Here is a 57,671-nt window from a genome sequence, read left to right on the forward strand (position 1 = left end):
TAAGTGTTGCTTAACCCCTTTTTTTATTGTGTCCTTGACAAGGGGTCCATTTTACAACTACTTTTCATCTAATTTTCTACCTACTCATAAGGTATTTTTGTATAAATATCTTATGAGAGAATGATATAACCGATGACCTAACTAACTCTGTTTCAGCTGTCATTTTCATAGCTGAACTAGGCTCCGTAAAATCACGGGTTGTAAAAACAGATTTTAACGATTTCTCTAGCTCTACACAAAAGAAATCATAGGCTTGTTCAATATCACATGTAGCTATTTGAATTTTAATAAGTTCACAGATTTCTGTCAATGTATAAACCTGCTTTAAAGTACAAACTATAATTAAATATGCTAAATGTTTCTCACTATATTTTTTATCTTTAGGAGGAGACACAACCCTTTGTTTAACATAATTATTAAGCATTGTAGGTGTCAATAGCTTCTCTTTTGAGTTTAGATTTATAACCTGCAATGCATTCTCAATATATATAATAACTTGATCTTTATATAGTGAAACACTTGGCAATTCATTAAATCTTGGACAATGAAATGCTAGAATTTCATTGACACTATCTCTACTTATATTTTTCTTCATGCTCACTCCCACCTATTTATATTAATATACCATGTTTTTTTATAGTTTGAATAGCAATACATCCCGGTCCGCCTTGAGTTGTAAATACTGGTCCTAACTTTTTAATTTCTACAACTGCGTCTTTAATACTATTTATCATAATATTTTTAGCTGTGTTTGCCAAATCTTCTCTACACGCATGGGAAACATATATCCTATAATTATCATCTACTCCATCTGCAATAAGCGCTTCGCATATTTTTTCAATTGCCTTTGTAAAAGTTCTTTTAGTTGTAAATTTAACTAATCTTGTGCAATCATCTGAAAGCGTCATAACAGGAACTAATTTTACTATACTTCCTATCCGACCAACTAAAGGTGATAATCTTCCACCTCTAACTAAGTATTCAAAATCATTTGGGATAAGATAAGATTTAGCTGTTTCTATTAACACATTAATTTCCTTTAATATTTCATCCTTTGTTCTGCCCATTTCTGCAAGCTTTACAGCCATATCTACAATATATCTCTGAGGCCCACAGAGAGTTTTTGAATTTACTACATGAATTTTTTCTGGATTTTCACACATCCCTCTTGCCACACAAGCTGAGTTATATGTGCCTGAAAGCCCATCTGTCATTGAAATATTAATTATTTCATCATCAGGATACTTGTTATATATCTCTATTACATCACCAATTGATGGCTGAGATGATATTGGTATATTCCCTTGATTTATTATATCTATAAACTCTTCTGTGTCAATTTCTTCATATTCCTTATATGTAATATTATTTATTGTAACTGAAAGTGGTGCAATATCAATATTATTAGCCTTTGCACCTGCAATTGAATAAAGTGATGACGAGTCTGATACAATTCTAACCATAATTCTTGTCCCCCATTATTGTTTTGTTTGTAAATCTAATACATGTAGTTTTATAAACTATATTATTTAGATTATCACACAAGATATCTATTGTCAATTATTATATGTTTAGCCTAATAATTATTTTTAACCCACAAAAAATAGCTAGCAAATTTCTTTACTAGCCACTATTCTACTCACATCTATTCTAAGTGTATTCCATAATATTTACATATTATATATTATTTAATCATCATAACTACTATACCTTGAACTACTCCAATTATTGCACCTAGAACAAAACCTAAAATTTCAATGTGCTTTAATTCTTTTTTTGCTACACTTATAATTATTCTTTCTAGTTCTTGTAGGTCCAATTCATTAATTTTCTCTTCAACCATTTTTTGAATATCTACTTTTTCTTTAATGTGCTCAATAGCTTCATTCCCTATTTCATTTAAAGCTCCATCTACTTCTTGGTCTATCATATTATTGATAGGACCTTGTACCATCATTCTAAAGGGTGAAGGTACAAAATCCATCTTATTTTCCACTAAAGCTCTTATTTTATTTTTAACTAATTGGCTAAATATGAGCTTATCGTCTTCAGTGATTGCATTGTTAATTATATCATCAATTGATAATAATTCTTTTGCTACTACCTCACCAATATTTTTTGCTATCTCCGCTTTTCGCTTTGGAATCAATCCCACTATTTCAAAATTTATTATTGGAATTCTAATTGGGTTTATTGGCCTAAACATAAGCTTTATAGCTAATATATTTGTTACCCATCCAATTACTCCACCTACTAATCCTAATATAGATACTATAACTAAATTATTCATAACTTCCTCCTATGTTCTATATTCTTTCAATCTACTATTCTACACTATTTCTTTAATAAATAAAATACCACTTGAAAGTAAAACACTCCTTTATAGAAACAGTTTTCTTCTTTCACTGTCTACTATAAATGGAGCATCTCAATCTACTTTACTAGTATATTTTAAACTACAGTCTTCAAAAATGTAATATAAAAGGTACTTCCCACTCCAACCTGACTATCTACTCTTATATCACCATTATGAGCTTTAATTATAGATTTACTTAAACATAATCCAATACCTATACTTGCAGGATTTATAGAGTTTTCTCCCTTATGGAATCTATTGAAAATCTTCTTTAGTTCATTTTTTCCTATACCCTCTCCATTGTCTTTAACTCCTATAGTTATAGATATCGGCGTTTCTTCTACGCTTATTTCTATTTTCCCATTATCCCCTGTATGTTCTATTGCATTTTTTATAATATTACTTAGAGCCTCGGCTATCCATTTTCTATCATGATAATAGAGAACTTCCTTTGTACTCATTAAAGTTAGCCTTTGATTTTTTTCTTCTGCCTTAATCTTTAACGGATTAATACTTTCTTCTATCGTATTTGTTAGAGAAAAATATTCTTTATGATATTCCACCACATTACTTTCTAATCTCGCATATTTAAGAAGTGTTTTCACAAGCCAATCCATTCTTTCTAACTGTTCCTTGGATAAATTTATAAAATTATCCACATCCTCACTATCCATCTCTCTGTGATCATTTAAAATCTCATTATACATTGATAATGCCATTAAAGGAGTTTTAAGCTGATGAGAGATATCATTTATAATATTTTTAAGATTTATTTTTTCATCCTTAAGTAATTGAATACTATTCTCTATTCTATCCTCCATACCATTAAACTTATCTATAAATTTATCCAAACTCCCCTTATATCTATAGCTTTTATCTAGTGTAAACTTGTTATCTACTATATTTTCTGCTCTTTTAGTTAATAATACTATCTCTTTATATACTGGATTAATTAAATATAATATGCCCACTAAAATAATAACTAGTCCACCCAACACTATAAATACTACTGACACATTAAATGAACCCACTAAATCTTCAAATAATGGGTTGAAATTAAGTTTTAGGCTATCCTCATAGGAATATTTATTCATAACTTCTTTACCCAAATCATAGTTTCCAGTTGTCTTCCCCGTAATTATCGGAATAATTTCTTCTCCAAGCTCCTTATTTGAATCATAAATGCTTCCTACTATTGATATATTTTGTTTTACATATCTATCATTAACTTCTAAAAACATTCTTGCATTAATCCTATAAAATATAAACCCTTGGATAATAAATATTATCAAGATAAATATTCCTATTTTCACTCTTTCATCCTTATCTAATAATATTGTCATTATTTTTTCACCACCTTAGGTGTCCACTTATAACCTACACCTCTTACTGTGGCTATTAATTTTGGGTTTTTACTATCAGTCTCTATTTTTTCTCTTAACCTTTTCACATAAACACTTAATGCATTTGCATCTATAAAATTGCCATCTATATCCCATAATTTTTCTAAAATTGCATTTCTAGTTAATACATTTGGAGCATTTTCCATAAGTAAATTTAAAAGCTTAAATTCATTTAAAGTAAGAGATATCTCCTCATTGTTTTTTCTTACTAGATGAGCTTTTTTATCTATTTCTATATCTTCACTTTCTAATAACTCCTGCTCTTCATTTTTAGATTTCACTCCCCCCTTTCTTCTTAATACTGAATTTATTCTCGATACTAGTTCTCTAATTTTAACTGGCTTTGTTACATAATCATCTGCACCTAAATCTAAGCCTAAAACTATATTTGACTCCTCGTCACATGCCGTCATAAATATAATTGGAACATCATTTCCACTTTCCCTTATTTCCGTGCATAGCTCATAGCCATCTCCATCTGGTAGCATTAAATCTAATAAAATTAAATCTATATCATCATTAATCATAGTTCTTGCAGTTTTTAAGTTCATTGTATGATTAACATTAAAGCCTTCTTTTTTCAAACTATATATAACCGCTAAAGCAACCGCTCTATCATCTTCTACTAACAATATGTTCTTCATTTTCTTTCACCCCTTACTAATATCTAAAATGCTAATTATTTAGATATACTGTACTCCGCTTTTAACTTTATTCTTCTTCCCTAATTAATTCTATTGTATTTAACTTGTTAAGTCTATTTAATGGTAATGCACTTGTTACTAAATTTATAAGAAGAAGTAGAAAACTTCCCACAAATATTATCCAAACTGGCGGATTACTGTTCTCTATATTACCCATATAGGCATATGAAATATATATTATCTTTAAAATAACATAAGATATTCCCCCTCCCATTATGGAAGATATAAACCATTGAACTATTCCCTCTAGCATTATCATCTTTTTTAAATCCCTACTATTCATACCAATAGATAACATTGTTCCAATTTCTTTTTTCCTTAAAGTAATATTAATATTCTTATTATTTATTATATTTATTACTCCAATAGCCATAGATAAAAATAATATAGTATAAATAATTATAGCTATGCCAACTATCTGGTTTTTTAATTCTAATGTTTCTATTTCATTATCAATATAGGATCCCCCAATTTCATTTATATAAGCTTTTATATCGTCTATACTATTGTTCCTTTTTTCTTGACTTAAAAAATTAAATTCTAAGGAAATTGTACTACTATAATCTAACCTATCATTTATAATCTTCTTGTTCTTTTCATAAAACTCACGTGAGGCTATTAGCATAACCCCGATATCTATATCATTATTTCTCCAATCATATGTATTTTTAACATCTATAGTTCCAACAACCTTAGCCTGTATCTCTTTAATACTGCTGGTATCATTTAGAACTTCACCTAAGTCCATTGAATTTATATTATATTCATTATCTAAATACAAGTAAAACTTATCATTAGGCTGCAACTTTGACACTTTTTCACTTTCTATTCTCAATAATTTACTATTTACATTCTTATTAACTAATAAAACACCATTATCATTAAAATCCTCCAACCTTACATCTTCACCTTGAATATATGGTAATATTTCTTTTAATGCTTCATCACTGTAGATTGATAATTTACTATACTTTAGATATGAATATTCCTCCATATCTTTATTGAATATTTTTTCATCTTTTATAATATTTCTTGATCTAAATCCTTTAAGTATCGGATTTAGATTTATACCAATTTCGGTAATTACGTCTTTAGCCGACTCTGTACTATCTATAAAATTTCTAATATCCTCTAACCTCTTAATACCAACTTCTATTTTGTTTGTACTATCTAAATTGGAGTATTCACTACTTAAATCTGAAATATAAAGACTAATTTTAAAGTCTTTTGTTTTTTCTAATTCTTTATTAAATCCCTTCAATGCGCCTGTGCAATATCCTGTAAATGATACAAATATAATTAAAAGCATGCTTAATGTAATTATACTAATAATGAAACTTTTGTTATTACCTCTAATATTTTTATAAGCTAATTCTCCTTTATATCCAAAAAGTTTTCTAATTAATTTACTTTTTCTTTTCTTCAATCCCTTTGTTCTAATTCCACCGATTTTAACACCTTTAATCGGTGATATATTACCTGATTTAATTATAGGTAATATAGATGATATTAATATGGTAACAATGGTTAATAATATTGTAGCTATTACTACTTGCCAATAAATCTTATAACCTATACCATATATATTAAGTTTTATTACTTTCCCAAATACAATACTAGTTATAGTCCAGCCCACTAAATGTCCAATTATTAATCCAGGTATGATAGATAACGCTCCAAGTATAAAACTTTCTTTTATTAACAAGTATCTAATTTTATCTACCGTTGCCCCCATGCATCTTAGTACTGAAAAATACTGTATTCTCTCCTTCATAGAAACATTTATTGAACCATAAGTTAATATAGATGTTAATAGTAAAATAAATATATTAATTAATACTAATCCTAACTTTTCACTAGATAAATTCCTAAACTGCTCTATTCCATAACTCTCATATTCTTTAATTAACATTTCATTAAATTCAATTCTATTTTGGACTTTTGAATTACTTATACCTAAAGTGTCCACAATACCTAATATTGTTTCTCTTATATTTAGGTTATCTTTAATATTAATAACTGCATTTATATCGCTATATTTCTCATCCTTATTATACTTAGTTATTCCAGTAAATTTCATTGAGTTATATTCTTCACCCTTATAAAACCCAACAATTTTATAGGTTCTATTACCTATATTAATCTCATCATTAACCTCTTTATTTAGTTCTCCTCTTGCTTTGATTGTTAATGCTATTTCTTCTTCTTCACGGGGTAATCTACCTTGAACTAATTTTATCCTTTCATTAAATATATTTTCAAAAGAAGTGTTGTCTAAAGCATAAATTAATAGCTGTTTTTTAATATTACCCACCATTATTTCATTAGAAACTACCTCTGCTATCAATCCACAATTTGAAATTTTAACATTCCCTTCAATAACCTTAATTTCAGTATCAGTTACACCTTTAATTATAGCCCCATAATTCCCTCTATAATATTTAGCCTCAGCTATATTAACATCCCTCATGAAATAATTTATATATCCAACAGTTGTAAAAAGTATAATACCAAGAATAATTCCAATTACAGTATAAGTGTTTCTTCTCTTGTTAACCTTAAATTGTTTATTTACTAAGTCACTATATTTTTTCATCCTTAATCCACCTCATCTAAAGCTATCTCCCCATCTTTAATATGAATGACTCTATCAGCCATCTTTGCAACCTTCTCATCATGTGTTATTAGCACTAAGGTTTGATTATACTTTTTTGCTGAAAATTTTAGCAGTTCCATAATATCTCTTGATGTTTTAGAATCTAAATTCCCTGTGGGTTCATCTGCCAAAATAATTGAAGGTTTATTTGCTAAAGCTCTTCCAATAGCTACTCTTTGCTGCTGTCCACCAGAAAGTTCTGAGGGAAGATGATCTCTTCTATTTTCTAAAGATAAAAGCTTTATTAATTCATTTTTATAATCCTCATCCATAACTCCATCATCTAAAAGTACTGGCATCTCAATATTTTCTTCCACCGTTAAAACCGGAATAAGATTATAAAATTGAAATACAAATCCTATTCTTCTAAGTCTCAACACCGAAATTTCTCTTTCTGATAAATTATTTATATCTATTCCATCTATAAATACATGACCATTTGTAGGCTTATCTACACCACCGATTATATGTAAGAGCGTTGACTTCCCTGATCCTGAAGCTCCAACTATAGATATAAACTCTCCCTTTTTTATACTAATGTTTATATTCTTTAACACCTCTGTCTTATTATCACCTTTGCCATAGTCCTTATAAATACCGCTAACTTCTATAGTGCTCATAAGTTACCATCTCCTTCATATATTAATTTAATATATACTATTCCCATTATAATATACAAATTGAAAATTACAGTAATATTATTCTACTATTATTATTTAGCAATAACTTTCTATAATTATTCATATATAATCCTTTATTCTACTATATTTTTGATGATTCATATAATTTTAACCCACAGCTATTATTTATATTAAAACTTAATACATTTTAACAACAATTGGCATATAGTAACTTCCCAACGGGTTCGGTTTTGAGGTGCCCAAATGGGTTTCTAACAGAAATTCCTAAGCATTTTAAAATTGAAAATCACCTGTAAATCAACAATAAAAACTCCCAACCAATTTCGTTGGGAGTTTTTTCGTATTATCCAAAATTCTGAACTAATATAATCACGTTTCAAATTCAAAAATTTTTAGAAAGGTTTATCATTTTCCATTAATATTATCGGTAAGAATCTAACGATAAATCTTTGTTTTAAATGATTTTCAAGTTCATCCTTATTTTTAAATATTGATGCTTGGAATGGAAGATTTGGCATTGGTTTTTCTACAAATAATATATCATTTTCTCTTTCTATCATCATTCCAACATGTTGTGCTTTTAAATCTTTATCAATAGGGTCATACGCAAAGCAACTTATAAGTTTACGATTTGAATCCTCAAACTTAACTCCTCTTTTATTCCACTCTTTTTGTACTTCTTTTATATGTCCTCCTGGAGTTCTAAGAAGTTTTGATGGTACAGGCTCAAATAATCCAAAGAAATTTCCTGCATCATCTTGTGTAAACCCTGTATTTTCATAAGTTGTAATTATTCCTTCTTCAAAATGAAATTGCTCTAAGTCTCCGGTGTAAGGCTTTACCTCAATAATGTCCTTCATAAGGTTCCACGCTGACACACGGCAGTTTACATCAAATGGAATTAATGCTTTTCCAAATAAATCAAATGATAACACTTCATCGTAATTAACTATAGTTCCTTTTATATCAGTAAACCCATCTTTAAATGAATGGAAATCTCCAAGTACTTTATTGGTATCTTCTACTTGTTTTTTAAATATATCTACATTTTCTTTCGGTACTCCTGAATCTAACAGTTCTTTAGAAACATAGTCCAAAGTTTTTTCATCTGACATATTCGAGTATGTTAGTGAAGTCATTTTAAACTTTAAAAACCATAATCCAAATATGATAGCTAATACTAATAGTATAGCTCCTAATACTTTTAATACTTTTTTCATTTTCATAATGTGACTCCTTTCAATTTATCCTATTATTCTTTAATACTACAATTTTATTAATAAGTGCAATTCCATTTTGAATTTATACGTAAAGTCAATGGAGAATAGACCAAAGACAAGTTATATAAATGACTTTGGTCTATGTGAATATGTGTGTGATTTTAAGTTTTACCCCCTAATCCTAAACACATTATCACACTACTTGCTACTTATATTCAATACCTCTTAATTTTTTACGTCTTTTTTAATAAATGTTACAAAGGTAATTACAAGTAATACTAAAGATACTATTAATAGCTGTAGAATTCCCATTGCTGGATTTAATCCTACTCCAAACTGTTCCTGTATTGATTGTAATACAAATGGTGCAAATTTAAACATTGAGTTATTCATATAAGGTATTAATGAGTTAACTACCCATACTTGTTTAAGATTAATTACTAATACCATTGTTATTGGAAGTGCCCCTAAGTATAATAACATACTTACAGCAACTGCTAATGCTGTATTCCTAGCTAGTGTTGATATAGTAAATACTACTGATGTTATAAATACTAAACTTGCTATTGATATAGATAGTTGTGGAATCATGTATCTTATATAACTAACCTCTGTGATAGTTCCTGCTACTGTTTGTATTATTGGTGTTCCTAGTGTTTCAAACCCAAACACTGCTCCACTTGATATTACAAGCAATGCGATACTTACCACTACTACTCCCATACCTATCAATAATACAGCTAATAATTTTGATAATAATACTTTCCACCTAGCTACTGGTCTAATTAGTAGTAATCTTATAGTTCCATTTGAGAATTCTGTGGATACTATACCACCAGCTATTATTATTATTATTAAAACTGCTAATATAACAAACACTTCATAGGTACTATCAACTACACTTCTTGCATCTTTTACTGCATTTAAATCTGGTATATCTTTTTCTAGTCCATACCATAATTCCTTAATTCTTTCAACTCTTCCTTCATTTATAGCCTTATAGTTTGCAACATACTCATCATATGACATTGAGATACCATATCTAGGTGCATTTGAATTAAACTCCTTTTCAGTCATCATTGTTGTTCTGTATTCACCTAATATCTCCTCTATAGTGATGATAGATTTATTTTTCCAATTATTTTTATTGTAATCTATTTTATTGTCATATCTAAATTTTAATATTGCAATATCCTGCTCTAATTGTGGTATCCTCCAATTATCTTCTTCCATTAGTTTTTTTGCTTCTTCTAATGCAGCTTTTCCATCTTCGTCCTGCTGGTTTTTCGCCACTAATTTTTCATATTCTACAATTGTTTTTTTATATTCTTCAATAAGTCCTTCTTTTATTTTTATCTGATTAGAAATACTCTTCATATAATCATTATTAACAATAATATTTTTTATTTCATCTCGCTTTGCTATTAGATTAGCTTGAACTTCCTTTTGCTTAGCCATTGTCATTTCATAATAAGCAGCAACTCTATTTAGATCAACACCAAATAAATTTTCTAATAACACTTCTGACTTTGCGCCCCTAATAATTTGTTCTATTGCCTCTAATTCAAGTAACACTGAACGATATTGTGCAGCTTCAACCGATCTCCAATCCTCATAGCCACCTATTTTATAATCTACGCTTAATTGAAAACCCTCCCTTTCAGCTTCTGCAAGATCTTTAGCTACTGCTGCTCCTGGAGTTTTATCAGCCTTTAATTCATCTATTCTAGATTCAGCCTGTTCTAATTGATACTTATTAGATTGCTCATAGCTTCTCTCTGTACTTGTATTCTCTATTTTGCTAAGTACAATTGGTAAAATAATTGCTGCTATTAATATTAATGGTATTATTACTTTTATACTTGTTTTTTTAAATTGTTTAAAAAGTTCATTACACGTTAAGCTAAATATCTTCATATATACGTCCCCTTTACTATCTAATTTGATCCTTTGATCCCTTAGTTATTTCCATAAATTCATCTTCTAATGTTTTTGTTAATAGCTCTGTACCAAATACATCTATATCATTTTTTATTAATATCTTGTTAATCTTAGCCAATTCTTCCTTTTCACATGATATTTTTATTCCATCCTCATTAAGAACTGGACTAACTGTAGCTAAGTTATCTTTTATTATTTTAACCGCTCTTTCTTTATCATTAACATCTATTAAATATGTTTTAATAGCCTTAGATTCATTTTTTCTGATATCACCTATAGTTTTTATATCAATCATTTTCCCACCGTCTATTATTCCAAACCTATCACACATAAGTTCCATCTCGCTTAAAAGATGGCTTGAAACCAATACAGATAGTCCCTCCCTCTGTGCAAGTTCTCTTAGCATTTGACGTAATTCTTTAATTCCCATTGGGTCAAGTCCATTAGTAGGCTCATCTAGTATTAATAATTTTGGCTTATGAAGCAAAGCTTGAGCAACTCCAAGTCTTTGTCTCATTCCAAGAGAATACTTACTCACCTTATCATTAATTCTGTTTCCAAGTTTAACTAGGTTTACTACCTCATCAATTCTTTCCTTTGTGATTCCTCCATGCATTTTAGCATAAAGACGAAGATTATCTCTTCCACTTAAGTATCCATACATTTCAGGATTCTCGATAATTCCTCCGACCCCTTGCAATGCTTTTTCAAACTCCTTCTTAACACTCTTACCATCTATATATATTTCACCCTGACTTATGCTATATAGTCCTGTTATCATCTTTATTGTTGTAGTCTTACCTGCTCCATTAGGCCCTAAAAAACCAAATATCTCACCTTCATTTACTACAAAACTTATATCTTCTACTAATTTAGCACTTCCCATTATCTTGCTAACATTTTTCAATTCTAAAACTGCTTTCATTGCCTTCACCTCATTTATTATTTTTCACCTTTTATTGATAATACATATTATATCCACAATTTATTTTTATTATTTTTTACCAATATATTAATCACTAAAATACCATAACTATGCTAATTCCAACTAGAAGTATTCAACTTTCTCAATACTTTTAAATCCTTCGTTTTTTCTTATTATGATTTCCTTACTACATGTCTTAGTATATAGTGTTATACTTACAACTGAATTATAGTAATCTTACAATTTAATAACAAAGGCTTATTACCTATTTGACATATACTTTTCTGTTTATAATCCTGCATTATTCTTACTCCCAATGAAAAAAATCCACGACAAATTCCTGTCGTGGATCTTGTATTGAATACACTATTAACCTTATAAACTTTATTCTTACTTTTCTAAATCAGTATTACTAGTTTAATATAACAATAATCTTCATTTTAATGTCTTAATCTAAAACTAATCTCTTATATGTTACTTTTAACTATATTTTTATATCCTGTATATGTTGCATAAAAATATCCAATATAAATTGTAATGAATATAAATGCCGTTATTATAGATGAACCTCTTATATCTGGTTTATTGAAGGCTGATATAAAGTCATTAGCTACTTCTATTCCAACTATTGAATGTACAAAGGCAAGTATAACTGGAATACTAAAATATACTAATGTTTGGGTGAAAATTGTTTTGTTTATACTCTTTTCATTTGCACCTATTTTTTTTAATGATTTATATCTCTCTATGCTATCACTAGCCTCAGATAACTGTTGAAGTGCAAGTACAGCCATACTAGTTATTAAAAATACTATCCCTAGATACATTCCAACAAATAATATAGTTGTTGTCATTCCTTTACTTTCTTCAAAAATTTGCTCTTTTGTATATCCATTAATAAATCCTGATTCTTCATAATTTACGTTTCCATCTTTAAACCTTTTAAAGATTTCTCTATACGCTTTTTCTGTTGCCTCTCTATCGGCCTCAGAAAATTGCACATTCATTTTAGATGCACTTACCTTTGCACCCTGAAAAAGATTATCATCCATAACCACAGTGAAAATATTATTTTTAGCAACATCACTTTCTAGATTTTCTTCTATTACTTTCTTATTTTTAACAAGGTACTCTTTCCCATTAATTTTCATCTTATCATTACCTTTTAAAAATTCATTTGTTGGAAGTACTATATCCTGAAAATTTGATAAAACTAAAACTTCGTCTTTTTTCAAATTTATCTTTTCTTCATTGTTTAGCTCTTTAATTTTATTGTAATCAGATATTTTTATAAATGTAGCTAGAAATTTACCCGGTTTAACCTTACTATCTTCACCAATTATATCTTGTATTCTAATATCTGAATCATACTCATTATAAACAGCATACCTTTCATTATTATCAAATTTAAAATCTATTTTTCTTAAAGACTCTTCCACACTAGTTACTTCATCGCCCTCATTAACATACATAGTTGCACTAACATCAAATGGTGTAGAATCCTTTAACCCAGCTTCAATTGCATTTTTAAAACTTATACCTGTAGATAGCACGCATATGGTAATAAATAACATCAAACATATTATAGCCATGGATACGAAATTTGTATTTACCTTACTATTAATTTGTTTTACTACAAATATATTTAATCCTTTGAAGTAAACTTTCTTATTCCTTTTTATGATGTATAAAACAAATCCTGTTAAGCTAAAGAAAAACAGAAAAGTTCCAGTTATGCCCAATAATATTGATATTAAAAATCTAATATCCTGTACATCTAATCCTATTTTCAATATAAGGCTATATGCAAATCCAAGAGATACTACACATAATATAAATGCAATTAAATATATTATTGGATTTTTAAACTTAATATCTTCATTTTTTCTTCCAGCTGTTAATAAATCAATTATTTTATATTTTGATATTATAAATGTATTAAATATCATAACAAGTATAAATATTATTCCAAAATATATAATTGTTTTTCCTATAGCCTTTGTTGAAATAACGAATGTATATTCAGCCATTCCAACACTAAATAACTTTGAAACAAATGCTGACAATCCCTGAGAGGCGATAATACCTAATATTAACCCGCTAACTAAGGACATCACTCCAACTATTAGAGTTTCCAATATTAATATTCTGGAGATTTTATTTTTCCCCATTCCAAGTGTCATATATATACCTAACTCTTTATTTCTTTTCTTTATTAAAAAATTATTAGCATAAAGAATTAAACATCCTAAAATTACTGATACAAATACAGATACATAAGATATAACATCTGTCAGCATTGTAGCATACTCTTTCCCTGAGGATTTCATATCCAAAAGAGCTTTTTGTGATTCAATTGAATTGAAGCTATAAAATATACAAACTGCTAATGTAAGGGTTAAAAAATATATTGTATAATCTTTAAAGCTTTTCTTTACATTTCCTATCGCTATCTTAGAATACATTGCTATCATCACCTCCAAGGAGTGTTATAACTTCAATTATTCTATTGAAAAATTCTTTTCTTGAATCACTTCCCCTTACTAACTCACTAAATATTTTTCCATCTTTAATAAATAAAATTCTATGAGCATAACTTGCTGTAAATGCATCATGGGTAACCATAAGTATTGTTGCCTTTAAATCTCTATTTAAGCTCTCAAATCTTTCTAGTAATAGTCTAGCTGATTTAGAATCTAAGGCTCCTGTTGGTTCATCTGCTAAAACTAGAGATGGGCTAGTAACTATTGCTCTTGCTGATGCCACTCTTTGTTTTTGTCCACCTGACATTTGATATGGATACTTATTTAAAACCTCCTCAATCTCAAGATATTTTGCTACATCATTTATTTTACCATCTATTTTTGTTACCTTTTCACCTTGTATAGTTAATGATAATGCTATATTTTCATAAGCTGTTAATGTATCTAAAAGGTTGAAGTCCTGAAATATAAACCCTAATTCATTCTGTCTAAATTTATCTAAACTCTTTGATTTTAGCTTTGTAATATCTTTATCATTTATTATTATATTCCCAGTTGTTACATTGTCTATAGTAGAAATACAATTAAGCAATGTAGTTTTACCACTACCTGAAGGTCCCATTATACCAACAAATTCACCCTCAGTAACATTAAAACTTATGCTGTCTATCGCCTTCGTTACATTATCTTTATTCCCATAATATTTTTCTATTTTTTGAACACTTAATATATTTTTCATTTTACCTACTCCTCTTAACATTTATTTTAATCTTCTCTACAACTATGATTCCTCTAACATGAATAATTATATTAATGTTATGAGAATTAATTTTCTGTTGTTCTTTATGACCTTATTATATATGCTTAATAAATTTTGTAGTATTTAATTGAATTACATTAACATTACAATTTTGAAAGATTACTATTAAACATTAAATTAACTTAAAACTATATAGTTCTTTATGTGTTTTTTATTGTTAACTCAAAAGGGGCATCTTTCCATAACGTAATCAGTTATTTTAAGATGCCCCTTTCTATCTATATTTAATTTGTATTTTCACTGCTACATGTAACATTAATATCTACAACCCGACCTGTTGATAAGTATTCTATTTGATTAGATAATTTATTTTTTAGAATATCATAAACCTGTATTCCAGTGCAATGGCATGTATAAAATTTAGATTTCCTTTTTGCTATTTCTGCACATATATCATTTATAAGTTGGCGTTCTTTATATTTTCCAGAATTTGATCTTATTGTATGAAGCCCACTAATGACTACATCTAGTTCACGTCCAATAATCTCTTCCGCTCTTTCTAAAATATTTACTATACCATTATGAGCACATCCACTAATAAGTGTAACCTTCCCATTATTTTTCAAAAGAAGACTTTGCTCATGGTTAAAATCATCACTAACACATTTGTTATCCATTATCATAAGCAATTCTTTATTTGCAGTTGGTATTAACCTATTATTCATCCCACCTGAAAATAAGAGTAATTCATCATCTATCTCCGTTAGATTATCTGTAAGTATAATTCTACTATTATCTTTAAGTTCCTCATCTAACCCTATATTGTATTTAAATACACCTAGTATCTTTATTAAATGCTTATTAAAGGCTTCCCTTTGTATATATATTTTAGCTTTATCATTATTTTCCAACAAATATTTTAATCCACCACCATGATCATAATGTCCATGTGAAATAATCACTATATCTACCTCTGCTATATCAATATTTAATTTCTTAGCATTCTTTAAAAATAAATCTTTATCCCCTAAATCAAATAATATGCTATGTCTATCTGTCTTAACATGAAAACATAATCCATGTTGCTTCTCTAGTTCCTCAGAAATTGTAGTATTCTCCACTATTGTTGTAATTATCATTGCAACCCCACTTTCTATTAATATTGAAATTACTCTCTACCATTAATAGTATATATTTAATGTTCTATTTGATTAAATTCTTAGTTAATTATCACATGAACTCATTTTAAAATCTATATTTCTCATTTGAACTTAAACTAAGAACTTGACCTATAAAACAACGGATCAAGTCCTTTAATATCACTGAAATCAAATTATCTTTACTTTACCTAACTTAAAGTACCATAGCTCCATCAACTGATAAAACTGCACCACTTATATATGATGCCATATCTGATGCTAAAAACAAGAACGCATTTGCTATATCTTGTGGCTTCCCAAGCCTTTTAACTGGAATATTTTCCGCCATTTTACTTATCATATTCTGATCAAGTGCAGCGACCATGTCAGTTGCAATTATTCCTGGAGCTACTGCATTTACTCTTATCCCATCTTTCCCCAACTCTCTTGCCAATGATTTAGTAAATCCATTTATAGCAAATTTAGAAGTTGGGTATCCAATCCCTGATTTTTGTCCATATATGCTCACTATTGAACTAGTGTTTATTATAACCCCTGATTGCTTTTCCCTCATTTTCTCAGCAGCTATTTTAGAACAATTAAATACCGCTTGAACATTTATATCCATAACTTTAGCAAAATGTGCATCATCTTGATTGTATATTGATATACTATCACTTATTCCTGCATTATTTATTAGAACGTCTACTCCGCCCCATTTCTCAACAACGCCATCCATCATAGCTTTTATTTCTGATATTTCTAATAAGTTAGGTGCAAATCCCATAACTGGGTATTCTGCATTTATCTTATTCAATTCTGCTAAAGCTTTATCTACTGACTCTTTTTTAGATCCACACAATACAACATTTGCTCCATTTTCAAGAAATGCCTTTACAGCCTCAAATCCAATTCCTCTAGTTCCTCCCGTTACAATAACTACCTTATGTTCTATACTTTGTCTTAATATATCCATAGCGCTCTTCCTCCACTCATTATAAAATTTTATATTTCTAAGTCAAATTTAATCATACTATTTAGATACAGTATATTATTGCTATTAAGTAATAATAATTACCGTTTTATATCTATAAAAGTAGTATACACCTTTCAGATTATAAATCAAATAACATGCTTGCTCTAAATCTATTTTATCTCACACTTAAATTAAAACTGAGAATATCTTTTATTTTCCCTATTTATTTATAATATACCTAGGTATTATACATTCCTTATTTCTAGTAAATATAATTTTTTTAATTATACCTTATAATAAAAATCTATGACAATACAATTATTTCTTTTTATACATCATTCATTTGTTTTTACATCATACTAACAATTTATTTACATAATTGTTAATATGATGTATTATTAATATAACGAACACTGGTTTTATTGTAAAAAATGAGGAGGTATAATTATGTTTTTATTTGAATCTATTCCTTTATATTCATGGTTAGTATGGATATGCATTTTAGCCGGTCTTATAATTTTCAATGAAATAACTCGATATAACAAGCTAACTGGTATTATCTTCTTTATTGTATTACCTATTTTTCTTACAATTTTTATTTGGCCAAAAACCTCTGGAATAGGAACCGGAGCTCAAACTGCTAACTGGTTTGCCTGGATAAAAGTTTATTCCGCATTAATAGGATGTTATATAGGCCTAAGTTTACGTTTTTCTAAAAAAGTGCAAAGCAAAAAATGGTGTTATGTATTGGCGCCTTCAATTCTTGCAATTAATATAATAGAAGCAGTTATTCGTGAATTTCAAGTTATGGGTATGCATGGTGTAATTGATAGCATGTTCTATATTGGTGGTCCATGGAACGCTATAAATGCAATTGCAGGTATTATTAATATGTTAACTATTTGCGGTTGGTTTGGTATAATTATAAGTAATGACAAACATAGGGATTTAGTATGGCCTGATATGATGTGGTTCTGGATTATAGCTTATGATCTTTGGAACTTTGCCTATGTTTACAACTGCTTAACAGACCGTTCATTTTACAGTATAGCACTACTTTTAGCCTGTACAATCCCTGCATTTTTAATCAAAAAAGGTGCTTGGGCACAACATCGAGTTCATACATTAGCACTTTACATGATGCTTATGTTAACAATTCCAAACTTTTTTGTTAGTAGTAAATATGCAGTAGCTTCAACTCATAGCCCAACTGCTTATTATACTGTAAGTATTATAGCTTTGGTATTTAATATTGGGGTTGCCATTTATCAACTTATAACAATTATTAAATCTAAGAAAAACCCTCTTAAAGATGACTTGTATACAAATCGTGAAGCCTATAAAACTGTTAGGAGTGAAAACATTTAATATATTTTAAAATAACTTTAGATTAAAATATTAATTACTATACATTTAAAAACCCCCTAACATTATCTAAATGAATGTTAAAGGGGTTTTTATCTTCAATTTATAATATTAAATTACCACATAGCTCTGAAACCTTGTCCATATACAGCGTAAATGTAAACATATCATCTAATGATTTTATTGTCCAGATTTTACAACTTATATAATATTTCTATAAATATACCTATTTGCTTATAATTGTATAATTATTCATAGCATTTAATGGTACTGTGTTTAAATATGTGTCCCCTGTTTTATTAAAATGTACAGCATAGGTAATACCATTATTGCTTCCATCTCTTACCCCTTGTACTTGGATAACAGCTTTATCTGGAACACTTACTTTTACTGGCTTATGTCTAATTGAAAAAGGTGCTCCTTGTGATACTCCATCTATAAGTACTTGAACATAGTCATTATCTTCTTTTTCTACAAAGTTCCAGATTGAAATTTCTAAGTTCCCAAATCCATTTGAAATTTCTATAGATGCATCCTTTGCATCTAGTTTTAAAGCTTCTTTACTTAATATATCTCCTATGTTTACATTTTCTATAGCTCCGGCTGTTAAATTATCTTTATATGTCTTATTAGGTGTCCCCTGAAACATAAATAATACAAATATAGCTAAGCAGAGACCACCTATAACTATTCTAAACTTTTTCATAGAAGGATTTATATACTCATCTTTCTTTTCTTCCTCTTTGTCATCATCAGCTTTAAGTTGTTTATATAAACCTTCTTCTGATATATCTATTTTATCTAAATGTATGTTTTTATCTTCCCTTGTATTTTTCACATCATTTACCTTAGTATCACCTAATTTTTCAAAATCAGTCTGCGTATTTTCATTAAACTTTTTCATAATAACCTCCCCTACCTAAACCCTTCATTATAATTTTCCATTTTTTCTGGAGTTTCTAACATAATTTTTGAAAGAGGTTTTTTTCTATAATATATGGATGCAAACATTCTCCATAGTACTAGTGATATTATAAATGATACTATACCCAAAACTTTTCTACTTGGTGTTAACGTTGTATAACTCCAATTTAATATCTCAACTCCTAAACCTATAAATATACTTGACATAATTAAATATTTAAGAGTTTCAAATAAGGATGGAAAAATGCTATATATTCTTCTTAAAGCTCTAAATCTTAAAGAAAGATACATAATCATGGAAATACTTATAAGTAACCCAATATGGTCACCATAAACGGTGTAGCCTGTACTTATTATTTTAAAAGCATCTACTGTAGACATAATAGGCAATAAAACAGACATAAGTATCAATACTGGCATACAAATTAATCCATAAGCTACTGTTATTAAATTTCCTATTATATTAGATATAAATTTCATATTATCACCTCTTTCTATAAATTAACCTTAGATACATCACATGCTTCAATTAAAATAAGATGCTCTTTAGTTATATTATCAATTTTTTCAAGCCTTACTGCTTGATTCCTGATAGCTTTCTCGAATATATTTCTCACATATCTTCCATTTCCAAAATCAGAAACTTTATAAGCTGTTTTAAATATATCCTGTAACTTCAATCTAGCCTCTTTAGTTATAATATAGCCTTTGCTCTTAAATAAATTTTCTGCAATAGTTAATAGATCTTCAACTGAATAATCTTTAAATTCTATAATATTTGCGAATCTAGACTTTAAACCTGGATTAGTATCTAAAAACATATCCATATCATTGCTATATCCAGCCAGTATAACTAGTAAATTATCTCGATTATCATCCATCATCTTTACTAATGTGTCTATAGCTTCTTTTCCAAATCCACTGCCACTTCCAGCATCCTGAGCTAGAGCATAAGCCTCATCAATAAATAATATCCCTCCAAGTGATGACTCTATTTTTTCTTTAGTTTTTATAGCCGTTTGACCTACATATCCAGCAACTAATCCACTTCTATCAGTTTCAACAAAAGCTTTACTACTAAGTACTCCTATACTATATAAGACTTCTCCAACTATTCTTGCCATTGTAGTCTTGCCTGTCCCTGGATTCCCTTTAAATATAATATGAAGAGTTTGAGATTCATCCACTTGTAACCCTAGTGTTTTTCTCTGCTCTCTTATTTTAAGTTGTGCTTGAAGACTTCTTATAAAATCTTTAACTTCATTAAGTCCCACAACTTCATTTAACTTCTCATCTAAGTTGAATATTTCTTTTGATTTAACACAGATTCCAAAATCTTCTTCTGTTAATAATACAGCTGAATTTTCATCAATTATATCTAAGTCTGCAATTCTTGATGATTGCTCTCTTATTGCCTTTTCTACTATATTTCTTACCATTCTTCCATTTCCAAATTGAGATCCACTCTTTTGCTTTTCTTTTTTTATTACATCTTCAAGCTCATCTTCTGAGTTTCCTGCTAAGATAAAACCTTTACTCTTTATCATTAACTTTCCAATCTCCACTAACTCAGCTATATCATAGTCTTTAAAATTTACACTTAAAGGAAACCTAGATTTTAATCCTGAGTTTGTATTTAAAAAGTCTTTCATTTCTTTATCGTAACCTGCAAGTATTACTACTATATCTTCTCTAAAATCTTCTACAAGTTTAACTAAAGTATCCACTGCTTCTTTCCCTAAAGGGTCATTTTCAGAAGACATTAATGCATAAGCTTCATCTATAAATAATACTCCGCCTAAGGCTGATTTAAATACCTCTGTTGTTTTTTTAGTAGTTTCACCTGCATATTGTCCTACAAGACCACTTCTATCAGTCTCTACAACTTTACCTGATTTCAGCATTCCCATATTCTTCATAAGATTACTTATAAGTCTTGCAACTGTAGTCTTACCAGTTCCTGGGTTGCCTATAAATATCATATTAAGCGACTGAGATGATTCTATGCTTACACCAACTTGCTTTCTCTTCTCTTTTGCTATTAGTTGCTTTTCTAAATCCCTTACAAATTCTTTTACATTCTCTAGTCCAACCACCCTACTTAGTTCTTCCTGAATATTAAAAATTTCTTTCTTATCTAGTCCAAAGTCACCTATTGTAAGTTTATTTATTTCATCTTCATTTATATCTTTTTCACTTAATTTAGCTAATCTGTTTGATTGATTTGCAATAGCTTGCTCTATTATATTTCTTGCTAGTCTACCGTTACCACTATCATTTTTACCTTTTATTTGCTTACCATCAAATAGTTCTAGTAAATTATCATCTAAGTTTTCATCTAGTGCATATCCATTTGCTTTTGCTATTACCTTAGATATTTCAAGTAATTCACTAGATGTATAATCTTCAAATTCAACATTGTAATTAAATCTAGACTTAAGCCCACTATTTATATTTAGAAAACCTTCCATTTCCTTAGTGTACCCTGCTAATATAACTACCAAGTTATCTCTATTATCCTCTACTGCTTTTACAATGGTATCGACTGCTTCTATCCCAAAAATATCGTTTTCATCTCTAGCTATAGCATAAGCCTCATCTATAAATAAGATACCTCCCATTGCAGAGTTTACTTTACTCATAGTCTTTTGTGCCGTTTCTCCAACGTACTGACCTACTAAATCATTCCTTGAAACCTCAACTAAGTGACCACTAGATAAATACCCAAGTGTTTTTAAATATTTAGCCATTATTCTAGCCATAGTAGTCTTACCTGTACCTGGATTTCCTGTAAATATCATGTGCAATGATAACTTAGCTTCCTTAGTCCCATAATTTTTTCTTATATTCTGAACTTTTATATTATCTTCTAATTTCTTTATAAACTGCTTAACACTACTTAGTCCTATCATATTATCAAGCTCTTTGTTTAACTCATCTAAATTATCTGATTCATCAAATTTTACTACAGAATGTAATTCTATAGTCTCTAGTTGATTAACTATCACTAAAGCATCATTTTCTTGTTTTAATTCATATTCATAATCACTATTTATTTTTCCTATTAATTCTAATTCAACTAAAGGAGCATATATATTTTTTTCTACACATTCACCTAGCCCCTGTGCGCCTATACTCTTGTTAAAATTTTTAAGTGTATAATCTAATGCTACATTATTAAAGTTTATAGACACATGTAAATTGTCATTTATCTTTGTTTTATAGTCATTTAATATGAACTTACAAATTAGAGATAGACTCGCTATATCAAGTTCTACAGTACCTATAATGTCATGTACTTTTTTCATGAAATTATTTGAGAATGTATTTCTAATGCTCTCTTCATTTTTTTCAGTTATAAAAATCAAATACTTTCCATTTGCTAGTATTTCATCAGTAATATTTAAAGTAAGGTTCCCTTTACCTGTAACATCTACCATCTTACCTAGCTGATCCGTATACCTTCTATTTAGTTTAAGTTTCTCATCTATTACAAGTTTACTAAGTAAATCTATTGCACTCTGATGGCACTTTTCGAAATTATCAAATACAACCACCTTTTCGCTCCCATAAAGCGCATTGTAAATATCTGTCAAAAACAAATTGTCTGCATCTTTTTCAAGATTGTACTTTGAAAGATCTATTGAGCATACTCCATTTCCCTTTATTACTTTTTGTTCTTTTAGAAACTTAGTTATTGCTTTTACTGATAAGTGTCTACCCGATCCCTTAGGCCCTGTTATAAATATAGTGTTACTTACATCATCTTTCTTTCCATATACAAATGGTCTTTTAAACGCAATTGTTAGTTTAGATAGGTATTCCTTTTGACCAAGCACGTAATCTGAAAGCTTGTTTTCTACTATGTTAAAAGCATCATCCAATTCTTGCTTATTTATGTTGCTATTTAATTTTGAATTGTTGCTAACTTCTGATTTACTACCTGTATTATTTTTGGATTGGCTTGATACATTTTGAACTGATTGTATCGTTGAATCCATTGTATTTGAAATGTTAGAAGCAACTTTTTTACCAACCTGACTCTTAGCATTTGTAATAGCACTACTTAATCCTTTTTTATTCTTTTTAAAATGCTCTTTATTTATTATTCCATTTTCTTTTATATGATCTATCACTTGAATTTCTGGAAGTAAAATTCTTACTAACTTAGACATATTCAATGATTCGCCTTTTATTTTAGATTTTCCCACGTAACTTCCCCCTATTTAATTTGTTTAAATTTATATGTATATCTATTTTATCACAAAATATACATATATTTATTTTTTTATAATGTACTGCTTAAATATAACTTATTCTGTCTGTTTCTAGTTTTGAAAAGCGTTTTGATATTGAAAAAATATTTGTATAAACCCTCTCGCACTCTATTTACAAATAATCTCAATTATTATAATTTGAATCATCATTGTATTATTATACCTCACACTGATTGAATATGGTATTATAATTAAAAAATGTTTCATTTCTCCACAGTATACTCAAAAAAAAATTGGCCTACCACCAAGCGTAAGCCAATTCAACTTATAGCTAAAAAATTTATATCATCAATATTATTACAAGTTGAACTACTATCAAATCTAATGGTAAATTGAAATTTTCATTATCTACTTCTTTTTACTACCTATAAGTAATTAATAATCCAATTGTTAGTGTTTATATTTTCATATAACCCCCTACGTCAAAGATATCATCTTACCATTTTCTATTTCCTTAGATTTAATGTTATTTTCTACACCATCAAGGTTCTCCCTTGCTATTGCTAGCATTAATTTAATCCTATTTTCTTGATTTACTTTAGTTGCACTTGGATCATAATCTATGGGTACGATGTTTATATTATGATGCAAATTCTTTATCTTTCTCACCATGCCTTTACCAACGATGTGGTTTGGTAAACATCCAAAGGGTTGCGTACAGATAATATTGTTATAACCCAGCTCTGCTAGTTCTAACATTTCTGCTGTAAGTAACCAACCCTCACCCATGTTGTTTCCATGCGATACCACATTTTTAACTAATGCCTTTGTTTTTAAGAATGAAGCTGGTGGTATGAACGTGGAATTTGTTTTCACTGAGGCTATTGTCAAATTTTCAATTTTTAGTAGGTAGTTCATAAACTTCTGCACTAAGAATCTTTGTATTTTACTACCTCCATAACGATTTATATTATCAATCCTTTCGTAAATGCAGTAAAATATAAATCCTAAAATACCTGGAATCATAACTTCACAATCTTGAGATTCTAAGAATGCTTCTAGGTCATTGTTTCCTAGTCTAGCATATTTAATATATATTTCCCCTACAATTCCCACTTTCACCTTAGGAGTTTTATTCACTTTAATATCAGAAAAATCTTTAACTATACTGTCCATATTCCTTTTAATCTGTTTAAGTGAGTAACCTTTATTTGTTTTAAATTGCAACGTCAACAAATCTATCCACTTATTTATTATATCCCTACTGTCCCCTATATTTATTTCATAAGGTTTTACTTGATTACTTAAATGCATTAAAACATCACCATATATAAGAGCTGCTAGCATTTTGTGTACCATTGATAAAGTAACTTTAAATCCACTTCCTTTTTCCATTCCTGAAAGATTTAATGATATTACAGGTACTTGCCCATATCCCGCCTTTTTTAAAGCCTTCCTTAAAAGAAATATATAATTTGAAGCTCTACACCCACCACCTGTTTGTGTGATAATTAAAGCAGTTTTATTTATATCATATTTACCACTATTTAAAGCATCAATCATTTGTCCAATAACTAATAATGCCGGATAACAAGTATCGTTATGGACATATTTTAAACCTGCCTGAACTACAGCCTCCCCATTGTTTGTTAACAGTTCTACATGATACTTGCTATTTAAAAATACATTCTTAATAAGTTTAAAATGTATCGGTGCCATGTCCGGCATCAATATAGTGTAATCCTTCCTCATTTCCTTTGTGAATATGACTTTATAATTTTCATTAGTTTCATTTACATTGCTACCCTTAAATTTCAATATCTCTTTAATCTCATTGAATTTATCATGATTAAATTTTAATGACAGTTTTCCTTGTTTATTCATTACAACGATCATCCCCTTCTTGATGTATTGCTGAAAATAAACTACGAAGTCTTATTTTTACCGCTCCGAGATTAGTAATTTCATCTATTTTTATTTGAGTATATATTTTATTTGAATCTTCTAATATATCTCTTACTTCATCCGTTGTTATTGCATCAACTCCACAGCCAAAGGACACGAGCTGTACTAAATTCATATTAGGCTTATCTGTAATATACTGTGCTGCTTTATATAGCCTTGAATGATATGTCCATTGATTTAGCACATTAAGTTTTATTTTAGAAACCTTATCACAAATTATGTCTTCAGATATAATTGCAACCCCATAGCTGTTAATTAGTTTATCGATACCATGGTTAATTTCACTATCTATATGATATGGCCTACCTGCTAACAGAATAATGTCTCTATTTTCTTTTTCCGCCTTCGCTATTATTTCATTTCCCCTAATTTTTACTTTATCTAGATATTTATAATACTCTTCATATGCAAATTTAGTAGCCTGTTTCACTTCTTTTAAAGAAATCCCATTGAAATATTTAGATAATATTTCATGAAGCTTCACTGGTAAATCCTTTGGTCTATGAATTCCTATATGGTCGTGAATATATGTTACCTTTGAAACATCAGCCATGTTTCCCTCAATAACTTCTGAGTAATAAGCTACTACTGGACAATTAAAACAGTTGTCACAATCTGCTTCCTTCATATTATAAGACATGCATGGGTAAAATATTGTTTTTATGCCACCCTCAATTAGTGATTGTACATGTCCATGGATTAATTTAGCTGGGAAACATACTGTATCTGAAGGTATTGTATTTTGTCCCTTCAGGTATAACTCCCTTGAAGAATTTTCTGATTTTACAACTTGAAAGTCAAGGGTTGTAAAGAACTTATGCCAAAATGGATATAGCTCATAGATATTAAGCCCCATAGGTATACCAATTTTCCCTCGTGTTCCCTTACCACGAGTTTCAGTATACCTATCTAATAAATCTCTTTTATACTCATAAATATTTAATGATTCTTTGTTTTCACCTTTATTGGTAGGTCTTTCACAACGATTTCCACCGATATATTTACGGTTAAACCCAAAATCATTAACAGTTAACCTGCAGTGATTACTACATAATCCACAATTTGCAACCTTTGTATTCTGATGAAATTCCTTTAAATCTGTTTTATTAATTATAGAACTCTGCTTTTTGCACTTACTCTTTGCAAATAACGCAGCTCCATAAGCACCCATTAACCCCGCAATTGTAGGCCTAAGTACATGAACCTTTAATTCCTGCTCAAAAGCACGAAGTACTGCATCATTTAAAAAAGTTCCACCTTGTACTACAATGTTTTTGCCTAAGGACTCAGGACTACTTGCCCTAATAACTTTGTAAAGTGCATTCTTAACAACACTAAGGGATAATCCAGCTGAAATATCTTCTATAGTTGCTCCATCCTTTTGTACCTGCTTTACACAAGAATTCATAAACACAGTACATCTTGAACCTAAATCTACCGGATTCTTTGAAAACAACCCCATCTTTGAAAATTCCTCCATGGAATAACCAAGAGCATTGGCAAAGGTCTGTAAAAATGATCCACAGCCAGAAGAGCAAGCTTCATTTAGAAAGATATTATCTATTTCTCCATTGTGTATCTTAAAACATTTTATATCTTGTCCACCTATATCAATTATGAAATCTACATCTGGCATAAAATATTTAGCCGCAGTAAAGTGTGCCACTGTTTCAACAATGCCATAATCAATTTGAAAAGCATTCTTTATCAACGCTTCTCCATATCCAGTTACCGCAGCACTAGCTATTTTTATCTCTGGATATTTACTATATAAATCTATTAAATATTCCTTTACAACCTCAACAGCATTTCCACTGTTAGGCTTATAAACAAAAGATACTATTTCCATATTCTCATTAATTGCTACAATTTTTATAGTAGTAGATCCTGAATCTATTCCTATGGTTAGTGTAGAATTTTTTCCAATAACTCCGTGGCAATTTATTTTATTTTTATGGTGCCTTTCCTTAAATTCTTTATATTCTTGTTGATTTACAAACAATGGTTGAGCTGAAGTATATCCTTCATCTTCCTTATAATTGTCTAGTATATAAATTGCTTCATTCATATCTACTTTTTTATTTGCATAATAGGCAGCGCCTAAAGCAACGTAGTATAATGCCTTATCAGGACATGTACCATCTATTTTAATCGTAGTATCAAAAGCTTTTCTAAGCTCTGAATTAAATGTTAATGGTCCACCTAAGTATAAAATATTCCCTTTAATTGCTCTACCTTGTGCCAGTCCCGCAATAGTTTGGTTTACAACCGCAAAGAAAATACTAGCTGATAAATCGCTTTTCATTACCCCTTGATTAAGTAGTGGTTGAACGTCTGATTTAGCAAAAACTCCACAACGAGAAGCTATTGTATAAATCTTATTATAATTCTTTGCTGCTTCATTCATTTCCTCTAGAGACATATTTAATAATGTTGCCATTTGATCAATAAATGCACCGGTCCCACCAGCACAGGAACCGTTCATTCTAACCTCCATATCATCCCCTAGAAATAATATTTTTGCATCTTCTCCCCCAAGTTCAATAATCACATCCACAGGATTTTCACAATGAGTTGCTGCTATCCTTGTGGCATATACTTCTTGCACAAACGGTATATCACATATCTCTGCAATTTTCATTGCCGCTGACCCTGAGATGCTAATATCCATAAAATTTTCAGCTGGAAACTTTTCAATAATCTTCTTTAGTAACTCCGATGTCTTTTCTGTTATCTTACAGTAATGACGCTCATAGGATTCATATACAATATCTCCATAATTATCTAAAACTACAGCTTTAATTGTTGTTGAACCTACATCAATTCCTGCCTTCAAAGTTCTCCCCCCATTTCTACTTAGTTAATAAATATTGATTTCCATCTATATAAAATCAATATTTATTTGAAACTTGATTTATCTTCAAATTTACTTCTGTCTACTCAAAATAACTTAAACTGTACTTGAAATCATAGAAATAAATTTACATAAAAAAATACTTAATGTAATCCATATCGTTACATTAAGTATATTTTGTTTAGTTATATATCATGACACTAATTCCATTATGATTTTAAAATAATTAATAATAAAACCCTATGAAAATCAAATGACTAGTGCCTTATTTAGATTTAATTTTACATATAATTTTTCTTCTTAAGCTTACCTATCTTCATGATGCAAATTATCCTACTACTTGGAATTTATCATTTCCCAAAATTCTCTCACTCTATCTATATTATTACTTTTATTTTTTATAGGAAGTGAATTAAATACAACATCCTTATACCTACTTTTTGAAAAATCTCCAATTCTAGAATCAAGTATTGCTACAATACCCTTGTCCTCGTGCTTTCTAATTAATCGACCTACACCTTGTCTAAGTTTAACCACCATAAGTGGAACACTTACCTCCATTAAAAAGTCATTTGATTTGCTTCTCTTATATTCAATTATTGGGTCTGGTACTGGAAATGGCAGCTTAAATATTATAAGGTTTGATAGTGCCTTCCCTGGTACATCTATTCCTTCCCAAAAGGTTCCCGTAGCTAATAACACCGAATCCTGATTTTTTTTAAATTCATCAAGGATTTCATCTTGGGAAGATGTAGCTCTCTGCCGTAGTAATTTATAAGGCAAATTCTTATCTTTTAGTATTTTATAAACTTCATTTAAATCTTTTTTAGATGTAAATAATATTAAGGATTTTCCCTTTGTAATGTCTAAGAGCTCCACTATTTCCTTGGATGCTGCCTTTATAAAATTTTCTCTATCTTCTATTGGATGAGGCATGTTTTCTGTATAGTATATAATAGAATTATTGTTATATGGAAATGGCGAATATTTTTGTGGTGATAAAAAGCCTTCCTTCACAGGGAATCCTGTACTTTTAATAAAATATTCATATCTTTCCTCTTCCGTGCCATGATTCTTATCTGCAATAGTAGCTGATGTTAGTATTGTTGTCTTCATTTTATCAAAGTATAAGGATTTTATTTCACGATTCATATTCTTAGGGCAAGCAAATATTTCTACATATTTATCCTTCTGTAACCAAAATAAATTATTACTCTTCTCCGCTGCCATCTCCTTAAAAAATTCCTTGATATTTTCTACTTCATCTATAATATCATCTGATACACTACTATCACTACACCTTCTAATAATTTCATAAATACTTTTAATTATATCAGCTGAATTTTCAACTAAGGTTCTAATATCCTGTGTATTTATGAAGAACTTCTCCATATCTTCTGACATCTTATTTTTCTCTAACTGATATTTAATTTGTTTATCAAGACTATTAAAAATCTTACTTACCACACTTATTAGCTCGTTAATTTTTTGATAAACATTTTCTCTCAAATATTTATCTTTAATTCCATCCTTAGCTTCTCTGAGAATAGCTATTATTTTATTCTTATTGTAACTTTCTATAAGTGAACTCCTAACTTTTTCTTCTAAGTTATGCGCCTCATCTACTACAATTAAATCTACCTCTGGATTCAAAAGACCTTTTTGACCCCTTCTTAGCTTTTGTAAATGTACTGTAAGCAAATCTTGATTACAAAGTATTACACCCTCAGTATTTAGCATATCGCTTCTTAGCTCCATGAACCTACAGCTTTTAAAGTGTTTACATTTACTATGATCAGTAATCTCTACTTTAACATTGCTCCAAACCTCTTCATCTATATCCATATTAATATTTTTTCTATCTATTTTCCCACCATATATGTATCTATAAAGAGTTTCTGCATCCTCATCAAGGCCTTTATTCACCTTAGGTTTTAAATATTTATCTGCTCTACTTTTACATGCAAAGTGAGTCATACCCTTTGCAAGAACCACCTCTGGTCTATGGTTTATATAGGATGATATTCTTTTTACATCTTGAATAAGTTGCTCCTGAAGTGCAATTGTAGAAGTTGCAATTATAACAGGCTTGTTAAAAAGTTTATTATAATAAAGAAGAGGAACTATATATGCATAGGACTTTCCTATTCCAACGCCAGCCTCAACTATAGTATGCTGCTTATCAGCTATGGAATTGCATATATCAAAAGCCATATCCTCTTGTCCTTCTCTTTGTTCAAAGCCAAGTCTTGGAATCTTATGTTTAAAAAAATCCCAAACTAGAGCTTCTAGTTCATCATACTTGGTCAGTTCCCTCTTAGGCTTTTTATTTTTCTCTTCTGAAAACCAAAACATATTTTCACCCCTCCTTATCTTTTCTTAAAATCTTTGATTTGTTGTTGTAATTATATATTCGAATTAAATTTATATATTTTATCCTTTAAAAATCCTTAAGGATTTTATACCTAATTTAAATCTTGAATTTTAAATTTTGCATTCTTAATTATACCTTCTTAATTAAAGTTTATATATTGACATGTTTTATTATAGAATTTATAGCATCAAAAAGCCAAGTTAAATAATCTACATCCTTATTTTCTTTTAAATTATTTGATACAGATTCAATTGTTTCAATGGAATCTGTAATAATATTATCAGCGCCCAATCGTATAGCATTAATAGCTCTCTCTTCATCATTTATTGTCCAAACATGAACTTTCTTACCTATTGCATGCATACCATAAACTAATTCCCTTTTTAACATCTGATATTCAACTGATACAAAATCAACATCTAATTTTGTAAAATCTCCTACACCAAAGGTTAAAATATACCCAACCTCTATTAGTGGATTATATGCTTTAACTTGCTGAATATTGTCATAGTCTAAAGATGATATTACCACTTCATCTTCCATTTGTTCATCTGTAATTAACTTTGCCACATACTGTGATAATAGATCCTCACTATTCCTAGGCTTTAACTCAATATTTAACTTAATTTTCCCCTTTGCAATGGATATAATCTCTTTTAATGTTGGAATTTTTTCATCCTTAAACTCACTACTAAAATAGGATCCATTATCCACGGTGTTAATTTCTTCTAATGTCATATCGCCAATTGATCTACTAGTTCCATCTATTCGTTTTAATGTACTATCATGGAATAATACTAATTCATTTTCCTTCGTAGTCATAACATCTATTTCTGCATAATCCGCACCATCCTCTATAGCTTGTTTCAATGCTGAAATACTATTTTCTGGAGCCTTTAAACTACTACCTCTGTGCGCCGTAATCTTAATTTCTTTTTCTACCACTTCATTAAATATCGCTGAAGCTCCTATGCCGCTTGCCATTATTCCAAATATAACTACAGTTACAATTATAATCTTGTTACTATTCTTAATAAAAAACTTATATATTCCTCTTTCCTCAAAATAAGATAATGGAGTAAAACTCCTTTCCTTCACATCATAGTTTCTGTATCTATAATATATTTCTATTAAAAATGATATAAATAAAGGTAAAGTTAATACATCGATAATAATATATCCACAAAAAAATATTATCAGCATTACTACTGTTGCTATCCACCCTAGAATACCTATGTTTTTCAGCATAGAAAGAACAATGGTTCCTATACCCATAAATCCACCAAGTAAAATTAGTTTTATGCAGTAGTTTACAATAGTCCATGAAATTAAATATCCTAGGATTTTAAATTTACTTTCTTTATATATTTTTATACTACTTTTAAACGCTTTTTTTAAGGAAACCTCCTCAATTACCATGGCTGGTATTGATAATATCCACCTTAATAGTAAAATTATCATTATTATTATAGCTACGACGAAGAATATTTTTCCTCCTAGTGATTTGAAAAGTTCCATCTTTATAAAAGATGGAATAGTAAGGGTTCTTATTAATGAATTATATAACCCTATTCCCGTTAATGGTCCTATTACAGCTGAAATTAATACAAGCCATACCATGTATAAGCTTGGAGCTTTAGGTATTATCTTAATAGAGTTAACTGTACCTTCTAGAAGACTTACACTCTCCTGTTTATGAGATTTATTTGCCATATATGTAAGTATTCCTGTTTCCATAAATACTGCTATAAATGAAACTAGCACTATTAAAGATATGTACATAACCCCTGCTGGAGTTAATCCAAATTTCAACAAATCCTTGTTTGTTATATTGTAAACTCCGATGTCTGACATGAACTTGCTTAAAATTAAATAGTTTATTGGTATGAAAATGAACATTGCGAGAAGCTTATATAATACTTCGAAAAAAATTACTGATTTAAAATTATATCTAAAGTTTTTATAAGTTTCTCTAATAAGTTTTCTACTTTCTACATGTATATCCATAGTACCCATCTCCTTATAGATAATTATAGCACTATGCTTCTATTCATTGAGTAAATCTAAATATTCTTCATAGCCTTCTGACTTCATATCATATTTTGGTATAAACTTCAAAGCTGCTGAATTTATACAATATCTAAGTCCACCCATGTCCTCTGGTCCATCACAAAATACATGTCCTAAATGCGCATCTCCTGTTTCACTTCTAACCTCCGTTCTAACCATTCCATGAGTTTTATCAACTTTCTCTTTTATAAACCCTCTACTTATAGGTTTCGAAAACGCTGGCCACCCACAACCTGAATTAAACTTTGAAGTAGATGAAAATAATGGTTCTCCTGTTGTAATATCAACATATATCCCATCTTCATAAAGGTCACAATACTCATTGCCATATGGACGTTCAGTTCCATTTTCTTGTGTTACAACATATTGCTCCTTAGTTAATATCTCTTTTAGCTCTTCCTTCGATTTCTTAACATATTTATCTTTCATACTTATCTCCTCTAAAATTAATGCTTTTCTTGATTCAATATTTAATATAATATAACCCAAATTTAAGTTATTAACTTACCACTATTATATCCCTAATTAATTTATTATTGCCAATTTAAGTTTAAATCATAGCTTAATTAATATCTACTTCAAATTTCCTGCAAATAATTCAAAATAAAAAGGATGTCATCCTTCACATCCTTCTAGATTTCAATTATTAAATTTATTCTCAAATTGTATGTTAAGATTATGGCCAATTTAAATATAGCTTGCAACTACTATAATAAATTCTTCTATATCCTTTAGATTATTGTTTATGATATTATAAACAATACCTCTATCTAACTTCATATAATCATGAACTAAAATATTTCTAAAACCAGCCATATTACTTAAGTTTCCTTTTAAGTTTCGTCTATTACTCCATTTTCATTTAATCTAACTCTTTCAATGTAACCCTCTTTGTTAAGGTTTATTTAAAATGATTATATCATTAAATATCTAAATAGGTTAATACCTCCATTCAAATATTTTATCGAATCCCAGTTTTCAATTGTTCAATAAACTCTCTTGAATAATCATTCATTGCTTTACACAACGGAATTGTTTCTGTCAAATAACAATGGTTATACCCAAGTATATTTTCTTCCATGTATTTAATTGTCTCTTTAAGTGTCTGCCCCCTTACTGATCCTGTAATCAGTGACTTTGTAATTAAGTAGTTTTTTCCACCTTCTAGTACATGAGCATCATGCAAAATTTTACCTTCAAGTGACGTTGGAATTTCAGGTCTCTGTGATTCCCATGCAATAGCTATTATTTTTTCAATTCTATCTTCATTGTATTTTTGCAATTTCATCCACTCACGAATTTGTTTTTCATCCGAGTATATAAAACCATGAAAATATGTTGCTAATACTAAGGCTTCATAATCACTTTTATAATCTCCTATACTAATTATTTTATCAACCCATTTAAGCATAAGTTCAATATGCCACATGTTATGCATAATATCCTTATTTTCATAATATGGATTTGTAAATTCAATTAATTTCTCTATATTCATTTTCACTGTCTCCTATTCTCAAAACTAATATTTCTTCTCTACCTATGATTCATCTCTCTTTTTTGTTCAGTTTAAATTACCCTTATATATTTATATTCCTTCAATATTTTCCCTACTCTTTTATTTATCCATATTATAACATATATTAAAATATAGTTATGTTGTTATTTAAATAATATTATTTCTTCTCCTTTTGTGTCAATCTCCTGAAATTTATAAATATTAATTAACAACAAAAGAAAATACCTCATATCTATCTCTGATATGAGGTATTACCTGTATCAATTACATTCTAACTCCATTACTTACAAACTTTCTAATTCTTCTAGGATTATTTGAAATTCTTCTTTTTCTTTTAATACAGTAAATGCAGGTGTATTAATTATTGCATCTGCAAGATGTTGTTTCATAAATTAAGAAGTTTCATCTCTTTTTAAAAATTCTTGTTGATATTTAAATTATACAGCCATTAAAAAATTGTTACAATGGAGTGCAATTCAACTTACACTGTGAATTTGTATCCTATTAGTTAACATATTGAGTGTAATAGTCTTCATCTATCAATGAGTAATGTAGGTGATCTTCCCATTCACCATTTACTTCCAAAAACTTATGAGCAATCCCTTCATTTAAAAAGCCTATTTTTTCCAACACTCTTATAGATGGTTTATTATTTGACATCACATGTGCTTCTACTCTATGCATTCTATATTCTTCAAACATAATTTTAACACCCTTTATAACTGCTTCTGTTATAATACCTTTATTCCCCATGTCTTTATCTGATTTATATCCAATATGACATGATAAAAAGGCATATGGTACTATATTATAAAATGTAACATATCCAATAACTTTATCAATATTATCCTTGTTGAAAATCCAAAGCTTTAGCATGCTTCTATCTTTAATATAATTTAAATCAGTTCTTAATTCATTTGATTGAAATTCAACAGTATAAAATTCATCAGCTCTTGCAGGTTCAAATGCCTTAAAATAATCCTTATTTCGTGTTACATAATCTAATACTTTACCTGTATCACTTTCATCTAATACTTTTAAAACTAACCTTTCAGTCTCATAAATTGATTTCATAATTCTCCACCCTTTTGCTTCATAAATATTATTATCAACCAATCATTTATAACTGTAATTCAAATATGCAATGTCTCTCTATACCTTCATACCATGCGAAATAATCTTTAGGTACATCAATAATTTCTTTTAATTCTCCACCCAACCGTTGAATTATTTTTCTTGATGGAATATTGGATTCATCACATGTTATATAAATATTCTTCATGCCATGCTCTTCTGCTACTTGTAATACTAATTGAGATGCATAAAAAGAATATCTCTTTCCTCTAAATTTATCATCAATTTCATATCCAATATGTCCATTGTACTTGGAATGATAATTATCTCCAATTCTTATACTGATTTTACCAACTTTTTCATTTGATTTCTTTTCATATATATCATAATAATAAAATGGTATTAAAACTTCATCGCCTTTAAATTTTTGAATTATTTTCAAGTAAAGAACATCATTTGATAATTTATCAAATTTAGATATAAATTCAAACATCCTTACCCCTCCTTTTTAGTTGCTTGATAATTGTTACATATCATAAACATTTTTACACTATATAAAAATAGACAGCATTTCTGATGTCTATTCACTCTATACCTATTCCATAGTTCTTCTATACTTTAATATAACATTATCCTTACTACTCTCTAAAAATATATCCAAATACATAATCTGAGAATAGGCGAACTCTTCTATTTGTTTTTCTATATTCCCCTAAAGAAAGTTTTAAATCCTCTAAAGTATCTGTAGCACATTTATATTTGTCTAAAAACTTTTCTTTCTTATATTTATAATATGGACTCATCGATAATACCTCCAAAATAAGTGTACTGCTCATCAACTTTAAGCATTTTTTCAAACTCTCTATTATTTCTTGCATATTTTAATACGTAATGCTGAAAGTCATACCAGTTATTATAATCAATAATGTACTGCTCATCACTATCTACTGCCATTCTCGCATACTTACATGGAAAATCACTAAACATAATAAAGGTTAAATGCATTTTATCATAATCATAGTATGATTTTAAAATCCCATCTAATTCATCTTCCATATTTAATGTATCTTTAAATGATATATTAGGCTTCACTATTACCGCTATATCTATATCACTTCTACCTTCAATCCAATGCTCTGTTCCATGACTTCCAAATTTACTTAATGCTACTATGCCTTGAATTTTCTCTAATTTTTCTTCTAGCTGTAGTTTATCCAATATACCACCTTCCATCTTCTAAAAATATATCTACATTATATCATGAAATATGTAATATATACCATTTTAATTTTAAACTATCAACCGACCTGTCTGAATTCCCTGAAGGATATCTTTATCGTTGTAGTCCACCACCATTTCTATAAGACCTTTCATTGCTCCACTTATAAATTTATTTTTATGATACACAATGCTGAAACACCTATCAAAAGCTGATTCTGAACTTTGTATCACATGAATTTCATCATTTTTAACTTCAGATTCTATCAATCTAACGGACATAACTGCAAAATATTGATTTTCTATTACCGTTTTCTTAATAGCTTCAGGACAATTACCTTCCCATACAATTTTAATTTCAATCCCGTTATCTTTCATATAATTTTCAAATAACTCCCTTGTCCCACTACCAGACTCACGCATAGCAAAGCTAACTCTTGAAAGTTCCTCCAATTTGATCTTTTTCTTTTTTGCTAATCCATGCTTTTTACTGCAAACAAGAACAAGATAATCATTAACCACTGGAATAGATATTAAATCTGAACTTTTAACTTTACCTTCTACAATTGCAATATCTAATTCTGATTTTAATAATTTTTCTTCTATAATCTTTGTATTATTTACATAAGCATAAGTTTCCACCTGAGAGTTTCTTTTCTTAAACCTATTTATGATATCACCAAGAATGCAATTTCCTACGGTAACTGTTGCACCGATTCTAAGTTTCTCAATATGGTTTCCTTCAATCATTTTTTCTTCTAATCTATCAAATTCATTTACTAAATGTCTTGCATATGAAAGTAATCTTATACCTTCTTCTGTTATATATAATTTCTTACAAAAACGTTCAAATAGAAGCACTCCATAGTGTTCTTCCAATTCTTTAATAGTTTGACTTACAGTTGGTTGAGAGATAAAAAACTTAGCTGCAGCTATACTCATCTTCCCACTATCTGCAACTGCAACAAATATTCTTAGATGTCTTATCGTCATTCTATTCCCTCCTTTTTTTTATAAATATACCATAATGAACAATTTATTGATAGGTTTTACCTATGATTAACATAAGATATTACAACTTTAACAATATATATACAAGTGCTATATTTATGTTATAACCTTAATTAGAAAAAATTCAAAGGGCGTGAAAATATGAAGATTTTAATTATTGGTGGTGTAGCTGCTGGTACTAAAGTAGCCGCCAAATTAAAACGTGAAAACCGTGACTATGAAGTTCAAATTTTAACTAAAGGCAAAGATATTTCTTATGCTGGTTGTGGACTACCCTACTATGTAGGCAATGTAATTTCAGCAAGTGACCAATTAATTGTAAATACTCCCGAAAGTTTCTCTAAGTTAACTGGAGTAAATGTATTAACTGAGGTTGAAGTAACAAATGTTAACCGTAAAGAGAAAACTGTTGAATTTCTGGATTTAAAAACAAATAAAGCTGATAATTATAAATATGATAAGTTAGTAATAGCTTCAGGGGCAGATCCAATTAAACCTATGATAGATGGTATAGATTTAAAAGGAGTATTCTTTATGAGAACTCCAAGTGATGCTATTTCACTAAGAGCATCTGTTGAAGCCGGTGAAATTAAACGTGCCGTTGTTGTTGGTGGAGGTTTTATAGGCCTTGAAGTTGCCGAAAACTTGGCTACTCAAGGGGTTAAAGTTTCTATTATAGATATGGCACCTCATATATTACCAGGTTTTGATTCTGAATTTTCTCAATATGTAGAAGATCATTTATCTAATCATGGAATAATTAGCTTTCCTGGAACAAAATTAGAAGCTATTCTTGGTGAAAATAAAGTTGAGAAGATTAAAACTGAGAAACGTTCTATGAAAGCAGATGCCGTTATCCTTTCCATAGGCATACGTCCTAATACAAATTTCCTAGCTAACTCTGACATAGAGTTAATGCCAAATAGAACTATCAAGGTAAATCAGTTCCTTCAAACCAATGATGAAGATATTTATGCAATTGGCGACTGTGCATGTGTAATAAATGCAATCACAAATGCTCCTACTTGGTCCCCAATGGGATCTTCTGCTAACATTGAAGGTCGTATTGCTGCTAAAAACATTAATGGTGCTAAATTAAGTTACCGTGGGGTTCTTGGAACTGGTGTAGCAAAATTACCTGAACTTAATGTTGGTAGAACTGGATTAACTGAAGTGGCTGCAATTGCTGCTGGATTTGATGTTGTAAGTGTTGTAACCGTTGTAGATGACAAAGCTCACTACTACCCTGATTCATCAACATTTATAGTTAAACTAACCTCAGACAAAAACACTAGAAAGTTATTAGGCTTACAAGTTCTTGGTAAGGGTGCAGTGGATAAAATGGTAGATATCGCAGTAACTGCAATAGTTATGAATGCTACATTAGATGACATTGAAAATATGGATTTAGCATATGCGCCCCCATTTTCAACTGCAATTCATCCCTTATCACATACGGTAAATATTTTATTAAATAAACTTACTGGTGATTTCAATACTATAACCCCTAGTGATTACTTATTGGGAAAAGCTAAAGATTACAAAGTAATTGATACATCTATATTCCCAAGTATTAATAATGCTCCTTTCATAGATCTTACAACTGTCAATGGAGAGTTAGAGGATTTTAACAAGGATGAAAAGTTACTCTTAGTGTGTACAAAAGGTAAGCGAGCATATATGCTCCAAAATCGTTTGAAATATTTCGGATACACTAACACTTTAGTTCTTGAGGGTGGTACTACTTTTAATGATATAAAAGTTTAAAATAACAATTCTATTTTATGGAGGTTTTGATTTATGGCAACTTTAACTATTAGTCCTGAAAATGAAAAAAGAGTAAAAGCATTAGGTTTCCTTAGTAATAAAGGAACTGATTGTTTTTCCGGAAGAATTATTACTGTAAATGGTAAAATCACAGCAGCCCAAAACAAATGTATCTCAGAAGCAGCTGAACTTTATGGAAATGGTATTGTAACTCTTACAACTAGACTTACTATTGAATGCCAAGGTATTCCTTATGACAAAATTGATGAATTCAGAGCATACCTTACTAAAGAAAATCTTGTAACTGGTGGTACTGGTTCTAAAGTTCGACCTATAGTTTCTTGTAAGGGTACAACCTGTCAATATGGTTTAATTGATACCTTTGGTTTATCTGAAGAAATTCACGAGAAATTCTTTAATGGATATTCTGGTGTTAAATTACCACACAAATTTAAAATCGCTGTAGGTGGATGTCCTAACAACTGTGTTAAACCTGACTTAAACGACCTAGGAATTATTGGTCAATTGATACCAAATTTTGATGATGAAGCTTGTAATGGATGTAAAAAATGTTCTATAGAAACTGCATGTCCTGTAGATGCTGCTAAGATATGTGATGGCATTCTTCAAATAAATGAAGATGAATGTAATAACTGTGGACGTTGTATTGGAAAATGTCATTTTGATGCTATAGAAGATGGTACTGTAGGCTATAAAATCTATATTGGTGGTAGATGGGGAAAGCGTATTGCACATGGCATTGCTCTAAACAAAATATTCACTGATAAAGAAGAGGCTATAAATGTAATTGAAAAAGTTATTCTTTTCTACAGAGAACAAGGTAAAACTGGAGAACGTTTATCCCAAACTATTGAAAGAATTGGTTTCAAAAATGTTGAATTACAACTACTATCCAATGATCTTCTTGATAGGAAACAAGAAATTCTAGATTCTAAACTTCATATAACTGGAGGAGCCACTTGTTAAATGTAAAATGTAGAATTAAAAATTAAAGTTAAAGTCCTTAATGGATTTTTATAGTTCCAAATAGATGTATAAATTTACTTAGAATATATATAATATCTTTTTAAAAGAAAACTTCGCACTCTAGGATACTATAGCGCGAAGTTTCTTTCTATATAGACTCTAATTTTAAATTTAAAATTTAAAATTAAAAATGATGGATAAAATCCTTAGGTATTTTTTAAAATTAATTTAAATAATATTAAACCTAAAATTCCAGAGTCCTAAACTATAGCTTCGTTTTTATAACTCTGCTTCAAGCATAGCTAAAAGTTCATCAAATCTATTGATTGTATCTTCTAATGGTTTTGGTGTAGTCATATCAACACCTGCATTTTTAAGAATTTCTATCGGATAATCACTTGATCCAGCTTTTAAGAATCCTTTATATTTTTCTACTGCCTCTTCACCTTCATTTAGAATTTTTTCATAGAATGAATTAGCTGCTGCAAATCCTGTTACATATTGGTATACATAAAAATCTCTATAGAAGTGAGGTATTCTTGCCCACTCAATATCTATTTCACTATCAACTACCATGGTCTCTCCAAAATATTTCACATTTAAATCATGATAAATTCCACATAAATCATCACTAGATAGTGCTTCCCCTTGCTCCATTTTTTCATGAACGGCTAATTCAAATTCAGCAAACATTGTTTGTCTAAATACAGTGGTTCTAATTCCTTCAAGCTGTTGATTAATTAAGAATAACCTCTTCATTTTATCTGTTTCATTTTTAATCATATAATCTATAAGTAAACACTCATTTGTAGTTGAAGCCACCTCTGCACAGAATAATTCATAATCTGCATAGGTATATGGCTGATTTTTTCTTGAATAATAAGAATGAATACTATGACCCATTTCATGAATTAAAGTTGAAACATCATTAACTTGGTTTTTATAGTTTAATAGAACATATGGCATTGATGTGTAACTTCCACTAGAGTAAGCTCCACCTTTTTTACCTTTGTTCTCATATACATCAATCCATCTTTCATTAACACCTTCATTGAAGATATCTAAATACTCTTTTCCCATTGGAACTAAAGATTTTTTACATAGTTCTAATCCTTCTTCAAAGGAAATATCAAACTTTGGAGCTTCAATGATTGGCACATATAAATCATACATATGAATTTCATCTACACCAAGTAATCTCTTCTTTAAATCTACATATTTATGAAGTGATTTAATTCTATTGTTAACAGTGTCAACCACATTGTGATATACCTCTACTGGTATTTGATTTGGCTTTAAGGATGCTTCCACACAAGATTTATACTTTCTAATTTTAGTTTCAAAAATAAAATTCTTTACTGAAGCCGTATATGAAGTTGAAATTGTATTTTCAAATTTCTTATATGTTGCAAAAAGTGTCTTAAATGCTTCTTCTCTAACCTGTCTATTCTTACTTGTTATAAATAGTGAGTAATTTGAAGCTGTAAGTTCTACTTCATTCCCATCTTCATCCTTAATCATTGGGAATGTCATATCAGCATTTGTAAGCATAGTAAATATGCTACCTGGGGCTCCTAAACAATCACTAACTGTAGCTAAAATATTTTCCTCAGCTTCACTTAGAATATGCGGCTTACCATCAAATACTTTCTTAATATATCTTTCATAATGCTTTAATCCCTCAGTATTATTAACTAAATTTTGAATCTCTTCATTATTCATAGATAATAATTCTGGAAGGAAGAATGATGTAATTCCACTAAACTCTGCTCCAAATGTAGATATCTTATCCATCATAACTTGATACTTCGAGTTTGCTGTATCTTCATCACTTCTTAGGTGAGCATATACAATTAAATCTTCATATAAGCTTGTTAGATTCTCAGCTTTCGTTAAATAACCTAAAAGCATTTCCCCTATTGAAATCTGACCTTTAAACTCTAATAGACTGCTAACATTATCCTTTAGCCCTTTAAAATCCTGCTCCCATTTTTCATCAGACTCATATAATTTTTTCACATTCCATTTATACTTTTCTTCTACTTGATCTCTGGTCTTTAATTTTTCTAACTTTGCCATGATTGCACCTCCACATTAATATACTCATTGTTAACTTTTACCTATTTACTATTATACCCTATTTGAATTATTTATTGTAAACCTTTTACTCAATTTTACAAAAGCTTCAAATTTAAAACTACTTTAACATTCAATAAAATTTATATTTAAATTTTGTTGGATATTATCTGCGCTTTTCCAACAAATACTTAGCTTGCTTTACTTGTTGTAGAAGCTATTACTATGTTCAATAACAACTTCTCGAATTCTTTCTTTTATATATGTATTATTATAAATATCATCTGAATTAAACCTACAGCTATTCATCAATCCTATAAATGTAACTTTTTTATTTACCTTAATCATCCTTGCTAAAGCCCTATTTATTTTCTGATTTATCACATACATTTCTTTTTCGAACTTAATATTATCTAGAATATAACCTCTTAACTCAGGATATTTTAAGACCGTTATATTGCTTATATCTCCAACTTTAACAACATTGGCAAATACTAGTCTTGCACCCTTAGCCATTATCTTTTTAATAGCATTATCAATTTGAAATTTATATTCCTTAATTTTTCCTTCTCTATCTATATCACTATAAAAATCATAATCCTTCGTTATATAGTTTTCCATACTTATGCTCCTTATTATGCCTGTTCTTTCTACTAAATATCGTCACTTTTCTAGTTAAGGCTCTTGCTGTATGTAAGAATCACTTGATACTGCGGAACTGCTTCCTTAGATCTTAAAATATTCTTCACATCTTTGACCTGTTATTTATTTTTAGATGCCTAATCTTATATAATCCTTAAAAATTATTATATCATACTTAAAAAGTTGTTTACATAAATATCTAAAAAAGCTGTACCACTTAATGTACAGCTTTTATTCCATCTATTAATTTTAATTATATATATCCACATATTCTTCTAGTGTAATTCCATTTCCCATTATTTCTTTAGCTACAGTTTTGCCTACATATCTTAAATGCCATGGTTCATAATTATATCCTGTTATACTCTCTTTCCCCTTAGGATATCTTATAATAAATCCATAACTACTACAATTTTTTTCAATCCATTTATATGCATCTGTCTTATCAAAGCCATCATCTAAGGTTTGATAATCCTCTGAAAGTATATCCATTACTAAACCTGTCTGATGTCCACTGGCACCCGGTTTTGCTGTATACTTATCAGCATATTCCTTACCTGATTGCCTAACTGCATTGTTATAAAGGTTCTTTTGATAATTATAATCTCTATATCCTGAAACTCCAAGCAAATATATGCTATCTTTCTTTGCAGCATTAAATAGCTCTTCTAAAGCCCTTGCAGCAGTTTCCTCCAACTTATTAACATTTGGATCTCCATTCCCTATGAACTTTGTTTTAGGTGAAGTAAGATTTTTGGGTATATAATTTTCATCTAATACATTTTCTCTATTTACAATAAGCACTGTTTCTCTATCTAATTCTTTAATTGAATCATCATCGTCTATAGCACTTCCTCTACTTTTACGTCTATCACTTAAATCACTTTGCTGGCTAACTACCACACTTTTGGAATTTAATGCCTTAACACTCTTCCATCCGCAAGTAACAATTAGAACCACGATTATTGCAAGTACTATATTTCTTCTTATTATCTTCATATTATCTCCTCTGAACAAAAGTTAGCCATCGCAATGTACACTAGCCTTATTCACTTTGTTATCTATCTTAATTTCTTATAACCCAAAATGTTACCCATTAAATTACAGTTGCCATCTAATTAATTATTAGAAAGTAACTTCTCTATCATTCCATTAAGGTAATCCTTTGTAACAACCCCAACTTTATCCTCTACGATATTCCCATCCTTATCTATAAAAATAGTTCTTGGTATCGCTGAAAGTTTATATTTATAGGCCACATCTGAATCAATGTCCAGTAACATTGTCATATCATAATTATTATTTTTCATAAATTCCATAGCAAGGTCTTTAGTTTCTCTTTGACCATCTGTCATATTTACCATTAATATCTTCACATCATCTTTACTATATTCCTTTGAAGCCGCCTGAAAATATGGCATCTCTGCCTTACAAGGTGGACACCAACTGGCCCAAAAATTTAATATAATAGGTGTTCCTATATAGTCTGATAGTTTCACCTTATTATTATTTTCATCATATACGGTAAAGTCTATAGCCTTATCTTTTGTTTCTACTATTGATACTCCTCCATTATTTAAGATATTATCACTAGCTAACTTTTCTTCTGCTTTTAATTTTTCAGAATAAGCATTAGAAAGCTTATTATATCCAATATATACTATTCCTAAAAACAATGCAAACCCTACTATCAATAATATTAATTTTTTATTTTTCATAATTCCCCTCCTAGAAAGTTAGCAGAGCTAATATTTTATTTAAGTACCCTGTCATCATTGCAATCCCTATAACAACAAGAATTATCCCTGAAATCATATTTATAACCTTATAATTCTTCTTTATAAAGTTGATAGTTTCCTTTAGTTTACCTATTAATATGGCTGACATTATAAATGGTATTCCAAGACCTAAGCTATAAACTAACAGCATTAAAGCTCCCTTACCAATATCTTGGCTATTAGCTGCAATCATTAATGCAGATCCAAGAAAAGTGCCTACACATGGTGTCCATCCTATTGCAAATACTGCTCCAAATATAATTGAAGATAAAAATTTCAAAGAATTCACTTTTATATCCAGCTTAAAAGCTCTTTCTAATAATGGTATTTTAAATAAACCTATATAGTTAAGTCCAAATACAATTATTATAGTTCCTCCTATAATATTCAAAACTCTGTAATATTCATTTATGAAACTTCCAAAAGTTCCTGCTAAAGTTCCTAACAATGTAAATACTATTGTAAATCCTAGAACAAATCCTAAAGAATTCTTTAATGTCCTATTATTTTTTTCGCCAAATTCCTGACTATCTCCAGCAAAATATGAAATGTATATTGGTAACATTGGTAAAATACATGGTGATATAAATGTTATAATTCCTTCTAAAAATAATAAAATATATTCCATAAATTACTCCTTTCAACTTTGTAAATAGACTATATCAGTAAAAACTACATTTTTCAACTAGGTAATTTAAAGTAACTTGTATTTTCACTAGTATATAAAGTCAGTAGTTTTGCACCATATTAATCAATTTTAATACACTAATAGTAAACAATAATTTGGAGTGTAATTATGAATGACCTTAAAAAATGCAGTCTAGACTTATTCCCCGCCATGGTGAATACTAAAGATGGTCAACGCTATGGATATATTAACTCTAATGGTACATTTATTATTAAACCTAAATATTTTATAGCTAACAATTTTAATGAACATGGCATTGCTATTGTATGTGAAAATAATTTGTGTGGCGGTATTAATTCTAAGGGCGAATATATTATCCCTCAAATATATGACTCTCTTCAACCCTTTATAAATGAACGCTCTGTGTTTACTAAGGGCACTACTGTTGGTATAATCGATGAAAATGGACAAGTAATTAGTACTAATTCTTATACATTCATATCTAACTATAGTAATTCTATGGCTCTAGTCGGAATTCCAAATGATTCTAATGGATATTTATTTGGTTACATTAACAAATCTGGATTTGAAGTTATTCCACCAATTTTTATTGAGGGAAATGACTTTAAAGATAACCACGCTTTAGTTAAAAATAAAGATGGACTATATCAAGTTATTAATATGTCTGGGAATGTTACTACTACCTTTCCTTATAAATATGTTGGAAATTATGGTGAAAAAATCTTTACTTTTTCAAAGGAATTTGGCAGTCTTATTGGATATGTATCTATTGATGGTCATGTAGTTATCAAGCCAAAATTCACTTCTGCTCAGGCTATGGAAGATGGTTATATGGTAGTTAGCACTGCCTCTGATTTTCATGGTAATTATGGCGTCATTGATATAACAAATCATATTATATATCCTTTTATCTACAATGATATTAAATATCTAGGCTGCAATAGATTTGCACTGGGATTATCTATAGGAACTCCTGATAATTTCGTAAGTAGCATTTATTCAATTGGAAAATCTAATGGTACTACGCTCACTGACTTTCTTTATCTAAATGTTGAAAGATATACAGAGAATATCGCATCTGCCTTTGATAACCAAAATACATTTTTCATTGATCTTAAAGGTAATATAATAATGGATTTACCTATAGTTAAAGGTAGTGGAACTTTAACCATTAATTGTAATTTAATTTATTCTTATATAGATTATAATCCATATTATATTACTAAATTTAGCGATATAGTATATAAACCTAATCCCCAACTACACCTTAACAATGAATATATCCTAACTATTTTAAAGTATAAGCCTAATGTAAACTATCTAGTGTATTATCCTCAACTAGAAGGGTTAGAATATTGTGCAGTTCAATATAATATAAATTCGCAGCTTAAAGATTTATCTAATCTCAAAAAAATATGTGAAAATCAAGTTTTAGATTATACACTCTATGGGAATTTTAAAATTTTATATTTTAATAAGGATTTATTAGTCCTTCAGCTAAATTCCTACAATTATCCTAATGGTGCTGCCCATGGCTTAACACTTAGAAATACCCCAAATATTAATTTAGTCACTGGTGAATTTTATACCCTACACGATTTATTCAATGGTGGAATATATTGGACAAAATATATAAATGAAATTATAGAAGAAATGATAAAGACAGATCCTCAGTATAGTGAAGTATATAAAGGTTCTGACGGCTTTAAAGGAATTTCAGAGGATCAAACTTTTTATGTTGATGGTGATAACTTGTATATCTATTTTGCTCCCTATGATATAGCTCCCTACTCAACTGGATTTGTTACTTTTAAGATACCTTTTAAAGACATAGACAAACTAATAAATAAAAATGGTGGATTTTATAAATCCTTTAACTAATAGTATTCAATTATCAATCATTAGACAGCCTTCTACTAAATATAGTACAAGACTGTCTCAATATTAATTATATTTCAAGACAGTCTTATTTATTCTTCTTTTTATTTTGTGTCAGTATAGACTAAAATTGCATCCCTTAGAAAAACTGCCATCCCTGGTTGTTTCACATCATAGTAAGCTTTAAATCTTTCATCATCAACATACATCTGACCAATTCCTGCATGAGCTTCTTTGCTATAACTACTCCAATAATAACATAGCCACTGACGATGTAAATCTACGACCTGCTGAGCTAGTTCCCCTGCTGGATCTCCAACTTTAAATGCTTCCTCTAATCTCGCCATAATCTCCTTTGCAAGATTAGTAACATCATCATACTGTTTTTCTGTCATTCCTTTAATCTTTGCATTTGATTTGTTAATTTGTTCATCTCCGTATTTACTACGAATTTCCTTACCATATTTATTTTCATTGTCTTCTACCATCTTTTGTTTAAAACCTTCAAATTTTTCCTTATTGCTCATTTTAATTCCTCCCTTTTGAGATTTTATTGTTTTATCAACATTAGCTATCAATAAGTCCAGCTGCTGTTTTTTTTCGAGGAGTCTATTACGATGTTCTACTAATGCATTTAATTCATCAAAGGTAGGGTCAGTCATTATTTCTTTTATCTCCATTAATCCAACTCCAAGTTCCCTATAAAATAGTATTTGTTGTAATTTATTAACCTCTGATTTACTGTAAATACGATAGCCTGATGAATTAATTCTTGCCGGCTTAAGAATTCCTATTTCATCATAATATCTAAGGGTTCTAGTACTAACTCCTGCTAACTGTCCTAACTTTTGCACTGTGTATTCCACGCTCTCAACTCCCTTACAAGATTAAATATACAGCCTTACGTAACGTAAATGTCAACAACTTTATATATTTATATTAATTTGTAAAAATAATCTTAATAATAATTATAACTATTTAACTAATTCTTTCATACTCAATCTATCTATCTCAGCCTTCTGCTCCTCTATAACCTTCTTATAATCCTGTTCCTTTTTCCCCCAATCTTTGCTAAGTCCAGTAATTAATGAAGCCATTTCATCTGCACTTCCTATAATTCTATTAAATAACAGTAGATTAGATTTAACTATCTCTGGAATTTCATTATGCGAGTATCTAAGTCTATGGTCTATTTCTCCATAACCTTCTTCAAAAATTGTCCTCACCTGTATCTCTGCAATTACCCTTTGATTTGTTGGATAAAATTCTACTAAATAGTGAACAGATCTATATCCAGATATTCTTGGTCTTACCTCTATGTTAAGATCATCAAAAATTTTAGTATTATCTCCAGCCCTTATATTTGCAGTCATCTCAATAACATTCCAAGTATTTATAATAAACTCGTGTATATCCTGCCATTGCTCCTTCAATATATGTATAACCCTTATTCCAATTAAATCATTTATCTCATCCTTATAATTCTCTACTTGAAATTGAAAATTTTCATCATATTTATTTTTTCTATCCCCAGTTTTTCTTATAATCTTTTCTATTAATCTATCTGGTTCCTTAATCCTTGATTTTACTGAATGTACTTTTCCATGTGAACGTAATATATTTGCAATAAAATTTGCTTGATTTTCATATGAATCCTTACACATAACATAGTCGTTATATATAGCCTCTAGATTCGCATTCTTAATATTATTTTTTTCAACATCTTCCCTAACATATGGATATTTTAATAGAAATTCATCTAACTTAAACCAATTTTTCATATGTGCACACCTCTCGTAATTTAATTAGGTATCTAAAAATAAATAATAAGTCAAAGTTGCGAATGATACCTTGAGTTAGACAATGAAAGTTCTGCTGACGACGTACTACTCAAAATAGTTAAAGGGACTAACTTATTTATTTTTTGAAGATACCTCACACTATTATATATACCTTAAGATAATTTACCTTTAATCTTTATTATAACAAAAAGTCCAAATCTATATAATTATAAATTTGGACTAACCCAATATTTCAAAATTTTTCAATTAAATTTCTACTTCTTTCTCATATTCTTTAAATCTTATCCAGCCTCTTTTAGCTATATATTTTAAATACGTAACTAATCTATATAATTCACCATTTATATCACTTTTATATTTATCTGCCATGATTTTAGAAATATCATAGACAGTTCTTTTCCCATCAATACATTTCCAAACCTCAGAGCATCTTTCATCTAACTCTAAATTAGTTTGCGGAGTTCTTTTAACTAACCATGCAAGAAACTTTTTTATTGGATCAGTTATCTTTATGACTAATATAACTTTACCTGACTTCTCTGACCATTCTACATCCTTGATTTCTGGTACGTAAAGTGCAAAGTTATGCTTTGTATCCTGTTGATCATTTTCTAATTTTTCTTGCTGATTTTTTTTTCTCATCATATGAAATTCCTCCTCATAACTTATGCATAATTAATAATATAACACTAATAACATTTTTGTATATATTTTAATTGACTCTATACACTTGATTATTTAAAAATTCATTAAATATTTTACCTTCATTTATAAACACTAAATTGTACATTGCTAACTAAAATTTTATATAAATACTCTAATAATGTAGTAAATCGCTTGTCCACAGATAATCTATATCTGTAGACAAAGCGAATCACATAATATTAGTTAAAATCTTTACTCTTTATTAAGCTGCTTTATCTTTCTTACAAGAGAATGTGTAAATCCATAATCCTAGTGCTATGAACATTATTAAAGCAAATAGATTACTTTGAGTTACTCCTGGTAAAAAGTTTTTACCAAAGGCAATGTTTATATTAAATGTAGCAAATACTGCTACAACTATGCCCATTAAAGCATCTCCTGCAACTAAACCTGATGCAAGAAGAGTTCCTTTTTCAACAACTTCATCTTTTCTATCTTTTGATTTTGCAAATTGTCTTTCTACAACTTCTCTAATACAACCACCTACAAAAATAGTAGCATTTAGAGTTATTGGTAGATATATACCTAACGCAACTGGTAATATTGAAAGTCCTGCTAATTCACAGAATACTGCTATTGCTGCTCCTGATCCAACTAATGTCCATGGAAGCTTAGCTGTCATTATTCCATCAACTATCATACTCATCAATGTTGCTTGTGGTGCTGGTACTGCATCTGATCCTATACCATAAGCTGTATTTAACATGTTAATTACAAATGCTGAGAATACAGCCGCTATTGCAAGTGCTAAGAACATTCCAACTTGAACTTTTTTAGGTGTTCCACCTATAACAAATGTAGTTTTTAAACTCTGTGCAACTCCTCCAGCAACTGCTATAGCTACACATACAACTCCACCGATTAATATTGCTTTATTCATGTAAACTTGACTTGTTCCTCCTGTAACTTTAATTACAGTAGTTACAAGTAATAAAGTTGCTATAGTCATTCCTGAAACTGGGTTGTTAGATGCTCCAGCTATACCAACCATTCTTGCTGAAACAACTGCAAAGAAGAAACTGAATATAACTGCCATTAATCCACCTAGGAAGCCACCACCTATAACTGGTAATAACCAAACTAATGCGAAACCAAATGCTGCTGCTAAAATAACCCAAGTTAATGGTGCTTCTACATCTATTCTGCTAACTTTCTCTGTACCTTTAGCTCCAATACCGCTCATAGCTTGTTTAAAACTTGTTACGATTGTAGGAATAGATTTTGCAAGAGATATAAATCCTCCCATTGCAACTGCTCCAGCTCCTATATATCTAATATACTTAGACCATATAGCCATAGCATCCATTTCTGAAATAAGTACTGTAGCTGGGAATACTGGATCAACTAACCCAGCTCCTAAGAATTTAATTAATGGTATTAGTGCAAACCATGCTATTAAAGAACCCCCAAGCATAAGTGCTGATGCCTTAGTTCCAACTATAAATCCAACTCCAAGTAATGATGCTAAAGTATCAACTCCAATCATCGTACCTTGGTAGCTTTTAAATACGTAAGTTGCTTGTTCTCCCCAAAGTGCAAATCCACCTGAGAATAATTTGTATCCAGCTCCTACTCCAAGTCCAGTTGCAACTGTTTTGAACCCTTGTCCACCTTCGCTTCCTGATACAAGAACTTCAGCTGCTGCCATTGATTCTGGATAAATTAACTCTCCATGTTCTTCAACAATTAAATATCTTCTAAGTGGTGTAATAAAGAATACTCCCATGAAACCACCTATTACAGTTACTATTACAACTGTAAAAGTACTTAACTCAAGACCCCATAAAATTAATGCTGGTAATATAAATATAATACCGCCGGCTATAGATTCTCCCATAGCTGCTAATGATGCTACCATGTTAGCTTCTAAAATGTTATTTCTTTTAAACATTCCCTTTAATACACCTGTTGCTATAATTGCACCTGGTATACCTGCGGATATTGTCATACCTACCTTTAATCCAAGGTATGTATTTGCCGCAGCAAAAACACATGCTAGTATAATTCCTAGGATGATTGAATATCCTGTGGCTTCTGGCATTGCTAATGAGGTTGGTACAAATGGAACATAGTCCTCCCCTTTACATCCGCCATAGGCATTTTGAGATAATTTTCTTTTTTCTTGACTCATAATATTGCCTCCTTCTATATTTTTTAAAAGGCACAATGCAAAAATTTTTAATTAACTATATTGTAAATACAATATTTTAAAATTAATCTATACACTTCTCAGCTTCAACATAAACTAACTTCAACAAAGTATGCAATTATACTAACTATCTACTTTGCAATATGCCTAGTTTAAACAATAAAATTCTATAATCAACAGCTTTATTACTTTAAATAATTATTTTATATTTTTTAATAAAGCCTTTGTGAAGTCCCACATTCTTTCAACAGATGATATACTTATGTGCTCATCTGGAGTGTGTACATCATATAGATTTGGTCCAAAACTTATCATATCAACATCTGGCATCTTTTCTTTTAAAAGTCCACATTCAAGTCCTGCATGTATAGCATCAATCTTAGCTTCACATCCATTTATCTCTTTATATGTTTCTAAACATAAATCTCTTATCTGTGAATCAGCTTCATATTGCCACTCTGGATAATTAGAGTCATTAACTACTTCTGCACCAACTAACCTAGCTAAAGTATCAACTCTATCCATGATTTCACTTTTTAAAGTTTTTATTGAACTTCTTATTGCTGAAATAAATGTAATTTTATCTTCGCTAAATACTATTACTCCTAAATTAAGGCTACTCTCTACTAATCCTTTAATGTCTTCACTCATAGTTTGAATACCATTTGGAGCTAATACTAGATAAGATATTATTTTTTTAGTTACCTCTGTAGTTAACTGCTTGTCAACTTGAGTCTTTTCAACTATTATATTAGCATCTGGGTCTTGCACTCTTAATTCATTTCTGAATATAGTTAACATTTTTGATGAAATTTCTTTAACTTTTTCAACATCTTTAGATTCTACTGTTATTACTACTTCTGCTTCACGTGGAATTGCATTATTTTTAGCTCCACCACTTATGTGACAAATATTAAAGTCTACTTCTTTATTCATAGCATTTAATAATCTTCCCATAAGTTTGTTTGCATTTCCTCTTTGCTTTATTATCTCCATGCCTGAGTGACCGCCCTTAAGACCTTTAAGTTCTATCTTTAAAGCTTCATTTTTAGCATCTTCCCATTGATTCATTATGTTAACAGAGTTAGTAACTCCACCAGCGCAACTCACTAAAAATATCCCTTCTTCTTCTGAATCAATATTTAACAATATTTTTCCATCTAAATTCTTAGGATCTACTGCTATTGCACCATACATACCTGTTTCTTCACCAGTTGTAACAAATAATTCTATAGCAGGATGTTCTAAATCATTTGAATCTATCACCGCTAATCCATATGCTACTGCAATTCCATTATCTGCTCCTAACGTAGTTCCATTCGCATATACGTAATCACCATCAACCCTAAGTTCTAATGAATCTTTCTCAAAGTCATGTTTTGTATCTTTATTTTTTTCACAAACCATATCCATATGACCTTGAATTATTACCGTTGGTGCATTTTCATATCCAATAGTTGCTGGTTTTTTTATTATTACATTTAACTCATCATCTTGAATTACTTTTAGTTGTCTTTCCTTAGCAAATCTAACTAAGTAATCACTAATTCCTTTTTCATTTCCAGAACCATGTGGTATTTTAGTCAATTCCTCAAAATAAAGAAAAACTTTCTCTGGATTTAATCCTTTTAATACAGACACAAAAACCCCTCCATTTCGTATACTATTCACAGCTTTAATCATATTAATACCAATGCATAAATTATAATAGCTATGAATTTTTCCCACTACTCTAGTGTAATCTTAGATTTGGATAAATTCAACATAAATATCTATAAAATTCTAATTTTTCATGTAAATTATTCATATATAACACTATTTTTATGATATTTTTTACAAAAAAAATCATATATGTTTATTTTTCCATTATTATAAACATCAACATACTATATTTTATAGAGTTAAATACTATATTAATCTCTTATCTTTGCATAACCCCATTATATTAAAATATACACTTAAAATTAAAAATCACTTCCAGCTAAATATCCTGTAGAGAATGCTATTTGAAGATTATATCCTCCCGTTTCTGCATCTACATCAATTACCTCTCCACCAAAATAAAGATTTTTTATCACCTTAGATTCCATAGTTGAAGCATTTATTTCTTTAACATCAACTCCACCACGGGTCACCATAGCTGCCTTTATTGTTAAAGTTTCTCTAGCCGTCAGTTTCATTTCTTTTATATAATCTATCAGTTTATTTTCATCAACTTTCTTTAAGTCGTGGATTTTAGTTTCTGTTAAGTTTAATAGACTTATTATTTCTTTAGTAAAATTTTGTGGTAAAATTGTTTTAAGATTATTTAATATACTTTTATTTGGATTACTTTTAATTACATTTGATATTTCATCTCTAGATTTATCTGATAAAAAATCTATGCTAAGCTCAACCTCACCACTAGATAATGCTTCATTAATGTACGAAGATAATTTTAAAACACCAGGTCCCGATATTCCAAAGTGAGTAAATATCATATCCCCTTGAATTTCTATCTTCTTCTTTTTTATTTTAGTACTAAGAATTACTTCCTTCATAGATACACCCTGAAGATTTTTCACAAATTCTTCTTTTATAACTAATGGTATCAGTGCTGGATATAAGGGCTTTATTTTGTGACCATATTTGCTTAATATATTATACATACTGCCATCTGATCCTGTAGCCGGATGACTTTTCCCACCTGTTGTAACTATAACCTTATCGCCATATATTTTCTCTCCACTACTAGATATAATTCCTTTTATTTCATCATCCTCAATAATTAAATCCTCAACCTTAGTTTTATATTTTATTTTCACATTATTTTTCATTAGGTCATCCTTTAAAACGGTAATAACATCATCTGCTTTGTCAGTCTTTGTATAAACCTTTTCATCATATTCAACCTTATATTCTAAATTATTCTTAGAAAAATAATCCAGTAAATCTGTGTTTGAAAATGTATAAAAAGCACTATACAAAAACTTTTTATTATTTACTACTTTATCAAACAACTCTTCCGTGGGCCTATTATTTGTAATATTACATCTACCACCACCAGTAAGTTTTAATTTTTTACCAATTTCATCATTTCTCTCTATTAATATTACTTCATTGTTTTTTGCTGAACTAAGTGCTGCCATTATCCCAGCAGGTCCCCCTCCAACTACTATAACTTTTGACATAATTACTCTCCTTTTATATAAAAAAGCTAGGCTTAATGCCTAACTCAATTTATGTTTATTTATATTTTTTTAACAAACTCTGATTTTAAACTCATAGCTCCAAAACCATCAATTTTGCAATCAATATCATGTCCATTAGATGAATCAGGAACTAAGCGTATGTTTTTTACCTTCGTACCTATTTTAATTGATGATGAAGCTCCCTTTACTTTTAAATCTTTAATTATTGTTACTGAATCTCCATCTTGTAGTATATTGCCGTTTGCATCTTTAATTACATTTATATCTTCACCATTTTCACCTTCTGATTGTACACCCCACTCGTGAGCACATTCAGGGCAAATAAAAAGATTCCCATCTTCATAAGTATATTCCGAGTTACATTTTGGACAATTTGGTAAACTAGCCATAATTTCATTTCCTCCGTTCGTTATTATCATTCTTATATAAGTGTTTGACCTTAGGTACCTTCAAAAATAAATAAATCTGTATGCTCGACTATTTTGTGTTATACTTCGCCAACAGAACCTTTAGATAGCCCTACCATATGGCGACCCTATTTCCTTGTCTAACCCAAAATATTCTTCATATCTTTGACTTCTTATTTATTTTCAGATACCTTATAAGAATTGTCTTTTGTTATATTTTACAACATTTCTAAGAATAATCATTCATAGATAACAAATTGCAAAATATATGGTTGCATGATTATATATTATCATACTACTACTATTAGGTAAACACTTCCCACGTTCTATAGTCAATGTACTTTTACTATTTATTTAACCCAGTCAATTTATTTAATGGGAATATTATATTAACTTTAGTGCCTTCATCTACTCTTGACTCAATATCCATACCTAATCCCAATTTTTCACACAAGTTTTTACTTAGATATAAACCCATTCCTGTTGCTTTACCAAATTTCCTACCATTCTCCCCCGTAAACCCTTTCTCAAATATCCTGTTAATATCCCTCTCTATTATTCCAACGCCATTATCTATAATAGTAAGTATTACTGAGTTTTCTTTTTCTACAGTATAGATACTTATAACTGCATTTTTATTTTTACAATACTTAATTGAATTTCCCACTACTTGATTTAATATATATTCTACCCATTTTACATCACTATATATAACATTATTGATATTTCCTATATCTAATTTGATTTTTTTACTAATAAAATCTCTAGAATTCCTTCTTATAACACTATTTATTACAGCGCTAAGTTCAATTTGCTTTATAATATAATCTTTGCTGATATCACTGCTTCTAGCATAAAACAAGACTTGTTCAATAAAATCTTCAACCCTGTTAATTTGTAAATTTATCCTCTCTGTAACTTCATTTTTATTATTTTCAATTATTAACTTAGTCGAGGCTATAGGCGTTTTTATCTCATGAACCCACATTTCAATATACTCTCTATATTCAATTTGCATATCCCTATACAATTTTACATTTTCATGCATATCCTTGCTTAATTCTTTAATTATTTCATAAATAACCTTTCCCTCCATAAATGAAGGCTCCTTAATTACCTCTGGCAACAAATATTTTTTTTCTAGATTATCTAATATACTTTGAATTTCATTATAAAATACCTTCTTGCTTATGTATTCCATAATCATATACGTAATTAGAGGCATAAACCAAATACAAAACACCAAGATTACTATTAATGAATTTACTTTTACAGAAAACATCATCATTGAAACAACTATAAATAAAAATATATTTATAAATAAAAACATAATTTTATCCTTTAAAAATTCTACTAAATTCATGACATTATATACCCAAGGCCTCTTTTAGTTTCTATTGCATTCTCCAAGCCTAGCTCTCCTAGTTTTTTTCTTAATCTTGTAATATTTACAGAAAGGTTGTTATCATCTACAAAATAGTCTGTGCTCCACAAATAATCCATAAGAGAATCTCTTGATACTATACTTCCCTTATTTTTCATTAAATAATTTAGTATTTTCATTTCATTTTTTGTTAACTCTAAACTATCCCCATTATATTCCATCGAAGCATTAGAAAGATTTAAACTTAGTCCATTATAATTAATCACATCTTGAGATAATTGATTTCCGTAACTTCTTTTAAGTATTGATTGAATACGAGCTAATAATATCTGAGTATTATATGGTTTTGTAATAAAATCGTCTGCTCCAAGGTTCATACTCATTAATTCATCCATCTGTGTATCTCTACTAGTAACTATAATTATTGGTACCTGTGATTTCTTTCTTATTTCCTTGCATATATA

At 29.4% G+C, this 57,671-nt stretch carries 47 protein-coding genes (1 of these 47 running past the window's edge); 4 read left to right on the forward strand and 43 right to left on the reverse strand.

Translation table 11 applies throughout. From position 1 onward, the window contains the following. Window positions 1-76 precede the first annotated feature (76 nt). The 14 genes from RSA29_RS08355 to RSA29_RS08420 all read right to left on the reverse strand — a co-directional run bounded on the left by RSA29_RS08355 (window position 77) and on the right by RSA29_RS08420 (window position 17,204). Entirely contained in the window at window positions 77-595 is a 519-nt protein-coding gene (locus RSA29_RS08355; RefSeq protein WP_346943270.1) for a DUF1836 domain-containing protein, read from the reverse strand. Window positions 596-611: 16 nt separating this feature from the next. After that, window positions 612-1,463 carry a DegV family protein gene (locus tag RSA29_RS08360; RefSeq protein ID WP_346943269.1) on the reverse strand — a complete coding sequence of 284 codons (852 nt, stop codon included), beginning with the start codon at window positions 1,461-1,463 and terminating at the stop codon, window positions 612-614. Window positions 1,464-1,684: 221 nt separating this feature from the next. Continuing rightward, a complete protein-coding gene (locus RSA29_RS08365; protein WP_346943268.1) occupies window positions 1,685-2,290 on the reverse strand; it encodes a DUF445 family protein in 606 nt (201 codons plus the stop codon). A 161-nt stretch (window positions 2,291-2,451) separates the two neighbouring features. Continuing rightward, on the reverse strand, window positions 2,452-3,699 hold the full coding sequence (locus tag RSA29_RS08370) for a HAMP domain-containing sensor histidine kinase (RefSeq protein ID WP_346943267.1): 1,248 nt from the start codon (window positions 3,697-3,699) through the stop codon (window positions 2,452-2,454). Beyond that, complete coding sequence (locus tag RSA29_RS08375; RefSeq protein ID WP_346943266.1) at window positions 3,699-4,403, reverse strand: response regulator transcription factor; 705 nt, start codon at window positions 4,401-4,403, stop codon at window positions 3,699-3,701. Before RSA29_RS08375 ends, RSA29_RS08370 begins: the two co-directional genes overlap by 1 nt. Before the next feature lie 67 nt (window positions 4,404-4,470). Further along, window positions 4,471-7,059, reverse strand: a complete 2,589-nt coding sequence (locus tag RSA29_RS08380) for an FtsX-like permease family protein (RefSeq protein ID WP_346943265.1) — start codon at window positions 7,057-7,059, stop codon at window positions 4,471-4,473. Between the two features lie 2 nt (window positions 7,060-7,061). Beyond that, window positions 7,062-7,739, reverse strand: coding sequence for an ABC transporter ATP-binding protein (locus tag RSA29_RS08385; RefSeq protein WP_346943264.1), 678 nt, complete (start codon window positions 7,737-7,739; stop codon window positions 7,062-7,064). A gap of 413 nt (window positions 7,740-8,152) precedes the next feature. Continuing rightward, window positions 8,153-8,986, reverse strand: a complete 834-nt coding sequence (locus tag RSA29_RS08390) for a DUF4300 family protein (protein WP_346943263.1) — start codon at window positions 8,984-8,986, stop codon at window positions 8,153-8,155. 219 nt (window positions 8,987-9,205) lie between these two features. After that, window positions 9,206-10,897 (reverse strand): ABC transporter permease subunit, encoded by a 1,692-nt coding sequence (locus tag RSA29_RS08395; protein WP_346943262.1) that lies wholly within the window; start codon window positions 10,895-10,897, stop codon window positions 9,206-9,208. Window positions 10,898-10,913: 16 nt separating this feature from the next. After that, entirely contained in the window at window positions 10,914-11,846 is a 933-nt protein-coding gene (locus RSA29_RS08400) for an ABC transporter ATP-binding protein (RefSeq protein WP_346943261.1), read from the reverse strand. A 467-nt stretch (window positions 11,847-12,313) separates the two neighbouring features. Further along, window positions 12,314-14,311, reverse strand: a complete 1,998-nt coding sequence (locus tag RSA29_RS08405; RefSeq protein WP_346943260.1) for an ABC transporter permease — start codon at window positions 14,309-14,311, stop codon at window positions 12,314-12,316. Next, entirely contained in the window at window positions 14,301-15,068 is a 768-nt protein-coding gene (locus RSA29_RS08410; protein ID WP_346943259.1) for an ABC transporter ATP-binding protein, read from the reverse strand. Before RSA29_RS08410 ends, RSA29_RS08405 begins: the two co-directional genes overlap by 11 nt. Before the next feature lie 305 nt (window positions 15,069-15,373). Further along, the gene (locus RSA29_RS08415) at window positions 15,374-16,228 is read right to left on the reverse strand and encodes an MBL fold metallo-hydrolase (RefSeq protein WP_346943258.1); all 855 of its coding nucleotides are present in this window, start codon (window positions 16,226-16,228) and stop codon (window positions 15,374-15,376) included. 214 nt (window positions 16,229-16,442) lie between these two features. Beyond that, complete coding sequence (locus RSA29_RS08420; RefSeq protein WP_346933686.1) at window positions 16,443-17,204, reverse strand: SDR family NAD(P)-dependent oxidoreductase; 762 nt, start codon at window positions 17,202-17,204, stop codon at window positions 16,443-16,445. 447 nt (window positions 17,205-17,651) lie between these two features. Between RSA29_RS08420 and RSA29_RS08425 the strand changes: the two genes are divergently transcribed. After that, complete coding sequence (locus tag RSA29_RS08425; protein WP_346933685.1) at window positions 17,652-18,572, forward strand: DUF5692 family protein; 921 nt, start codon at window positions 17,652-17,654, stop codon at window positions 18,570-18,572. 223 nt (window positions 18,573-18,795) lie between these two features. Here RSA29_RS08425 and RSA29_RS08430 read toward each other — a convergent pair whose 3' ends face one another. The 15 genes from RSA29_RS08430 to RSA29_RS08500 form a co-directional block, all read right to left on the reverse strand. Then, the gene (locus RSA29_RS08430) at window positions 18,796-19,473 is read right to left on the reverse strand and encodes a hypothetical protein (RefSeq protein WP_346933684.1); all 678 of its coding nucleotides are present in this window, start codon (window positions 19,471-19,473) and stop codon (window positions 18,796-18,798) included. An 11-nt stretch (window positions 19,474-19,484) separates the two neighbouring features. Continuing rightward, a complete protein-coding gene (locus RSA29_RS08435; RefSeq protein ID WP_346943257.1) occupies window positions 19,485-19,973 on the reverse strand; it encodes a hypothetical protein in 489 nt (162 codons plus the stop codon). A 14-nt stretch (window positions 19,974-19,987) separates the two neighbouring features. Continuing rightward, window positions 19,988-23,704 carry an AAA family ATPase gene (locus tag RSA29_RS08440; RefSeq protein ID WP_346943256.1) on the reverse strand — a complete coding sequence of 1,239 codons (3,717 nt, stop codon included), beginning with the start codon at window positions 23,702-23,704 and terminating at the stop codon, window positions 19,988-19,990. A gap of 483 nt (window positions 23,705-24,187) precedes the next feature. Further along, window positions 24,188-25,594, reverse strand: a complete 1,407-nt coding sequence (locus tag RSA29_RS08445) for a 2-hydroxyglutaryl-CoA dehydratase (RefSeq protein WP_346943255.1) — start codon at window positions 25,592-25,594, stop codon at window positions 24,188-24,190. Then, window positions 25,587-28,511, reverse strand: coding sequence for an acyl-CoA dehydratase activase (locus RSA29_RS08450; RefSeq protein WP_346943254.1), 2,925 nt, complete (start codon window positions 28,509-28,511; stop codon window positions 25,587-25,589). The genes RSA29_RS08445 and RSA29_RS08450 overlap by 8 nt, the downstream gene beginning before the upstream one ends. A 354-nt stretch (window positions 28,512-28,865) precedes the next feature. Further along, window positions 28,866-30,884, reverse strand: coding sequence for an ATP-dependent DNA helicase (locus RSA29_RS08455; protein ID WP_346943253.1), 2,019 nt, complete (start codon window positions 30,882-30,884; stop codon window positions 28,866-28,868). 169 nt (window positions 30,885-31,053) lie between these two features. Then, window positions 31,054-32,910: a glycerophosphodiester phosphodiesterase family protein gene (locus RSA29_RS08460; RefSeq protein WP_346943252.1), complete on the reverse strand. Its 1,857-nt coding sequence runs from the start codon at window positions 32,908-32,910 to the stop codon at window positions 31,054-31,056. Between the two features lie 39 nt (window positions 32,911-32,949). Next, the gene (msrB, locus tag RSA29_RS08465) at window positions 32,950-33,402 is read right to left on the reverse strand and encodes a peptide-methionine (R)-S-oxide reductase MsrB (protein ID WP_346943251.1); all 453 of its coding nucleotides are present in this window, start codon (window positions 33,400-33,402) and stop codon (window positions 32,950-32,952) included. 258 nt (window positions 33,403-33,660) lie between these two features. After that, the gene (locus RSA29_RS08470) at window positions 33,661-33,789 is read right to left on the reverse strand and encodes a HepT-like ribonuclease domain-containing protein (RefSeq protein WP_346943250.1); all 129 of its coding nucleotides are present in this window, start codon (window positions 33,787-33,789) and stop codon (window positions 33,661-33,663) included. 145 nt (window positions 33,790-33,934) lie between these two features. Next, window positions 33,935-34,468, reverse strand: a complete 534-nt coding sequence (locus RSA29_RS08475; RefSeq protein ID WP_346943249.1) for a hypothetical protein — start codon at window positions 34,466-34,468, stop codon at window positions 33,935-33,937. Between the two features lie 525 nt (window positions 34,469-34,993). Continuing rightward, window positions 34,994-35,563, reverse strand: coding sequence for a GNAT family protein (locus tag RSA29_RS08480; RefSeq protein WP_346943248.1), 570 nt, complete (start codon window positions 35,561-35,563; stop codon window positions 34,994-34,996). A 46-nt stretch (window positions 35,564-35,609) separates the two neighbouring features. Continuing rightward, window positions 35,610-36,056, reverse strand: coding sequence for a GNAT family N-acetyltransferase (locus tag RSA29_RS08485; RefSeq protein ID WP_346943247.1), 447 nt, complete (start codon window positions 36,054-36,056; stop codon window positions 35,610-35,612). A 145-nt stretch (window positions 36,057-36,201) separates the two neighbouring features. Further along, window positions 36,202-36,366 (reverse strand): hypothetical protein, encoded by a 165-nt coding sequence (locus tag RSA29_RS08490; RefSeq protein WP_346943246.1) that lies wholly within the window; start codon window positions 36,364-36,366, stop codon window positions 36,202-36,204. Beyond that, complete coding sequence (locus RSA29_RS08495; RefSeq protein ID WP_346943245.1) at window positions 36,350-36,781, reverse strand: nucleotidyltransferase domain-containing protein; 432 nt, start codon at window positions 36,779-36,781, stop codon at window positions 36,350-36,352. Before RSA29_RS08495 ends, RSA29_RS08490 begins: the two co-directional genes overlap by 17 nt. 72 nt (window positions 36,782-36,853) lie before the next feature. Then, window positions 36,854-37,774, reverse strand: coding sequence for a LysR family transcriptional regulator (locus RSA29_RS08500; protein ID WP_346943244.1), 921 nt, complete (start codon window positions 37,772-37,774; stop codon window positions 36,854-36,856). A gap of 159 nt (window positions 37,775-37,933) precedes the next feature. Between RSA29_RS08500 and RSA29_RS08505 the strand changes: the two genes are divergently transcribed. Together RSA29_RS08505 and RSA29_RS08510 are read left to right on the forward strand one after the other, a co-directional pair. Continuing rightward, window positions 37,934-39,559: an FAD-dependent oxidoreductase gene (locus tag RSA29_RS08505; RefSeq protein WP_346943243.1), complete on the forward strand. Its 1,626-nt coding sequence runs from the start codon at window positions 37,934-37,936 to the stop codon at window positions 39,557-39,559. A gap of 33 nt (window positions 39,560-39,592) precedes the next feature. After that, window positions 39,593-40,546: a (4Fe-4S)-binding protein gene (locus RSA29_RS08510; protein WP_346943242.1), complete on the forward strand. Its 954-nt coding sequence runs from the start codon at window positions 39,593-39,595 to the stop codon at window positions 40,544-40,546. 279 nt (window positions 40,547-40,825) lie between these two features. Here the strand turns inward: RSA29_RS08510 and pepF are convergent, their stop codons facing one another. From pepF to RSA29_RS08535, 5 genes are all read right to left on the reverse strand, one after another. Continuing rightward, the gene (gene pepF / locus RSA29_RS08515) at window positions 40,826-42,625 is read right to left on the reverse strand and encodes an oligoendopeptidase F (RefSeq protein WP_346943241.1); all 1,800 of its coding nucleotides are present in this window, start codon (window positions 42,623-42,625) and stop codon (window positions 40,826-40,828) included. Between the two features lie 198 nt (window positions 42,626-42,823). Then, a complete protein-coding gene (locus tag RSA29_RS08520) occupies window positions 42,824-43,243 on the reverse strand; it encodes a hypothetical protein (RefSeq protein WP_346943240.1) in 420 nt (139 codons plus the stop codon). Window positions 43,244-43,513: 270 nt separating this feature from the next. Further along, the gene (locus RSA29_RS08525; RefSeq protein ID WP_346943239.1) at window positions 43,514-44,263 is read right to left on the reverse strand and encodes a M15 family metallopeptidase; all 750 of its coding nucleotides are present in this window, start codon (window positions 44,261-44,263) and stop codon (window positions 43,514-43,516) included. A 119-nt stretch (window positions 44,264-44,382) separates the two neighbouring features. Further along, a complete protein-coding gene (locus tag RSA29_RS08530; RefSeq protein WP_346943238.1) occupies window positions 44,383-44,982 on the reverse strand; it encodes a TlpA disulfide reductase family protein in 600 nt (199 codons plus the stop codon). A 10-nt stretch (window positions 44,983-44,992) separates the two neighbouring features. Continuing rightward, complete coding sequence (locus RSA29_RS08535; protein WP_346943237.1) at window positions 44,993-45,670, reverse strand: cytochrome c biogenesis protein CcdA; 678 nt, start codon at window positions 45,668-45,670, stop codon at window positions 44,993-44,995. A 168-nt stretch (window positions 45,671-45,838) separates the two neighbouring features. On the opposite strand from RSA29_RS08535, the gene RSA29_RS08540 reads away from it, so the two are divergent. Then, complete coding sequence (locus RSA29_RS08540; RefSeq protein WP_346943236.1) at window positions 45,839-47,572, forward strand: WG repeat-containing protein; 1,734 nt, start codon at window positions 45,839-45,841, stop codon at window positions 47,570-47,572. 101 nt (window positions 47,573-47,673) lie between these two features. Here the strand turns inward: RSA29_RS08540 and RSA29_RS08545 are convergent, their stop codons facing one another. The 9 genes from RSA29_RS08545 to RSA29_RS08585 all read right to left on the reverse strand — a co-directional run. Continuing rightward, a complete protein-coding gene (locus tag RSA29_RS08545; protein WP_346943235.1) occupies window positions 47,674-48,435 on the reverse strand; it encodes a MerR family transcriptional regulator in 762 nt (253 codons plus the stop codon). Window positions 48,436-48,543: 108 nt separating this feature from the next. Next, on the reverse strand, window positions 48,544-49,350 hold the full coding sequence (locus RSA29_RS08550; RefSeq protein ID WP_346943234.1) for a RelA/SpoT domain-containing protein: 807 nt from the start codon (window positions 49,348-49,350) through the stop codon (window positions 48,544-48,546). A gap of 267 nt (window positions 49,351-49,617) precedes the next feature. Next, on the reverse strand, window positions 49,618-50,016 hold the full coding sequence (locus tag RSA29_RS08555) for a PqqD family peptide modification chaperone (RefSeq protein ID WP_346933452.1): 399 nt from the start codon (window positions 50,014-50,016) through the stop codon (window positions 49,618-49,620). Between the two features lie 262 nt (window positions 50,017-50,278). Continuing rightward, window positions 50,279-52,207, reverse strand: a complete 1,929-nt coding sequence (locus RSA29_RS08560) for an oligopeptide transporter, OPT family (RefSeq protein WP_346943233.1) — start codon at window positions 52,205-52,207, stop codon at window positions 50,279-50,281. Window positions 52,208-52,423: 216 nt separating this feature from the next. Next, the gene (locus tag RSA29_RS08565) at window positions 52,424-53,866 is read right to left on the reverse strand and encodes an aminoacyl-histidine dipeptidase (RefSeq protein ID WP_346943232.1); all 1,443 of its coding nucleotides are present in this window, start codon (window positions 53,864-53,866) and stop codon (window positions 52,424-52,426) included. 323 nt (window positions 53,867-54,189) lie between these two features. Next, window positions 54,190-55,395: an NAD(P)/FAD-dependent oxidoreductase gene (locus tag RSA29_RS08570; RefSeq protein ID WP_346943231.1), complete on the reverse strand. Its 1,206-nt coding sequence runs from the start codon at window positions 55,393-55,395 to the stop codon at window positions 54,190-54,192. 59 nt (window positions 55,396-55,454) lie between these two features. Next, on the reverse strand, window positions 55,455-55,805 hold the full coding sequence (locus RSA29_RS08575) for a zinc ribbon domain-containing protein YjdM (protein WP_346933456.1): 351 nt from the start codon (window positions 55,803-55,805) through the stop codon (window positions 55,455-55,457). Between the two features lie 364 nt (window positions 55,806-56,169). After that, complete coding sequence (locus RSA29_RS08580; protein ID WP_346943230.1) at window positions 56,170-57,186, reverse strand: sensor histidine kinase; 1,017 nt, start codon at window positions 57,184-57,186, stop codon at window positions 56,170-56,172. After that, on the reverse strand, window positions 57,183-57,671 hold the 3' portion of the coding sequence (locus RSA29_RS08585) for a response regulator transcription factor (protein ID WP_346943229.1). Its footprint extends 180 nt past the window's final position; only the last 489 of its 669 coding nucleotides appear in the window; its start codon lies beyond the right edge, outside the window; it ends in the stop codon at window positions 57,183-57,185. Before RSA29_RS08585 ends, RSA29_RS08580 begins: the two co-directional genes overlap by 4 nt.

This window comes from Clostridium sp. (genome assembly GCF_036660475.1).
GTDB lineage: Bacteria > Bacillota > Clostridia > Clostridiales > Clostridiaceae > Clostridium_J.

Excerpts from the sequence above, each read along its gene's own strand:
- RSA29_RS08395 (WP_346943262.1), bottom strand. The coding sequence starts at position 10,897 with ATGAAGATATTTAGCTTAACGTGTAATGAACTTTTTAAACAATTTAAA.
- RSA29_RS08410 (WP_346943259.1), bottom strand. The coding sequence starts at position 15,068 with ATGAAAAATATATTAAGTGTTCAAAAAATAGAAAAATATTATGGGAAT.
- RSA29_RS08525 (WP_346943239.1), bottom strand. The coding sequence starts at position 44,263 with ATGAAGATAATAAGAAGAAATATAGTACTTGCAATAATCGTGGTTCTA.
- RSA29_RS08550 (WP_346943234.1), bottom strand. The coding sequence starts at position 49,350 with ATGAAAAATTGGTTTAAGTTAGATGAATTTCTATTAAAATATCCATAT.
- RSA29_RS08385 (WP_346943264.1), bottom strand. The coding sequence starts at position 7,739 with ATGAGCACTATAGAAGTTAGCGGTATTTATAAGGACTATGGCAAAGGT.
- RSA29_RS08420 (WP_346933686.1), bottom strand. The coding sequence starts at position 17,204 with ATGGATATATTAAGACAAAGTATAGAACATAAGGTAGTTATTGTAACG.
- RSA29_RS08390 (WP_346943263.1), bottom strand. The coding sequence starts at position 8,986 with ATGAAAATGAAAAAAGTATTAAAAGTATTAGGAGCTATACTATTAGTA.
- RSA29_RS08555 (WP_346933452.1), bottom strand. The coding sequence starts at position 50,016 with ATGATGAGAAAAAAAAATCAGCAAGAAAAATTAGAAAATGATCAACAG.
- RSA29_RS08535 (WP_346943237.1), bottom strand. The coding sequence starts at position 45,670 with ATGGAATATATTTTATTATTTTTAGAAGGAATTATAACATTTATATCA.
- RSA29_RS08540 (WP_346943236.1), top strand. The coding sequence starts at position 45,839 with ATGAATGACCTTAAAAAATGCAGTCTAGACTTATTCCCCGCCATGGTG.
- RSA29_RS08480 (WP_346943248.1), bottom strand. The coding sequence starts at position 35,563 with ATGAAATCAATTTATGAGACTGAAAGGTTAGTTTTAAAAGTATTAGAT.
- RSA29_RS08570 (WP_346943231.1), bottom strand. The coding sequence starts at position 55,395 with ATGTCAAAAGTTATAGTAGTTGGAGGGGGACCTGCTGGGATAATGGCA.
- RSA29_RS08490 (WP_346943246.1), bottom strand. The coding sequence starts at position 36,366 with ATGAGTCCATATTATAAATATAAGAAAGAAAAGTTTTTAGACAAATAT.
- RSA29_RS08510 (WP_346943242.1), top strand. The coding sequence starts at position 39,593 with ATGGCAACTTTAACTATTAGTCCTGAAAATGAAAAAAGAGTAAAAGCA.
- RSA29_RS08365 (WP_346943268.1), bottom strand. The coding sequence starts at position 2,290 with ATGAATAATTTAGTTATAGTATCTATATTAGGATTAGTAGGTGGAGTA.
- RSA29_RS08500 (WP_346943244.1), bottom strand. The coding sequence starts at position 37,774 with ATGACGATAAGACATCTAAGAATATTTGTTGCAGTTGCAGATAGTGGG.
- RSA29_RS08445 (WP_346943255.1), bottom strand. The coding sequence starts at position 25,594 with ATGAATAAACAAGGAAAACTGTCATTAAAATTTAATCATGATAAATTC.
- RSA29_RS08425 (WP_346933685.1), top strand. The coding sequence starts at position 17,652 with ATGTTTTTATTTGAATCTATTCCTTTATATTCATGGTTAGTATGGATA.
- RSA29_RS08485 (WP_346943247.1), bottom strand. The coding sequence starts at position 36,056 with ATGTTTGAATTTATATCTAAATTTGATAAATTATCAAATGATGTTCTT.
- msrB (WP_346943251.1), bottom strand. The coding sequence starts at position 33,402 with ATGAAAGATAAATATGTTAAGAAATCGAAGGAAGAGCTAAAAGAGATA.
- RSA29_RS08460 (WP_346943252.1), bottom strand. The coding sequence starts at position 32,910 with ATGGATATACATGTAGAAAGTAGAAAACTTATTAGAGAAACTTATAAA.
- RSA29_RS08360 (WP_346943269.1), bottom strand. The coding sequence starts at position 1,463 with ATGGTTAGAATTGTATCAGACTCGTCATCACTTTATTCAATTGCAGGT.
- pepF (WP_346943241.1), bottom strand. The coding sequence starts at position 42,625 with ATGGCAAAGTTAGAAAAATTAAAGACCAGAGATCAAGTAGAAGAAAAG.
- RSA29_RS08430 (WP_346933684.1), bottom strand. The coding sequence starts at position 19,473 with ATGAAAAAGTTTAATGAAAATACGCAGACTGATTTTGAAAAATTAGGT.
- RSA29_RS08435 (WP_346943257.1), bottom strand. The coding sequence starts at position 19,973 with ATGAAATTTATATCTAATATAATAGGAAATTTAATAACAGTAGCTTAT.
- RSA29_RS08475 (WP_346943249.1), bottom strand. The coding sequence starts at position 34,468 with ATGAATATAGAGAAATTAATTGAATTTACAAATCCATATTATGAAAAT.
- RSA29_RS08380 (WP_346943265.1), bottom strand. The coding sequence starts at position 7,059 with ATGAAAAAATATAGTGACTTAGTAAATAAACAATTTAAGGTTAACAAG.
- RSA29_RS08560 (WP_346943233.1), bottom strand. The coding sequence starts at position 52,207 with ATGAGTCAAGAAAAAAGAAAATTATCTCAAAATGCCTATGGCGGATGT.
- RSA29_RS08520 (WP_346943240.1), bottom strand. The coding sequence starts at position 43,243 with ATGGAAAACTATATAACGAAGGATTATGATTTTTATAGTGATATAGAT.
- RSA29_RS08455 (WP_346943253.1), bottom strand. The coding sequence starts at position 30,884 with ATGTTTTGGTTTTCAGAAGAGAAAAATAAAAAGCCTAAGAGGGAACTG.
- RSA29_RS08405 (WP_346943260.1), bottom strand. The coding sequence starts at position 14,311 with ATGTATTCTAAGATAGCGATAGGAAATGTAAAGAAAAGCTTTAAAGAT.
- RSA29_RS08415 (WP_346943258.1), bottom strand. The coding sequence starts at position 16,228 with ATGATAATTACAACAATAGTGGAGAATACTACAATTTCTGAGGAACTA.
- RSA29_RS08575 (WP_346933456.1), bottom strand. The coding sequence starts at position 55,805 with ATGGCTAGTTTACCAAATTGTCCAAAATGTAACTCGGAATATACTTAT.
- RSA29_RS08505 (WP_346943243.1), top strand. The coding sequence starts at position 37,934 with ATGAAGATTTTAATTATTGGTGGTGTAGCTGCTGGTACTAAAGTAGCC.
- RSA29_RS08530 (WP_346943238.1), bottom strand. The coding sequence starts at position 44,982 with ATGAAAAATAAAAAATTAATATTATTGATAGTAGGGTTTGCATTGTTT.
- RSA29_RS08470 (WP_346943250.1), bottom strand. The coding sequence starts at position 33,789 with ATGGCTGGTTTTAGAAATATTTTAGTTCATGATTATATGAAGTTAGAT.
- RSA29_RS08370 (WP_346943267.1), bottom strand. The coding sequence starts at position 3,699 with ATGACAATATTATTAGATAAGGATGAAAGAGTGAAAATAGGAATATTT.
- RSA29_RS08400 (WP_346943261.1), bottom strand. The coding sequence starts at position 11,846 with ATGAAAGCAGTTTTAGAATTGAAAAATGTTAGCAAGATAATGGGAAGT.
- RSA29_RS08580 (WP_346943230.1), bottom strand. The coding sequence starts at position 57,186 with ATGAATTTAGTAGAATTTTTAAAGGATAAAATTATGTTTTTATTTATA.
- RSA29_RS08355 (WP_346943270.1), bottom strand. The coding sequence starts at position 595 with ATGAAGAAAAATATAAGTAGAGATAGTGTCAATGAAATTCTAGCATTT.
- RSA29_RS08375 (WP_346943266.1), bottom strand. The coding sequence starts at position 4,403 with ATGAAGAACATATTGTTAGTAGAAGATGATAGAGCGGTTGCTTTAGCG.